This window comes from Pseudarthrobacter sp. 902506025 (genome assembly GCF_040702325.1).
GTDB lineage: Bacteria > Actinomycetota > Actinomycetes > Actinomycetales > Micrococcaceae > Arthrobacter.
On record NZ_JBFBKW010000001.1, the window covers coordinates 517,535 to 575,205 of the forward strand.

At 67.1% G+C, this 57,671-nt stretch carries 51 protein-coding genes (1 of these 51 cut by a window edge); 38 read left to right on the forward strand and 13 right to left on the reverse strand.

Annotation, left to right across the window (positions count from 1 at the left end):
- The first annotated feature begins 96 nt into the window (after nt 1-96).
- From AB0280_RS02280 to hrpB, 5 genes are all read left to right on the forward strand, one after another.
- Entirely contained in the window at nt 97-1,044 is a 948-nt protein-coding gene (locus tag AB0280_RS02280) for a 5'-3' exonuclease (RefSeq protein WP_224026014.1), read from the forward strand.
- A 136-nt stretch (nt 1,045-1,180) separates the two neighbouring features.
- On the forward strand, nt 1,181-1,696 hold the full coding sequence (locus AB0280_RS02285; protein ID WP_224026015.1) for a flavin reductase family protein: 516 nt from the start codon (nt 1,181-1,183) through the stop codon (nt 1,694-1,696).
- Between the two features lie 112 nt (nt 1,697-1,808).
- On the forward strand, nt 1,809-2,111 hold the full coding sequence (locus AB0280_RS02290) for a hypothetical protein (RefSeq protein ID WP_275180050.1): 303 nt from the start codon (nt 1,809-1,811) through the stop codon (nt 2,109-2,111).
- Entirely contained in the window at nt 2,101-2,682 is a 582-nt protein-coding gene (locus tag AB0280_RS02295; protein ID WP_366366113.1) for a hypothetical protein, read from the forward strand. The genes AB0280_RS02290 and AB0280_RS02295 overlap by 11 nt, the downstream gene beginning before the upstream one ends.
- Before the next feature lie 42 nt (nt 2,683-2,724).
- The gene (gene hrpB / locus AB0280_RS02300) at nt 2,725-5,334 is read left to right on the forward strand and encodes an ATP-dependent helicase HrpB (RefSeq protein WP_307490090.1); all 2,610 of its coding nucleotides are present in this window, start codon (nt 2,725-2,727) and stop codon (nt 5,332-5,334) included.
- Between the two features lie 55 nt (nt 5,335-5,389).
- On the opposite strand, the gene AB0280_RS02305 is transcribed toward hrpB, so the two are convergent.
- Complete coding sequence (locus tag AB0280_RS02305) at nt 5,390-6,067, reverse strand: alpha/beta family hydrolase (RefSeq protein ID WP_275180053.1); 678 nt, start codon at nt 6,065-6,067, stop codon at nt 5,390-5,392.
- Nucleotides 6,068-6,134: 67 nt separating this feature from the next.
- Between AB0280_RS02305 and ligD the strand changes: the two genes are divergently transcribed.
- Nucleotides 6,135-7,157: a non-homologous end-joining DNA ligase gene (ligD, locus tag AB0280_RS02310; RefSeq protein WP_307490093.1), complete on the forward strand. Its 1,023-nt coding sequence runs from the start codon at nt 6,135-6,137 to the stop codon at nt 7,155-7,157.
- Nucleotides 7,158-7,181: 24 nt separating this feature from the next.
- Here ligD and AB0280_RS02315 read toward each other — a convergent pair whose 3' ends face one another.
- Nucleotides 7,182-7,802, reverse strand: a complete 621-nt coding sequence (locus AB0280_RS02315; RefSeq protein WP_141160539.1) for an L-threonylcarbamoyladenylate synthase — start codon at nt 7,800-7,802, stop codon at nt 7,182-7,184.
- 91 nt (nt 7,803-7,893) lie between these two features.
- On the opposite strand from AB0280_RS02315, the gene AB0280_RS02320 reads away from it, so the two are divergent.
- From AB0280_RS02320 to AB0280_RS02355, 8 genes are all read left to right on the forward strand, one after another.
- Nucleotides 7,894-9,855, forward strand: a complete 1,962-nt coding sequence (locus tag AB0280_RS02320) for a DUF4118 domain-containing protein (protein WP_307490095.1) — start codon at nt 7,894-7,896, stop codon at nt 9,853-9,855.
- Nucleotides 9,852-10,571 (forward strand): response regulator, encoded by a 720-nt coding sequence (locus AB0280_RS02325; protein ID WP_159632088.1) that lies wholly within the window; start codon nt 9,852-9,854, stop codon nt 10,569-10,571. The genes AB0280_RS02320 and AB0280_RS02325 overlap by 4 nt, the downstream gene beginning before the upstream one ends.
- Nucleotides 10,572-10,686: 115 nt before the next feature.
- Nucleotides 10,687-11,118, forward strand: a complete 432-nt coding sequence (locus AB0280_RS02330) for a VOC family protein (protein ID WP_159632087.1) — start codon at nt 10,687-10,689, stop codon at nt 11,116-11,118.
- Between the two features lie 100 nt (nt 11,119-11,218).
- The gene (locus AB0280_RS02335) at nt 11,219-11,455 is read left to right on the forward strand and encodes a hypothetical protein (protein WP_307490099.1); all 237 of its coding nucleotides are present in this window, start codon (nt 11,219-11,221) and stop codon (nt 11,453-11,455) included.
- A 20-nt stretch (nt 11,456-11,475) separates the two neighbouring features.
- On the forward strand, nt 11,476-11,982 hold the full coding sequence (locus AB0280_RS02340) for an HAD domain-containing protein (RefSeq protein WP_159632086.1): 507 nt from the start codon (nt 11,476-11,478) through the stop codon (nt 11,980-11,982).
- A gap of 152 nt (nt 11,983-12,134) precedes the next feature.
- Entirely contained in the window at nt 12,135-13,382 is a 1,248-nt protein-coding gene (locus tag AB0280_RS02345; protein ID WP_159632085.1) for an inorganic phosphate transporter, read from the forward strand.
- On the forward strand, nt 13,379-13,600 hold the full coding sequence (locus AB0280_RS02350) for a hypothetical protein (RefSeq protein ID WP_307490102.1): 222 nt from the start codon (nt 13,379-13,381) through the stop codon (nt 13,598-13,600). The genes AB0280_RS02345 and AB0280_RS02350 overlap by 4 nt, the downstream gene beginning before the upstream one ends.
- Nucleotides 13,601-13,626: 26 nt before the next feature.
- Nucleotides 13,627-14,187: a dihydrofolate reductase family protein gene (locus AB0280_RS02355; protein ID WP_307490104.1), complete on the forward strand. Its 561-nt coding sequence runs from the start codon at nt 13,627-13,629 to the stop codon at nt 14,185-14,187.
- A gap of 10 nt (nt 14,188-14,197) precedes the next feature.
- Here the strand turns inward: AB0280_RS02355 and AB0280_RS02360 are convergent, their stop codons facing one another.
- Entirely contained in the window at nt 14,198-14,662 is a 465-nt protein-coding gene (locus AB0280_RS02360; protein WP_307490106.1) for a hotdog fold thioesterase, read from the reverse strand.
- Nucleotides 14,663-14,879: 217 nt separating this feature from the next.
- Here AB0280_RS02360 and polA point away from each other — a divergent pair, with 217 nt between their 5' ends.
- The 3 genes from polA to rpsA all read left to right on the forward strand — a co-directional run bounded on the left by polA (nt 14,880) and on the right by rpsA (nt 20,619).
- Complete coding sequence (gene polA / locus AB0280_RS02365; RefSeq protein WP_370871777.1) at nt 14,880-17,522, forward strand: DNA polymerase I; 2,643 nt, start codon at nt 14,880-14,882, stop codon at nt 17,520-17,522.
- A 72-nt stretch (nt 17,523-17,594) separates the two neighbouring features.
- Nucleotides 17,595-18,893, forward strand: a complete 1,299-nt coding sequence (locus AB0280_RS02370; protein ID WP_366366114.1) for a GNAT family N-acetyltransferase — start codon at nt 17,595-17,597, stop codon at nt 18,891-18,893.
- A gap of 250 nt (nt 18,894-19,143) precedes the next feature.
- Nucleotides 19,144-20,619, forward strand: coding sequence for a 30S ribosomal protein S1 (gene rpsA / locus AB0280_RS02375; RefSeq protein WP_159632080.1), 1,476 nt, complete (start codon nt 19,144-19,146; stop codon nt 20,617-20,619).
- Nucleotides 20,620-20,762: 143 nt separating this feature from the next.
- On the opposite strand, the gene AB0280_RS02380 is transcribed toward rpsA, so the two are convergent.
- Nucleotides 20,763-21,263 carry a GNAT family N-acetyltransferase gene (locus AB0280_RS02380; protein ID WP_224026024.1) on the reverse strand — a complete coding sequence of 167 codons (501 nt, stop codon included), beginning with the start codon at nt 21,261-21,263 and terminating at the stop codon, nt 20,763-20,765.
- The gene (locus AB0280_RS02385; protein WP_307490113.1) at nt 21,247-21,936 is read right to left on the reverse strand and encodes an IMPACT family protein; all 690 of its coding nucleotides are present in this window, start codon (nt 21,934-21,936) and stop codon (nt 21,247-21,249) included. Before AB0280_RS02385 ends, AB0280_RS02380 begins: the two co-directional genes overlap by 17 nt.
- A 77-nt stretch (nt 21,937-22,013) precedes the next feature.
- On the opposite strand from AB0280_RS02385, the gene coaE reads away from it, so the two are divergent.
- The 4 genes from coaE (at nt 22,014) to AB0280_RS02405 (ending at nt 28,198) form a co-directional block, all read left to right on the forward strand.
- The gene (gene coaE, locus AB0280_RS02390; protein WP_307490115.1) at nt 22,014-23,228 is read left to right on the forward strand and encodes a dephospho-CoA kinase; all 1,215 of its coding nucleotides are present in this window, start codon (nt 22,014-22,016) and stop codon (nt 23,226-23,228) included.
- 80 nt (nt 23,229-23,308) lie between these two features.
- A complete protein-coding gene (gene uvrB / locus AB0280_RS02395) occupies nt 23,309-25,423 on the forward strand; it encodes an excinuclease ABC subunit UvrB (protein ID WP_159632076.1) in 2,115 nt (704 codons plus the stop codon).
- A 187-nt stretch (nt 25,424-25,610) separates the two neighbouring features.
- Nucleotides 25,611-26,639, forward strand: a complete 1,029-nt coding sequence (locus tag AB0280_RS02400; RefSeq protein WP_159632075.1) for a TerC family protein — start codon at nt 25,611-25,613, stop codon at nt 26,637-26,639.
- Nucleotides 26,640-26,770: 131 nt separating this feature from the next.
- Nucleotides 26,771-28,198 (forward strand): MFS transporter, encoded by a 1,428-nt coding sequence (locus AB0280_RS02405; RefSeq protein ID WP_307490117.1) that lies wholly within the window; start codon nt 26,771-26,773, stop codon nt 28,196-28,198.
- Here the strand turns inward: AB0280_RS02405 and AB0280_RS02410 are convergent.
- The 3 genes from AB0280_RS02410 to AB0280_RS02420 all read right to left on the reverse strand — a co-directional run bounded on the left by AB0280_RS02410 (nt 28,184) and on the right by AB0280_RS02420 (nt 32,642).
- Nucleotides 28,184-29,536 carry an alpha/beta fold hydrolase gene (locus AB0280_RS02410; protein WP_307490120.1) on the reverse strand — a complete coding sequence of 451 codons (1,353 nt, stop codon included), beginning with the start codon at nt 29,534-29,536 and terminating at the stop codon, nt 28,184-28,186. The genes AB0280_RS02405 and AB0280_RS02410 overlap by 15 nt on opposite strands.
- Entirely contained in the window at nt 29,523-30,038 is a 516-nt protein-coding gene (locus AB0280_RS02415; protein ID WP_307490122.1) for a GNAT family N-acetyltransferase, read from the reverse strand. The genes AB0280_RS02410 and AB0280_RS02415 overlap by 14 nt, the downstream gene beginning before the upstream one ends.
- 63 nt (nt 30,039-30,101) lie before the next feature.
- The gene (locus AB0280_RS02420; RefSeq protein WP_307490124.1) at nt 30,102-32,642 is read right to left on the reverse strand and encodes a DEAD/DEAH box helicase; all 2,541 of its coding nucleotides are present in this window, start codon (nt 32,640-32,642) and stop codon (nt 30,102-30,104) included.
- Between the two features lie 97 nt (nt 32,643-32,739).
- Between AB0280_RS02420 and AB0280_RS02425 the strand changes: the two genes are divergently transcribed.
- From AB0280_RS02425 to AB0280_RS02505, 17 genes are all read left to right on the forward strand, one after another.
- Nucleotides 32,740-33,519, forward strand: a complete 780-nt coding sequence (locus AB0280_RS02425) for a trans-aconitate 2-methyltransferase (protein WP_307490126.1) — start codon at nt 32,740-32,742, stop codon at nt 33,517-33,519.
- Between the two features lie 137 nt (nt 33,520-33,656).
- A complete protein-coding gene (locus AB0280_RS02430; protein ID WP_159632070.1) occupies nt 33,657-35,399 on the forward strand; it encodes an ABC transporter ATP-binding protein in 1,743 nt (580 codons plus the stop codon).
- The gene (locus AB0280_RS02435; protein WP_366366115.1) at nt 35,396-37,207 is read left to right on the forward strand and encodes an ABC transporter ATP-binding protein; all 1,812 of its coding nucleotides are present in this window, start codon (nt 35,396-35,398) and stop codon (nt 37,205-37,207) included. The genes AB0280_RS02430 and AB0280_RS02435 overlap by 4 nt, the downstream gene beginning before the upstream one ends.
- Nucleotides 37,204-37,584, forward strand: coding sequence for a GntR family transcriptional regulator (locus tag AB0280_RS02440; RefSeq protein ID WP_159632068.1), 381 nt, complete (start codon nt 37,204-37,206; stop codon nt 37,582-37,584). The genes AB0280_RS02435 and AB0280_RS02440 overlap by 4 nt, the downstream gene beginning before the upstream one ends.
- A 47-nt stretch (nt 37,585-37,631) precedes the next feature.
- A complete protein-coding gene (gene uvrA, locus AB0280_RS02445) occupies nt 37,632-40,556 on the forward strand; it encodes an excinuclease ABC subunit UvrA (protein WP_224026034.1) in 2,925 nt (974 codons plus the stop codon).
- 79 nt (nt 40,557-40,635) lie between these two features.
- A complete protein-coding gene (locus tag AB0280_RS02450) occupies nt 40,636-41,352 on the forward strand; it encodes an HAD hydrolase-like protein (RefSeq protein WP_224026035.1) in 717 nt (238 codons plus the stop codon).
- Complete coding sequence (locus AB0280_RS02455; protein ID WP_224026036.1) at nt 41,339-42,007, forward strand: lysophospholipid acyltransferase family protein; 669 nt, start codon at nt 41,339-41,341, stop codon at nt 42,005-42,007. Before AB0280_RS02450 ends, AB0280_RS02455 begins: the two co-directional genes overlap by 14 nt.
- 85 nt (nt 42,008-42,092) lie before the next feature.
- Complete coding sequence (gene uvrC / locus AB0280_RS02460; protein WP_224026037.1) at nt 42,093-44,093, forward strand: excinuclease ABC subunit UvrC; 2,001 nt, start codon at nt 42,093-42,095, stop codon at nt 44,091-44,093.
- Between the two features lie 68 nt (nt 44,094-44,161).
- Nucleotides 44,162-45,085, forward strand: coding sequence for an RNase adapter RapZ (rapZ, locus tag AB0280_RS02465; RefSeq protein WP_159632064.1), 924 nt, complete (start codon nt 44,162-44,164; stop codon nt 45,083-45,085).
- Entirely contained in the window at nt 45,085-46,104 is a 1,020-nt protein-coding gene (locus tag AB0280_RS02470; RefSeq protein WP_224026038.1) for a gluconeogenesis factor YvcK family protein, read from the forward strand. Before rapZ ends, AB0280_RS02470 begins: the two co-directional genes overlap by 1 nt.
- Nucleotides 46,105-46,113: 9 nt before the next feature.
- On the forward strand, nt 46,114-47,094 hold the full coding sequence (gene whiA / locus AB0280_RS02475; protein ID WP_015937022.1) for a DNA-binding protein WhiA: 981 nt from the start codon (nt 46,114-46,116) through the stop codon (nt 47,092-47,094).
- A gap of 102 nt (nt 47,095-47,196) precedes the next feature.
- Complete coding sequence (locus AB0280_RS02480; RefSeq protein ID WP_159632062.1) at nt 47,197-47,823, forward strand: superoxide dismutase; 627 nt, start codon at nt 47,197-47,199, stop codon at nt 47,821-47,823.
- A gap of 259 nt (nt 47,824-48,082) precedes the next feature.
- Nucleotides 48,083-49,093 carry a type I glyceraldehyde-3-phosphate dehydrogenase gene (gene gap / locus AB0280_RS02485; protein WP_224026039.1) on the forward strand — a complete coding sequence of 337 codons (1,011 nt, stop codon included), beginning with the start codon at nt 48,083-48,085 and terminating at the stop codon, nt 49,091-49,093.
- Nucleotides 49,094-49,103: 10 nt separating this feature from the next.
- Nucleotides 49,104-50,330: a phosphoglycerate kinase gene (locus AB0280_RS02490; RefSeq protein ID WP_159632060.1), complete on the forward strand. Its 1,227-nt coding sequence runs from the start codon at nt 49,104-49,106 to the stop codon at nt 50,328-50,330.
- 134 nt (nt 50,331-50,464) lie between these two features.
- A complete protein-coding gene (gene tpiA / locus AB0280_RS02495) occupies nt 50,465-51,280 on the forward strand; it encodes a triose-phosphate isomerase (RefSeq protein ID WP_224026040.1) in 816 nt (271 codons plus the stop codon).
- A 48-nt stretch (nt 51,281-51,328) separates the two neighbouring features.
- On the forward strand, nt 51,329-51,586 hold the full coding sequence (gene secG, locus AB0280_RS02500; protein WP_159632058.1) for a preprotein translocase subunit SecG: 258 nt from the start codon (nt 51,329-51,331) through the stop codon (nt 51,584-51,586).
- A 138-nt stretch (nt 51,587-51,724) separates the two neighbouring features.
- Nucleotides 51,725-52,120 (forward strand): RNA polymerase-binding protein RbpA, encoded by a 396-nt coding sequence (locus AB0280_RS02505; RefSeq protein WP_159632057.1) that lies wholly within the window; start codon nt 51,725-51,727, stop codon nt 52,118-52,120.
- Here the strand turns inward: AB0280_RS02505 and pgl are convergent.
- The 5 genes in view from pgl to tal are tightly spaced (at most 15 nt apart) and all read right to left on the reverse strand, a layout consistent with a single transcriptional unit that may run on beyond the window.
- Nucleotides 52,073-52,891 carry a 6-phosphogluconolactonase gene (pgl, locus tag AB0280_RS02510; protein ID WP_307490148.1) on the reverse strand — a complete coding sequence of 273 codons (819 nt, stop codon included), beginning with the start codon at nt 52,889-52,891 and terminating at the stop codon, nt 52,073-52,075. The genes AB0280_RS02505 and pgl overlap by 48 nt on opposite strands.
- The gene (locus AB0280_RS02515) at nt 52,881-53,822 is read right to left on the reverse strand and encodes a glucose-6-phosphate dehydrogenase assembly protein OpcA (RefSeq protein ID WP_159632055.1); all 942 of its coding nucleotides are present in this window, start codon (nt 53,820-53,822) and stop codon (nt 52,881-52,883) included. The genes pgl and AB0280_RS02515 overlap by 11 nt, the downstream gene beginning before the upstream one ends.
- A complete protein-coding gene (zwf, locus tag AB0280_RS02520; protein WP_159632054.1) occupies nt 53,819-55,378 on the reverse strand; it encodes a glucose-6-phosphate dehydrogenase in 1,560 nt (519 codons plus the stop codon). The genes AB0280_RS02515 and zwf overlap by 4 nt, the downstream gene beginning before the upstream one ends.
- A 15-nt stretch (nt 55,379-55,393) precedes the next feature.
- Nucleotides 55,394-57,025 carry a glucose-6-phosphate isomerase gene (locus AB0280_RS02525; RefSeq protein WP_224026042.1) on the reverse strand — a complete coding sequence of 544 codons (1,632 nt, stop codon included), beginning with the start codon at nt 57,023-57,025 and terminating at the stop codon, nt 55,394-55,396.
- 5 nt (nt 57,026-57,030) lie between these two features.
- Nucleotides 57,031-57,671: the 3' portion of a transaldolase gene (tal, locus tag AB0280_RS02530; RefSeq protein ID WP_159632052.1), read on the reverse strand. 475 nt of this gene lie beyond the right edge of the window; only the last 641 of its 1,116 coding nucleotides appear in the window; its start codon lies beyond the right edge, outside the window; its stop codon occupies nt 57,031-57,033.

Sequence of the window (57,671 nt, forward strand, 5' to 3'; positions counted from 1 at the left end):
CTCCCGGGACTGGGAATCCCTGCCCAGTCCTTCCAGGCGCCACGGCGGAGATCGCGGCTACTGCCCGGGTGGCCATTTCCGTGTGAGGATCGAGGTATGCCCCAGCGCCTCATGCTGCTCGACACTGCCTCCTTGTACTTCCGCGCCTTCTACGGCCTGCCGGACACCATCCGCCGCCCGGACGGCACTCCGGTCAATGCCGTCCGCGGTCTGCTGGACATGATTGCCCGGCTCAGTACCGACTACGCGGCCACCCACCTGGTGGCCTGCTGGGACGATGACTGGCGGCCGCAGTGGCGGGTGGACCTGATCCCCACCTACAAAGCCCACCGGGTGGCGCAGGCGGTCCCCGGCGGCACCGACGTCGAAGTGGTGCCTGAGGGCCTGGAAGCGCAGCTGCCTATGATCCGCCGCGTGCTGGAGCTGGCCGGCATCGCCATTGTGGGAAGAGCGGAACATGAGGCCGACGACGTCGTGGGCACCTACGCCAGCCAGGCAGGCCTTCCCGTGGACGTCGTTACGGGCGACCGGGATCTGTTCCAGGTCTGCGACGACGACCGGAAGGTCCGGGTGATCTACACAGCCCGCGGCATGAAGAACCTCGAAGTCATCACCGAAGAAACCGTCGTGGCCAAGTACAAGGTCCTCCCGCAGCAGTACGCCGATTACGCCACGCTGCGCGGCGACGCCTCCGACGGCTTGCCCGGCGTGGCCGGGATCGGCGAGAAGACGGCGGCATCCCTGCTGCTCAAGTACGGCACCCTGGAACGGCTGCTGGCTGCTGCGGAAGACGACGACGGCGGCGTGTCCGGTCCCGTCCGGGCCAAACTCTCCGCCGCTGCCGCGTACCTCGAAGCAGCTCCCGCCGTCGTCCGCCTGGTGCGCGACCTCGAGCTGCCCACCCTTGAGCAGGCGGGCGCCCTGCTGCAGCCGGTGACGGGTGACCGGCGCGCCGAACTTGAGCGGCTGGCCATCGACTGGAACCTCGGCGGCTCCGTCCGCCGGCTGCTCGCCGCGCTGGACCAGCGGGCGCAGCCGGCATAACGGCCCGGAACCGATGACGCCGGATGTACGGCCGTGACCTTTCGTTGCGGTACGCGTCTGCGTGTTTCGGGCGGCTTGAGCGGCCCGGCCGGCTGGTGGTTTGGTGAGGTAACGATCCAGACGAGAGGGCCACTCCATGACAGTCACTTCAGATCTCGCTCCCCGCCGGCTTCGGGATATCTTCGGAACATTCGCCAGCGGCCTGACCGTGGTCACCGGTTCCACCCCCGGAGGGCCCGTGGGTTTCACCTGCCAGTCCTTTGCCTCCCTGTCGCTGGAACCGGCGCTCGTGACCTTCAGCCCGGCACGCACATCGAGCACGTGGCCGGTGCTGCGGAGGGCCGGTTCCTTCACCGTCAACATCCTCCCCGCGGAACACCAGCACCTCGCCGGACAGTTTGCCCGCCCGGGAACGGACAGGTTCGCGGGAGTCGCCCACACCCCCTCGCCGCTGGGGAATCCGGTCCTGGAGAACGCGCTCGCCTGGATCGACTGCGACCTCCATGCAGAGTACGACGGCGGTGACCACACCATTGTGGTGGCTGCCGTGCGGCACCTCCACGCGCGGGGCGACGCCGAGCCCCTGCTGTTCTTCAAGGGCCGGTACGCCGGACTCGCGCCGGCCGGGCACCTGCTCGAAGCGGCAGGCTGACTGCCGCCCCGCCTCCGCAGCCCTCCCCACTCTTGCTTCCGGCCCATGTGGTAGTAAGCTTACTGAGCATTACTAGTAAGCTTGCTGATTAAATGGGATGGGAGCAGGAGCCATGGGCGCAATATTCGGTACGGCCCTGTCACTGGCGCTGACCTTGGGCGGTGCTGCGGTGGCGGCGGCAGGTGGCCCCGGAGCGGCCCAGCACTACCTGGCCGGCCACGTCCTCCTCGGAATTGGCATTGGCCTGTTGATCGCCACCGCCCTCCGAACCGCAGCCCGCGTCCTCATGGCGCGGCCGGCCTCTCCGGTGCGCGTGGCTGCGGTGCCGGCGCCCACAGTTGATACCGCCACTGTGACGGTCCTGCCCGTGCGTTCCGCGTCCACCCTTCCGATGCGGGGCAGGCATGCGGCCTGAGCCGGAGAAACCGGCGGGACCCGCTCCGGCGGAGGCGTCCACTCCCGCACCCCGCCGCCGGGTCCGCGCCCTGATCATCCTGTGCTGCGCCGTGGTCGCATGCCTCGTCGCCGGCGCGGCAGCCGTCCGCCCGGGCGGCACGGACGACGACGTACTGCGAGGTTTCCAGATCCGCGTGCTGAGCATCAGCCAAGCTGCCTCCGAGAACAGGATGGACGGGGCGCTGGCCGCCCTGCAGGCACTCGAAAAGGACCTTGGCGAAGCAGCGGCAGCAGGCCGTGTTTCGGCTGCCCGCTACCGCGGCATCGAGGACGCGCTGTCGGCCGTCCGGGCGGATATCGCCACGCAGGTGGCAGCTGCGGCCGCCACGGCATCGCCGCCCGCGGAGCCGGCTGCCGGCGCCCCGGCACCTGCCCTGGCAGACACCACCGGGACCGGGCCCAGCCCGGTGGCCCCGGTTGTTGAGGCCGTCGCCCCGGCCCCTGCCCCCGCCCCGGACGCGCACGGTTCACAACGATCGGACACCGCAAAGGAAGCCAAAGGCAAGGGCCGGAGCCAAGGCAAACCCTGACCCAGGCGGAGGAGCACTTCCCCGTCAGGGCAGAATGGACGGGTGATCCCTCCTGACGGCAACCCCGCTGCCGGTGCCTTCGACCTTGCTGCCATCGGTGCCGGTCTGGCCTTCCAAGGCTCCCTGCCCGCACTGCAGCAGGCAATGAAAAGCGGCGCCGCCGTTGTCCAGGCTCCGCCGGGCACCGGCAAAACCACGCTCGTTCCGCCGCTGCTCGCCAATCTGTATGGCCGGTCCGGCCGCGTCATCGTCACCCAGCCCCGAAGGGTTGCCGCCCGGGCCGCCGCCCGCCGCCTCTCCGCCCTGGACGGCAGTGGCCTTGGCGGCCGCGTGGGCTACACGGTCCGCGGGGAACGCCAGGCGGGCCCGGCCACCCGGGTTGAGTTTGTCACCCCGGGCATCCTGTTGCGCCGGCTGCTGGCAGATCCCGCGCTTGACGGGACGGCCGCCGTCGTCCTGGACGAAGTGCACGAGCGCGGCCTGGAAACGGACCTCCTTGTCGGCATGGTCGCGGAGGTCCGTGCCCTGCGCGGTGACCTCGCCGTCGTCGCCATGTCCGCAACGCTGGACGCAACCCGCTTCGCGGCGCTGCTGGCCGATTCCGACGGCGGCGGCCCGGCACCCGTGGTCGGCTGCGCTTCAGTGAATTATCCACTGGAAGTGCAGTGGCTCCCGGCACCGGCGCCGCGGCTGGACGCCAGGGGAGTGGCGCCTGCCTTCCTGGACCACGTTGCAGCGGCAGCGGCGGACGCCCATGCCCGTGCACTCACCGCGGACAACGCCGTGGATGCCCTCGTGTTCCTTCCGGGCGCCAGGGAAGTCTCGCACGTGGCCGCGGCGCTCCGCGGCCGGCTGGGCCGCAGCGTAGAAGTGCTGGAACTTCACGGCCAGGTGGCGGCATCGGAGCAGGACCGGGCCGTGTCCGGGCGGAACCCCGGAGATCCCCCGCGGATCATAGCCTCCACCGATCTTGCCGAGTCCTCCCTGACGGTGCCCGGCGTCCGGCTGGTGGTCGACTCCGGCCTGACCCGGGAACCGCGGCGCGACTCAGGCCGCGGCATGAGCGGGCTGGTCACGGTCTCCTGCTCCCGGGCGTCGGCAGACCAACGCGCCGGCCGCGCCGCACGGCAGGGTCCGGGGCAGGTGGTCCGCTGCTACACCCAGCAGGCCTACGGTGCGGCTCCGGCCCACGTCACCCCGGAAATCAACGTGGCAGACCTGACCGGCGCCGCCCTCACCCTGGCATGCTGGGGAGCGCCCGGCGGGAAGGGCCTCGCGCTCCCGGACGCGCCGCCCCGCCTGGCCATGGACGACGCCGTCGAGGTACTCCGCGAACTGGGCGCGGTATCGGACGACGGGCAGGTGACGGCCGCGGGCAGGGCCCTCGCTGCCATCCCCGCCGATCCCCGGCTGGCCCGGGCACTGCTCGACGGCGGCGCCTCCACCGGCCGCCGGCTCGCCGCCGAAGTGGTGGCCGCGGTCTCCGGAGACCACCGCGCACCTGGCGGCGACCTGCCCAGGCTGCTGGCGCAGCTCCGCGCGGACAAAGGCCCGGCGGGGAAGCGCTGGGCGGAGGAGTCCAAGCGGCTGGCTGCCATGGCGCAGCGGAAAGGCGAGGTCGCCCTGCCGGATTCCCCCGGCGCCGCGGGAGGCTCCGACGCCGTGGGCGCCGTCGTCGCCCTCGCGTTTCCCGACCGCATAGCCCGCCGCGTGCCGGGCAGCGAGGCGGCAGGACAGTACCTGCTGACATCCGGCACCCGGGCAGGCCTGCCCGCGGGCAGCACGTTGTCAGGCCACGAGTGGCTGGCCGTGGCCGAAGTGTCCCGGGCCTCGGGCCGGGACGCGGGGGGCACCGGCGCCGTGATCCGGGCCGCCGCACCCCTGGCCGCCGCCATGGCCGAAACGGCGGCGTCGCACCTGCTGGCAGACACGGTGGAAGCGGACTTCAGCGGAGGCCGGCTGAGCGCGCGCAGGACACGACGGCTGGGTGCCATCATGCTCTCGGCCACGCCGGTACGCCCCAGCGCCGAACAGGGACGGAGGGCCGTGGCGGTCGCATTGCAGTCCCAGGGGCTGGCGGCCCTGCCCTGGTCGACGGCGGCGGCTTCCTTCCGGCGCAGGCTCGCGTTCCTGCACCGCCAGCTGGGAGGGCCCTGGCCGGATGTGTCGGACACCGCGCTGCTGGAGCGGCTGGAAGAGTGGCTGGGGCCCGAACTGGAGGACCTTGCGGCCGGGAAACCGTTGACCTCCCTGGACCTGGCGGACCCCCTGCGCCGCCTCCTGCCCTGGCCGGAAGCGGCCCGGCTAAGTGAGCTGGCCCCCGAAAGCCTTGAGGTCCCCAGCGGCTCCCGCATCCGGATCGATTATCCGGAACCGGGCGATGATGGTGCGGCGCCCGTCGTCGCTGTAAAACTGCAGGAGTGTTTCGGACTCGCCGAGTCCCCGCGGCTTGTGGACGGGCGCGTACCGGTCCTGTTCCACCTGCTCTCCCCGGCCCGGCGGCCCCTCGCCGTAACGGATGACCTGACCTCTTTCTGGTCCGGCCCGTACACCCAGGTCCGGGGCGAAATGCGCGGCCGCTACCCCAAACACCCCTGGCCCGAGGACCCCTGGTCGGCCCCCGCCACCGCACGCACCAAGCAACGCCGGTAGCCTTGCCCCGGGCGCCCCTGTACCCGGACCGACATGTGCGGGGAGGGCCGCCTCCTCAGCTGTGCGCTGCGATGAACGCGGCCACAGGGGCTGCTAGGGATGCGCCCACTTCCCCGGCCGGCCGCTTCTTTCCCGCCACCGCGAAGGAGTGGTCCCCGCCCTCCGCCCACTGGAGCACGGCGTTGGGCCCGATCCGGGAGACCACATCTTCAAGGATCCCCGGTGTGGCAAACGTGTCCCGGGTTCCCTGCAGGAACAGCATCGGGGCGCCCAGCCCGTACAGGTGTCCATCCCGGAGCTTCTCCGGCTTCCCGGGAGCGTGCAGGGGATAGCCCAAGTAGACCAGCCCCGCCACGTCCATGCCTTCGGCTGCAGCCATGGACGCCATCCTCCCCCCGAACGACTTGCCCGCCGCCCACACGGGGCCGCGGTCACCGTGGGCGTCTGCCTGCGCCCGCGCGGCGGCCATGGCGGCCCGCCAGGCGGCGATGGCCATGGGAGGACGGTCAGGGAACTTCCGCCCCGCCTCGCGGTAGGGGAAATTGAAGCGCAGGGTGGCCAGGCCCAGGCTGTTCAGGGCATCGGTGAAGCCGTGAAGGAAAGGGTGCTCCATGCCGGCGCCGGCGCCGTGTGCCACCACCACGGTGGCGGTGGCCTCTGCAGGGCGGGCGTAAACGGCGGAAAACGAGGCGTCCCCCACGGCGACGGTGAGCTGCTCATCGGATGCTGGCATGGGTCCATCATGCCGGAGGGTGGCGGATGTACCCATCCCTGCCGGTAGCGGGGTGTACGTTGTCCCCATGGCGAGTGAACAGACCACCATTACTGTCCCAGGTCCCAACGGCGAGCGCGAGATGCGGATTTCCAGCCCCAGCCGGGTCCTCTGGCCGGACCTGGGCCTCACCAAGCTGGACCTGGTGAACTACATCTGCGATGTGGGGGAGGCGTTCATCGCCGCCAACGGGGACCGGCCCGTGGCGCTGCAGCGGTTCTCCGGCACCATCGACGGCGAACAGTTCTTCTCCAAGAATCCGCCCAAGGGCACGCCGGAGTTCATCCGCTCTGTCAAAGTGGTCTACCCCAGCGCGAGGTCCCACCCCCAGCTGGTCTTCGACGAGCCTGCCGCAGCTGTGTGGGCCGTCCAGATGAACACGGTGGTGTTCCACCCCTGGCCTTCGCGCGCCGAAAACACTGACAACCCGGACCAGCTGAGGATCGACCTCGACCCGCAGCCCGGCACCGACTTCGACGACGCCGTCCCGGCCGCCCAGGTGCTGAAGGAGGTCCTTGCCGAGGCCGGGCTCACCTGCTTCATCAAGACCTCCGGGAACCGGGGCCTGCACGTTTACGCCCCGATCGAACCCACCCGCGAGTTCCTGGACGTCCGCCACGCCGTCATTGCCGCCGCCCGGGAAGTGGAACGGCGCATCCCGGACAAGGTGACCACGGCCTGGTGGAAGGAAGAACGCGGCCAGCGGGTGTTCCTGGACTTCAACCAGGCCAACCGCGACCGCACCATCGCCGGAGCCTACAGCCCGCGTGCCCTCCCGCACGCCCCCGTGTCCTGCCCGCTGGGCTGGGATGAACTGGAAACCGCGGATCCGAAGAACTTCACCATCCTTACCGTGCCGGAGCGGCTGAAGACGGTGGGTGACCCGTGGGCGGACTTCAGTGCCGCGCCCGGCACCATCGACACCCTGCTGCAGTGGTGGGACCGTGACTGCAAGGCCGGCCTGGGAGAACTGCCCTTCCCGCCCGATTACCCCAAGATGCCGGGCGAACCGCCGCGGGTGCAGCCCAGCAGGGCGCGCAAGCAGGACTGACCCACCGCCGCGGCCGGCCGGTGGTCACTCGAAGCGGGACGGATCGCCCATGCCTCGGCGCACAACCTCGGCCACACCGCTGGAGAAGTCGACAACGGTGGTGGGCTCGGCGCCGCAGTCGCCGGCGTCAATCACGGCATCCACCTGGTGGTCCAGGCGTTCCTTGATCTCCCAGCCCACGGTCAGCGGTTCCTCCTCGTCCGGCAGCAGCAGGGTGCTGGACAGCAGCGGCTCGCCCAGTTCGGCGAGCAGCGCCTGGACCACACGGTTGTCCGGGATGCGCACCCCCACCGTCTTCTTCTTGGGGTGGAGCAGCCGCTTGGGAACCTCCTTGGTGGCGGGCAGGATGAACGTGTAGCTGCCGGGGGTGACGGCCTTGATGCTCCGGAAGACGTCGTTGCCGATGTTCACGAACTGTCCCAGCTGCGCGAAATCCCGGCACACCAGCGTGAAGTGGTGCTTGTCATCCAGGTGCCGGATGCTCCTGATCCGGTCCAGTGCCTCCCGGTTTCCCATCTGTGCCCCCAGCGCGTAGCAGGAGTCCGTGGGGTACGCGATCAGGCCGCCGTCGCGGATAATCTTCACTGCCTGCGCGATGGCGCGGGGCTGGGGGTCGTGGGGATGAACGTCAAAGAATCTGGCCATCCCCCGAGCCTACGTTCCCGGGGGCCGCACCGCACCATGTTCCGGCGCCCCCTGGCGTGCGGGGATGGGCGTTGGTGGGAGAATATGCGTCATGGCTAGGGAACGCATCGTCATCGGCCTCAACGGCAGCGACGACGGAGACCTCCTGGTGCACCGGGCCGCCAAGCTCCTTGAGCGGGCCGGCGGGGGCGAGATCCTGGCCATCCATGTCCGGACCCCCTCCGGTGCCGGAAGCGAATCGCCCCACGCACTCGAGTCCCAGCGGCGGCAGGTGGCGGAGCTGGGCGGGAGCTACCACGCGCTGACCGCCGGCGACGTGTCCGCGGCCCTCCTGGACTACGCCCGGGCTTCACGCGCCACGCACATCCTTGTCGGGCAGAGCCGCCGCAGGTTCACCGTCCTCTCCGGTGGAAGCGTGGAAGCCAGGGTTGTGCGCGGGGCAGGGGACATCGACGTCCAGGTGGTGCCCCGGCCCGTGGCGGCCAGGACCCGCAAGCGCCGCACCGGGCTGGGACGGCGCAGAGTCATTGCCGGTTTCGCGCTCGCCGCCGTCCTGCCCGCAGGCCTGCAGCTGCTGCTCGCAGTCTTTGACCACAGCGTTGCCACGGCGGCACTGCTCCAACTGGCCGGCGCGGTGGCCGTAGCCCTGGTTGGCGGCTTGTGGCCGGCGGTTGCCGGTGCGCTGTGGAGCAGCCTGCTGGTGAACTATTTCTCCACCCCGCCGCTGTATGACCTTGCCATCCGTGACCCGCAGGATGTCCTGTCCCTGGCTGTATTCGCCGGCGTGGCCGTAGCGGTGGCAGGGGTGGTGGACCGCTCCGCCCGGCGGTCCAAGGAGGCGTCAACGGCGAGGGCCGAGGCAGCCACGCTGGCCGACCTGGCCCTGGCCGCATCCCGCGAGGAGGACAACCTCAAAGGGCTGCTCGCGGAAGCAGTCAGCGTCTTCGGTGCCGACGGTGCCGCCGTCGTCACCCGGGCACCGTCCGGGGCAGAGGCGGACGGCGTGATGGTGGACGGCGTGATGGTCGACGACGGCGGGTTGGCTGACGGCGGGTTGGGCGACGGTGCATGGCAGGTGATCGCCGCGGCGGGGGATGCGACCGGCTGGCCGGTGATGCCGGGTGGGCCAGGAACCACGGTTGAACCGGTGGACGGGGAAACGTTCCTGGTGCTGGCGGGCCGGACGGTTCCGCCGTCCGGGCGGCGGCTCCTGGCAGCCTTCGCCGTGCACGTCAAAGCGCAGCTCGAACGCCGGCAGCTGGCCGCAACCAGGAATGAGATCCTCCGACTCGCCGAGGGCAATATCATGCGGACCGCGATTCTCCGGGCCGTCTCCCACGACCTTCGGACACCCCTGGCCGGCATCAAGCTGGCCGCCGGGGGACTGCTGCAGAACGGCGTCTCCTACACCCGCGCAGAGCAGCAGGACCTGCTGGAAACCATTGACGCCTGCACCGACCGGCTGGACCTGCTGGTGGGCAACCTCCTGGACATGTCACGCATCACCGCCCAGTCGGTGGAACCATTGCTGGGTCCGGTCCGCTGGACCGAGGTGGTGGATGCGGCCCTGCGCGGGCTGCCGGCAGGGGCGGTGACGGTGGCGCTGCCTGCGAACATGCCGCCCGTGGACGCCGATCCCGGCCTGCTGGAGCGGGTGGTCGCCAACATCCTGGAGAACGCGCTGAAATACGCGGCCGGAAGCCGTGTGGTGGTGGCGGGCGGGCCGGACGGCAGCGTCCTTGACGGCCATCCCTGCGGCGAACTGCAGATCATCGACCACGGCCCCGGGGTCCCTGCCCGCAAGGTGGTGGACATGTTCCGGCCTTTCCAGCGGCTCGACGACCGGTCGCAGTCCAGCGGGATAGGGCTGGGCCTGTCAGTGGCGCAGGGCTTCATGCAGTCCATGCGGGGCACGCTGACAGCTGCCGAAACCCCTGGCGGCGGCCTGACCATGGTGATCCGGCTGCCCCTCTCCACCGGTATCCCGGCCGGTATCCCGGCGGCCGGGTACCCCGGCGGCAGCGAGCCCACCACCGCGGCGGGCCAGGCATGACCGCCAACCACGCCGGCACCAAAACCGGAAACCTGCCCCCGGCAGCGCGGGTACTCGTCATCGACGACGATCCGCACCTCCTCAAGGCCCTTCGGATCACGCTCGCAGCGCACGGCTACGCCGTGGACACGGCCGTGGACGGCGCCTCCGCCCTCGCCGCGGCCTCGCGCCAGGCACCGGATCTGCTGGTCCTTGACCTCGGGTTGCCGGACATGGACGGGACCGAAGTCCTGCGGAACCTCCGCCGCTGGAGCGCGGCGCCGGTGCTGGTCCTGTCCGCCCGCCACGGGTCCCCGGACAAGGTGGGCGCACTGGACGCCGGCGCCGACGACTACATCACCAAACCGTTCGGACTTGATGAACTGCTGGCACGGCTGCGTGCCCTGCTGCGCAGGGTGCCGGAGCCCGAATCCCGCCCCGTGGTCAGCTCTGCCGGGTTCACCGTTGACCTTGTGGCCCGGCAGGTCCTGCGTGCCGGGCAGCCGGTAAGGCTCACCCCCACGGAGTGGAACATCCTCGAAATCCTGGTCCGGAACCCGTCGCGTCTGATCTCGCAGCAGCAGTTGCTGTCCGAGGTCTGGGGGCCGTCCTACCGGAAGGAGGTCAACTACCTCCGCGTCTACATGGCCCAGTTGAGAAGGAAGCTGGAAGAGGACCCCGGCAACCCGCGGCACCTGCTGACCGAAGCCGGGGCAGGCTACCGTTTCGTACCCTGAAACGAGGGGTGAACAGGGGAGTCTTCCCCTACCCGCCCGCCTCCGGATGGGGCAGGATGTTGAGTGGCCGAGTCCCGGCCGAAGCAGTCCCGGCCCCTGTGAAGGAGATCCTGCCATGCCCACAATCCTCAATCCCTACATCAGCTTCCGTGACAACGCCCGCGATGCCATGAACTTCTACCAGTCCGTCTTCGGCGGCGAACTCACCCTCAGCACGTTCGCCGACTTCCAGGCCAGCGAGGACCCCACGGAAGCGCAAAAGATCATGCATGGCATGCTGACCACCACCCAGGGCCTGGTGCTCATGGGCGCTGACACCCCGAACAGCATGGAGTACCACCCGGGGTCCTCCATTTCCATCTCGCTCAGCGGCGATAACGAGGTGGAGCTCCGCGGCTACTACGAGAAGCTGAGCGGCGACGGGGGAGCGGTGACCGTCCCCATGGAGAAGGCGCCGTGGGGTGACGTTTTTGGCATGTGCACGGACCGGTTCGGCGTCGCCTGGCTGGTCAACGTCAACGCAGCGCAGCCGACGGCGGCACCCTGACCGCCCGCCGGGCCGTCACTTGCTTTCCCGCGCCGGTCCCCGTCCGTCAAGGCCGGGCCCACTCCTTGAGGGAGGGGCCCGCGACTGCGAGGATTAAAGGGTGAGGTCCTTCATGGAGTTCCTGTCCGACAAATGGTGGATGTTTCCGCTGATGGCGTTCGTCGGCCGGTGGGCAGGCGGCTGGCGGCGCGCGGGAGAACGAACAGCCCACAAACGGGCCCGGCGTGAGCTGGACGGCCTCATCGTCCTCCCTGACGTCACCCCGGCGGCCCTTGAGGGGAAGATCGCCCCGGAACTGGATGCGGGCCCCCGCCCGGCACAGTTCCACCAGGGCTGAAGCTGCCGCGGGGTTGCGGCGTGGGCTGCACGCTTTACCTGGACGTCGACGGCGTGGTCTGCCCCTTCGGCCCCCAGGGAACCACCGACTGGGGTTCCCCCTGGCAGCAGGCCGACGCCGGGCTGTTGCCCGTCACGTTCGCCGCCGAACTCGTGGCGGGGCTGAACACCCTGGCCCGGACGCCCGGGCTGCGTTGTGTCTGGCTGACCAGCTGGGAGGAACTGGCGCCCCAATACCTGTGTCCCGCCGTCGGACTGAAGGGCAGCCGCTGGCCGTACCTGAGCGCGGACGGGGCAGCCGGAGGGACCGGCTGGTGGAAACTCCGGGCCATCCAGGACGACGTCGAAAGCACCGGGCCCGAAGCCGTCGCCTGGGTGGATGACCAGTTGGCGTTCGAGGCGGAAGCGCAGCGCTGGGCACGGTTCCTGGGCCGGCGGATTCTTACCGTCTCGCCCCATCCCCGGCGCGGAATCACGCCCGCCGAACTGGAGAGGATCCGTTCTTTCCTGGCGCAGCCCGTGTTTTGACCTCATGCCGGGGACGCGTACGATCGATAAGGTTTCCCGCCGGTTGTGCCAACACCGCAAGTCATTCCACGCAAACAGCTGGTGAACTATGCTGTCCAAGGCAGCCTGGTACGAGAAACTGCTGAACGTCGACTCTGCAGATTGGGCAACAGGTGGATATCACCTTCATGGTGGCGCTGGTCATCGGACTGGCACTATTTTTCGACTTCACGAACGGCTTCCACGACACCGCGAACGCCATGGCAACGCCCATCGCTACGGGTGCCATCAAGCCCCGCACAGCGGTGGCCCTGGCCGCCGTCCTGAACCTGGTGGGTGCCTTCCTGTCCACCGAAGTGGCCAAGACAGTGTCCGGCGGCATTATCCGCGAGGGCTCCGGGGGAGTGCAGATCACGCCGCAGATCATCTTTGCCGGCTTGATGGGCGCTGTTCTGTGGAACATGATCACCTGGTTGAAGGGCCTGCCGTCCAGCTCATCGCACGCCCTCTTCGGCGGCCTGATCGGCGCGGCGGTTGTCGGGGCAGGATTCAGCTCGGTCAATTTCGAGAGCCTGCTGCAGAAGGTCATCCTTCCGGCGGTCTTCGCCCCCCTGATTGCAGGCCTCGCCGCATATGTCTGCACCCGCCTGGCCTACGCCCTCACGGCACGCCACGATCCCGAGACAGGCACCAAGCTCACCCAGAAGCGCGGTGGCTTCCGTACCGGCCAGATCTTCACCTCCAGCCTGGTGGCCCTGGCCCACGGAACCAACGACGCCCAAAAGACCATGGGCATCATCACCCTGGTCCTGATCGCTGCCGGGAGCCAGGCGCCCGGCTCCGGTCCCCAGCTTTGGGTAATTACCGCCTGCGCCCTGGCCATCGCCATCGGAACCTACGCCGGCGGCTGGCGCATCATCCGCACCATGGGTTCGGGCCTGACCGAGGTTAAGCCGGCCCAGGGCTTCGCCGCGGAGACCAGCACCGCGTCCGCCATCCTCGCCTCCTCCCACCTTGGCTTTGCGCTCTCCACCACGCAGGTTGCTTCCGGTTCCGTCATCGGCTCCGGCATGGGACGACGCGGCACCACCGTCCGCTGGAACATGGTGGGAAAGATCGCGCTGGGATGGCTGTTCACCCTTCCGGCCGCCGGCATCGTCGGCGCCCTGACCGCCCTGGTGGTGCAGACCGGCGTCGTGGGTGTCCTTATCGCCGCCATCGCCGGCACCGGGGCGGTGCTGTTCATGTTCTTCTACTCACGCAAGTCCTCCGTCAGCCACCAGAACGCCGTGGAGGTCGAGGAAGCCGGCCAGGCTGTCCGGTTCGCCAAGAAGAAGGCCCTGGCGCGCGCCCGGGCTGAAGCAAAAGCCAAAGCGCAGGCCGACGCCAAGGCCAACAACCCCAAGGAGAATCAGCGATGAAGTGGTTGGAACTCCTGACCGTTGCAGGCGCCACCCTCGTATCCGCGGCGATTGTGGTGACGCTCTATTCGCTCGGGGTCCGGTTCACCGCCATCGCCGCTGACGCCCAGCAGGCGTCCCCCGGAGTAAAGCGCTCTGTTGCGTACGTATGCTTTGGGCTGTGTGGCCTGGCCGTCCTCGTCGGGCTGTACCTGATCATCCCGTACTTCTCCAAGTAGCCGCGCCCACCGGCTAGGCTGGGGCCATGCAGCGCATCCAGTACTTTGTGGCCGCATCCCTTGACGGCTTCATCGCCACGCCCACGGACGACCTCGGCTGGCTGCTGCAGTTCGACGGCTTCGAGGGCGGAGCTGACAGCTACAACGACTTCATGGCCGCGGTGGGCTGCATCGTCATGGGCGGGGAAACCTACGCCTGGCTGATGGAGCACGAGCCCGGCGCGTGGCCGTATTCCGGCACGGCCTGTTACGTCTTCACGCACCACGAGCACCGTGCGCCGGACGGCGCTGACATCACGTTTATCCGCGGCGACGTGAGGGAGTTCATCGCAGACTTCCGGCAGGCCGCGGGAGACCTGAACATCTGGGTGGTGGGCGGCGGCAACCTTGCGGCCCAGTTCGCCGAGGCAGGCCTTTTGGACGAGATCATCCTCTCGGTCATCCCCGTGGTGCTGGGTGAGGGGAAACGGCTGCTGCCGATGAAGGGCCCCACCCCGCCGCTGGAGCTGGCTGCTTCCCGCATGCTGGGCCGGGGCATCGTCGAACTGCGCTACCTGCTGCGACCCGGGGCGGATCCGCAGTCCTGACGCGCCCGCCTCAGCCGGCGTTGTCGCGGAGCATGTTGGTGATCCGGGCGGTCGACAGGCGCCGCCCCCGGGCATCCGTCATGACGATCTCGTGGGTGGCCAGTGTCCTGCCCAGGTGGATCGCCGTGCAGGTCCCCGTCACCAGGCCCTCGGCGATGGACCGGTGATGTGTGGCGTTGACCTCAATGCCGACGGCGTGGCGTCCCGGTCCTGCATGCATGCCTGCGGCGAACGAGCCAAGGGTTTCCGCCAGCACCACGTGCGCGCCGCCATGGAGGATCCCCGCCACCTGCGTATTGCCCTCAACCGGCATGGTGGCGACGGTGCGTTCCGGGCTCATTTCCAGGAAATGGATTCCCATCTTGACCACCAGTGCGCCGACACCGAACGCGCCCAGCCAGTCATGCATATGGCCGGGAATCCCGGCGGCTGCCAGCTCTTCGGCGAAAGCGCCCGGCGTGAAATTGTCTGTCATGGCAACTAGGCTGGCACCTGTGAGTGAAACAACCAAACCGGCCCCTTTCCCGTCCCAGGCCATCGACGAGGGTGCTGCCGCGCAGCCTTCGTCCCCGGCCCGCAGGCCTGCCGCAAAGGCCGCCGCCCCCGCCGCCGGTGGGTCTGTTTCAGCTACTGAAGCGCCGGTCATTCCCATCACCGACCAGCCCCGGCTGCTGGTCCTGGACGGCCACTCGATGGCCTTCCGGGCGTTCTTCGCCCTGCCGGCGGACAAGTTCTCCACCTCCAACGGCCAGCACACCAACGCCATCCATGGCTTCACCTCCATGCTGATCAACCTCATCAAGGAACAGCAGCCCACCCACATCGCTGTGGCGTTCGACGTCTCCGACGAATCCACCCACCGCAAGACCGAGTACAGCGAGTACAAGGGCGGCCGGAACGAAACCCCCCGCGAAATGAGCGGCCAGATCGACCTTATCGGCCAGGTCATGGAGGCCTGGGGCATCAAGACCATCAAGATGCCCGGCTACGAGGCCGATGACATCCTTGCCACCCTCGCCGCGATGGGCGAGAAGGCCGGCTTCGAGGTTTTGCTTGTCTCCGGAGACCGGGACGCCTTCCAGCTGATCACGGACAACGTCTTCGTGCTGTATCCGCGCAAGGGTGTCAGCGACATCCCGCGGATGGATGCCGCCGCCATCGAGGCAAAGTACTTCGTCAGCCCGTCCCGCTACTCCGACCTCGCCGCACTGGTGGGGGAGACGGCGGACAACCTTCCCGGCGTACCCGGCGTCGGACCCAAGACGGCGGCCAAATGGATCAACCTTTACGGCGGCCTCGAGGGCGTCCTGGAGCATCTCGATTCCATCGGCGGCAAGGTGGGCGACGCCCTGCGGGAGAACGTGGACGCCGTCAAGCGCAACCGCCGGCTGAACCAGCTCCACACCGACCTCGACCTCCCCGTCACGCTGGATGACCTCTACCAGCCGCGCCCGGACCAGGCTGCCATCGAGGACCTCTTCGACGAGCTTGAGTTCAAGGCCATCCGGGGCCGGCTGTTCGCCCTGTATGGTGACGCCGACACCCCGGCCGCTGAACGGGAAAGCATCGAAACCCCGGAGTACAGCACCCCCGCCAACGCCGCCGGGCTGGCCGCCTTCCTGGCTGCCGGCGCCGGGCAGCGGTCCGCCCTCGCCGTCGACCTCGTCCCCGGCCGGATCGGTGAGGACGCCCACGCACTGGCCATCGTCCGCGGCGACGCCGCAGTCTATGTGGAGCTCTCCGGCCAGGACGCGGAGACCGAGAACGTGCTGGCCGCGTGGCTGCGCGATCCTGAAGCACCCAAGGTGATGCACGGCTTCAAGGCCGCGCTCAAGGCGCTCACGGCCCGCGGTCTGGAACTGGAGGGCGTTGTGGACGACACCTCCATCTCCGGCTACCTCATCCAGCCGGACCGGCGCACCTACGAACTCGCCGAACTCGCCCAGCACCACCTCAACGTGGGCATCCCCGCAGCCACGGCCAAGGCGGGGCAGCTGGAGCTGTCCTTCGACGGCGATGACACCGCCGCCGCCGACGCCCTGGTCCAGGCCGGCGCCGTGGTGCTGGCCCTGAGCCGCTACTTCGAGGACGAACTCAAGGACCGCCGGGCTGAGGAACTGCTGTCCACCCTCGAGCTGCCTGTCAGCCGCGTGCTGGCGGACATGGAACTCGCCGGCATTGCGATTGACATGGACAAGATGGACGACCAGCTTGCCGACCTTGCGCGGGTCATCGACCAGGCCCAGGAACAGGCATTCGCCGCGATCGGCCACGAGGTCAACCTGGGCTCGCCCAAGCAGCTGCAAACCGTCCTGTTCGAGGAACTGCAGCTCCCCAAGACCAAGAAGATCAAGTCCGGCTACACCACCGACGCCGCGTCCCTGAAGAACCTGCTGGAGAAGACCGGGCACGAGTTCCTGGTGCAGCTCATGGCGCACCGGGAGGCCGCCAAGCTGCGGCAGATGATCGAGTCGCTGAAGAAGTCCGTGGCGGAAGACGGCCGGATCCACACCACCTACGCCCAGAACGTCGCGGCAACCGGCCGGATCTCGTCCAACAACCCCAACCTGCAGAACATCCCCATCCGCAGCGAGGAGGGCCGGCGCGTGCGCGGCATCTTCGTGGTCAGCGACGGGTACGAGTGCCTGCTCTCCGCGGACTACTCGCAAATCGAGATGCGCATCATGGCACACCTCTCCGGCGACGAAGGCCTGATCCAGGCGTACAGGGACGGCGAGGACCTGCACCGGTTCGTCGGCTCCAACATCTTCCACGTCCCCACGGACCAGGTCACCAGCGCCATGCGCTCCAAGGTCAAGGCCATGTCCTACGGCCTTGCCTACGGCCTGACGTCCTTCGGCCTGTCCAAGCAGCTCGAGATTTCCGTCGACGAAGCCCGCACCCTCATGAAGGACTACTTCGACCGCTTCGGCGCTGTCCGCGACTACCTCCGGGGCGTGGTGGACCAGGCCCGGGTGGATGGCTACACGGCCACCATCGAGGGCCGCCGCCGCTACCTGCCGGACCTCACCAGCACGGACCGCCAGCTGCGCGAGAATGCCGAGCGCATCGCACTCAACAGCCCCATCCAGGGCTCCGCAGCGGACATCATCAAGCGCGCCATGCTGGGTGTCCACGCTGAACTCCAGGCCCAGGGCCTGAAATCCCGGATGCTGCTCCAGGTCCATGACGAACTGGTCCTCGAAGTCGCCGCGGGCGAACGCGCCGCCGTTGAGAAGCTGGTCACCGAGCAGATGGGTGCCGCCGCAGACCTCAGCGTGCCGCTGGAAGTCCAGATCGGCGTCGGGCCCAGCTGGTACGACGCCGGACACTAGGCGTCCGCGGCACGTCACCAGCAGGAATGTTTGTGCTGGTCAGGCGCCGGATTCATAACTAGGCTCGGGTAAATGGGTGATCTGAGCGGAAACTATGAAATCCGGCGCTTCAAGCCGGCTGCCAAGGAAGATCCTGCCTACCCGCAGACCGTCGACTGGATGCGGGCCGTTGCCTTCGGGTTCCATGACGCACGCCGCAGCGACGAACGGGTGGACCGGGGCATCGGGATGCAGCGCGCCGACGGGCGGGTGATGACCGGCGCCTACCAGGCAGGGCCGGTGGCCGACCACGCCCTGGGAGCCAACGTCCCGGTGGCAACCTTCGGTACCTTCACCAAGACACTGAACATCGGCTTCGGCCGGATGCTCGACACCCGCCTGGTCACCGCCGTGACAGTCCGGACGTCACACCGGCGGAGGGGGCTGCTGCGCCGCATGATGGCAGAGGAGCTGGGCCTGGCCCGCCGGGAAGGGCTGGCGATGGCGGCCTTGACTGCATCGGAGGCCTCGATTTACAGCAGGTTCGGGTTCGGGGTGGCCACCCGGGAGCAGTCAATCAAGGTCGACACCAGCCGCCGCTTCGTCCTCAACCACCACGCCACGGGCCGCGTTGAGGTGGCCGATCCCAAGGTCCTTCTTGACCTGGCGCCGAAGGTCTTCGAACGGCTGCACCGCCTCACTCCCGGTTCGATCGGGCGGCACGAGTTCTACCGCCAGCTCGCGTCCGGATCCATCAGCCGGGCCGAGGACGAGGACCCCAAGGTCAAAGTTGCGCTGCACTACGGACCCGACGGCGCGGTCGACGGCTACGTCTCCTACAGGTTCGCCGGGTGGGACGCCCGGCCGTACACCATGGAAGTGGTGGACCTGGTGGCAGCAACCGACCACGCCTACCTGGAGCTCTGGCAGTACCTTGGCGCCATCGACCTGGTCGAGAACGTCACGTGGGAAGAAGCAATGGTCGATGATCCACTCCCATGGGCGCTCGAGGACTCCCGCTGCGTTGAAGCGTCCGAGCCCCGGGACATGCTCTGGCTCCGGATCCTGGACGTCCGCGGGGCCCTGGCGGCCCGGCACTACCCCTCGGATGGAAGGCTCGTCCTGGAGGTGGGGGACCCGTTGGGCTTCACGGCAGGAACGTTCGCGCTCGAAGTCGACGGCGGCCAGGCCGCCGTCGAACGTGTCGACGCAGGGGAGCAGCCGGACCTCGCCATGGATGTCTCCGCGCTGTCCTCGATCTACCTCGGCGGCGTCTGCCCGGTGACGCTGGCGGCTGCGGGGAAGATTTCCGAACACGCCAAAGGCGCCGCCTTCAGGGCACGGCAGATGTTCGCTGTGGAACGGGCCACGCACTGCCTGACCCACTTCTGATACCGCGTGCCGGCTGCACGTTCCCTCTCCGCCACCGCTTTGACCCCAATTGCCGGCAGCGACTAGAATAAACGGGCGTGTACCACGTGCACGCGCTTGCGGTCCTGTGAGGACTGCATTGAAAAGCAATCCACAAATCAGGATGACCCGGGGAATCCATCGGATTCACCGAGAATCGCGCCTGCGTTCCATAACGCGGGCGCGCCGGTTTGCCTGACCGACTAACTATCCACAACGGAGCCCCTACTACATGACCATCACCTCCACCGAGAAGCCCGGTACCCCCGTAGTCGCGATTAACGACATCGGTACCGCTGAGGACTTCCTCGCAGCTGTCGACGCCACCATCAAGTACTTCAACGACGGAGATCTCGTCGAAGGTACCGTCGTCAAGGTCGACCGCGATGAAGTCCTGCTCGACATCGGTTACAAGACCGAAGGTGTCATCCCCTCCCGCGAGCTGTCCATCAAGCACGACGTTGATCCCGGGGACGTTGTCTCCGTTGGCGATCAGGTCGAAGCCCTGGTGCTCACCAAGGAAGACAAAGAAGGCCGTCTGATCCTCTCCAAGAAGCGTGCTCAGTACGAGCGTGCCTGGGGCGACATCGAGAAGGTCAAGGAAGAAGACGGTGTCGTCACCGGTACCGTCATCGAGGTTGTCAAGGGTGGTCTTATCCTCGACATCGGCCTGCGCGGCTTCCTGCCCGCATCCCTCGTCGAGATGCGCCGTGTGCGCGACCTTGCTCCGTACATCGGCCAGCAGATCGAAGCCAAGATCATCGAGCTGGACAAGAACCGCAACAACGTTGTGCTGTCCCGCCGTGCATGGCTCGAGCAGACCCAGTCCGAGGTCCGCTCCACGTTCCTCAACAAGCTGGAAAAGGGCCAGGTCCGTCCCGGCGTCGTTTCCTCCATCGTCAACTTCGGTGCATTCGTGGACCTGGGCGGCGTAGACGGCCTCGTCCACGTTTCCGAGCTCTCCTGGAAGCACATCGACCACCCGTCCGAGGTTGTCGAAGTTGGCCAGGAAGTCACCGTCGAGGTTCTCGAGGTCGACCTGGACCGCGAGCGCGTTTCCCTGTCGCTCAAGGCTACGCAGGAAGATCCGTGGCAGACCTTCGCCCGCACCCACGCCCTGGGCCAGGTTGTTCCGGGTAAGGTCACTAAGCTGGTTCCGTTCGGTGCGTTCGTCCGCGTCGAAGACGGCATCGAAGGCCTGGTCCACATCTCCGAGCTGGCTGTCCGCCACGTGGAGCTGGCCGAGCAGGTTGTCTCCGTTGGCGACGAACTGTTCGTCAAGGTCATCGACATCGACCTGGAACGCCGCCGCATCTCGCTGTCCCTCAAGCAGGCCAACGAGGGCGTCGACGCCGACAGCACCGAATTCGATCCCGCTCTGTACGGCATGGCCGCAGAGTACGACGAAGAGGGCAACTACAAGTACCCCGAGGGCTTCGACCCCGAGTCCAACGAATGGCTCGAGGGCTACGAGAACCAGCGCGCAGCCTGGGAGCAGCAGTACGCTGACGCCCAGACCCGTTGGGAAGCCCACAAGAAGCAGGTTGCCCAGCACGCTGCCGACGACGCTGCAGCTGCAACGTCCGGCGACAGCGACTCCGGCACCACCAGCTACTCCTCCGAGCCTGCTGCCACCGATTCCGGTGCCGGCACCCTGGCTTCGGACGAGGCACTTGCTGCCCTGCGCGAGAAGCTGACCGGCAACTAATTGCCGCCGGCCCGGACTTCCGGGCTGACACAGTGGGCCCCCGCGAAAGCGGGGGCCCACTGTGCTTTAAAGCGCCCGCTGTACTTTAGAAGCAACAGGCGCCTAACGCCCTGGCCCCCGTCTGGACGGGTCCCGCCGCCGCACTAAAGGTCGACGACGGCGAGGACCGTCCCGTCGTCGTCGTGCGTCAGTGCCGCGCCTGCCGCCGTGAGCAGCCGCTGGGCGCTGAGGTTCCCGGACAGGGTCCGCGCGGTGACGCGTTTCAGGCCCGCCCGGCGGGCCTCCGCCAGGACGAGGTCCAGGGCGGCACCGCCGATTCCCCGGGATCGGAAGCTCCGGCCAAGCCAGATGCCGGTTTCCGCAGAGGGGACTCCAGCCGCGGGGTCGCGCTTAAGCCGCACGGAGCCGGCAATGTGGGTGCCCTTGAAGACAGCCCAGGACTTTTCCGCCGCAGGGCCGTCCAGCCCTGCGGCCGCAGTGCGGTGGTAGCCGTAGAACCAGGCGGTGCGCTCGAGGTTCCAGCCCGGTCCACCCAGCGGGGGCGCCACTTCATCGGGGGAGGCGTCGCGCTTGGCCAATTGGAGCAGCCGGTCCGCCACGGCCTCGTCCACGTCCGCCAGGGTCACATCAGTCGAGCCGCTCATTAATCCATTCCGTTCCGTCGGGATTGAGCTCGGCGGACCCTGCCGTCAGCTGCAGCAGGCGATCGGACGCAGCGGCGATGGCGGCAGCGTTGTCAGCCACCGCAATCCGGAGCACCGTGTGCCGGTCCTGGTAGCTGGTGTCCGCCATGACCATGCCTGCGGCGCGCAGATCGTTCTCCAGCCGTCCCGCTGCCGCGTGCGGCACCGCCGTGGAACAGATCCGCCGCCTGCTGCGCCGGGCAAGGGGTGCCCGGTCAAGGGCGGCCGAGACTGATTCGGAATAGGCACGGACCAGGCCACCCGCGCCGAGCAGGACGCCGCCGAAATAGCGGACGACGACGGCGCTGACGTCGCTGAGGTCGGTCACCCCCGGCGCGGTTTCCCTTTTCAGCAGGGCTTCGAGCATGGGGATGCCGGCGGTCCCGGCGGGTTCGCCGTCGTCGCTGGAGCGCTGGACGGTCCGGTCCGGCCCGATGACGAACGCGGAGCAGTGGTGGCGGGCGTCGTGGAATTCGCGGCGGAGGCCGGCCACCAGGTCGCGGGCAGCGTCTTCCGTGCCCGCCCTCCGGAGAACCGTGATGAACCTGGAGCGCTTGACCTCAAGTTCATGCCGGAAGTCCCCGCCCGCTGCCAGCGTGGTGTAGGTGGTGGCCCGGCTTTCATGCTCTTGCATCCGGCCCAGTCTAGTGCCGCCATGGGGGCGTGGCCCGGCTGGTTCAGCTGGCCAGGCCGGTTCAGTAGGGTGGGGGTGTGCTGAAGATCGGGTTGACGGGCGGGATCGCCTCAGGGAAGTCGGTGGTTGCCGCGCGGCTGCAGGAACGCGGCGCCGTGCTGGTGGATGCGGATGCGTTGGCCAGGGAGGTGGTGGAGCCCGGGACCGAAGGCCTGGAACGCATCGTGGGGGAGTTTGGCGAAGGAATGCTCGACGACGGCGGACGGCTTGACCGCGCGCGTCTCGGGGCGGCGGTGTTCGGCAATCCTGAGCGCCTCGCCGCTTTGAACGCCATCGTCCATCCCCTGGTGCGCGCCCGCGCCGCCGCCATCACGGCAGCAGCCCCGGCTGACGCCGTGGTGGTCCAGGACATTCCCCTCCTGGTGGAGACCGGCCAGGGGTCCGCTTTCCACTTGGTGGTGGTGGTGGATGCGCCGGACGACGTGCGGCTGCAGCGCATGCTCGGGCACCGGGGAATGACCGCGGAAGCGGCGCGTGCCCGGATGGACGCCCAGGCCTCGCGACAGGACCGGCTGGCCGCGGCCGACGCGGTCCTGGACAACTCCGGTACCGTGCAGCACCTGCTGGGCCAGGTGGACCGGCTGTGGGATGAGCGCCTGGTTCCCTTCGCCCGCAACCTGGTGGCGGGGAAACGCGCACCGCGGAACGGCGGTCCGGTCCTGGAACCGCACCGGACGGAGTGGGCGCAGGAGGCGGCCAGGATAGCGGCCCGGCTGGTGGCGGCAGCACCCGACCTCATCCTGGCCGTGGACCACATTGGCTCCACAGCTGTTCCCGGCCTGCCCGCGAAGGACGTGATCGATCTGCAGGTGGCGGTGCCTGACCTCGCGGTTGCGGCCACCATCGCACCTCTCCTGGCCGCAGCAGGCTTTCCGGCGGTACGGGACGTCGAATCCGACACTCCAAAGCCCAATGCTCCGGACCCGGCAGCATGGTTGAAGCGGTTCCACGCCAACGCGGACCCGTGCCGTGCCGTCAACGTCCATGTCCGGCCGGCCGGTTCGGCCGGATGGCGCTTCGCGTTGATGTTCCGCGATTGGCTGCGGAACGATCCCTCCGCGCTCCGGCTGTACGCGGCGCACAAGGCTGACCTCGCCGCCCGGCACGCCGATTCGGGCACCACCGGCTCCTACGCGGAGGCGAAGGAACCGTGGTTCACGGACGTCGCGTGGCCCCTCATGGCCGCGTGGGCGGACGCAACCGGGTGGGAACCGCCGTCGTGCGCTTCCTGACACCGGCCCGTGCCGTGCTGGATGTTCGCCGGTAACGGACGGGGCCGTCCAGTGTCGGTGCCCGGCTGTAAATTAGATTCATGAGCCTTGCGCAGGAAATCAACCGTGTTGTAGCGCCCTTCGAAGTCATCAGCGAGTTCAAACCTGCCGGAGACCAGCCGGCCGCCATCGCTGAGCTGACGGAGCGCATCAACAACGGCGAGAAGGATGTGGTGCTGCTTGGCGCCACCGGTACCGGTAAGAGTGCCACCACCGCCTGGCTTATTGAACAGGTGCAGCGCCCCACGCTGGTGATGGTGCAGAACAAGACTCTTGCCGCCCAGCTGGCCAACGAGTTCCGCGAACTGCTGCCCAACAACGCGGTGGAATACTTCGTTTCCTACTACGACTACTACCAGCCCGAAGCGTACGTGGCCCAGACGGACACCTTCATCGAGAAGGATTCCTCCATCAACGAGGAAGTGGAACGGCTCCGCCACTCCGCCACCAACGCGCTGCTGACCCGCCGCGACGTGATTGTGGTGGCCACGGTGTCCTGCATCTACGGCCTGGGAACCCCTGAGGAATACATTTCCGGCATGGTGACCCTCCGCCGCGGCGCCGAGATGAACCGGGACGACCTCCTCCGCAAGTTCGTCTTCATGCAGTACGCCCGCAACGACATGGACTTTCACCGCGGCACCTTCCGGGTGCGCGGCGACACCGTGGAAATCATTCCCATGTACGAGGAACTGGCCATAAGGATCGAGTTCTTCGGTGATGAGATTGAGAGCATCCAAACCCTCCACCCGCTTACCGGCGAAGTCATCCGCGACGAGGAAGAGATGTACGTCTTCCCGGCCTCGCACTACGTGGCCGGTCCGGAACGGATGGCGCGGGCCATCAAGCGGATCGAGGATGAGCTGGCGGACCGGCTGAAGGTGCTGGAGGGCCAGAACAAGCTCGTCGAAGCCCAACGGCTGCGGATGCGCACCACCTACGACCTCGAGATGATGCAGCAGATGGGTTTCTGCAACGGCATCGAGAACTACTCGGCGCACATTGACGGGCGGGAGCCGGGTACTGCACCCCACTGCCTCCTGGACTACTTCCCGGACGACTTCCTGCTGGTGGTGGACGAGTCCCACGTGACCATTCCCCAGATCGGGGCCATGTACGAAGGTGACATGTCCCGCAAACGGAACCTGGTGGACTTCGGCTTCCGGCTGCCGTCCGCCATGGACAACCGGCCGCTGAAGTGGGACGAGTTCCTTGAACGCGTGGGCCAGACCGTCTACCTCTCGGCTACCCCCGGCAAGTATGAGCTGGGCAAGGCAGACGGCTACGTCCAGCAGATCATCCGTCCCACCGGCCTGGTGGATCCCGAGGTGGTGGTCAAGCCCACCAAGGGACAGATCGACGACCTCCTCGGCGAGATCAAGACCCGGGTGGAAAAGAACGAGCGCGTCCTGGTGACCACGCTGACCAAGCGGATGGCAGAGGACCTCACCGACTACCTGCTGGGCCACGGCGTCAAGGTGGAATACCTGCACTCGGACGTGGACACGCTGCGCCGGGTGGAGCTCCTGCGTGAACTGCGGTTGGGATCCTTCGACGTCCTGGTGGGCATCAACCTTCTCCGTGAGGGCCTGGACCTCCCGGAGGTGTCCCTGGTCAGCATCCTGGACGCGGACAAGGAGGGGTTCCTGCGCTCGTCCACCTCGCTGATCCAGACCATCGGACGTGCCGCCCGCAACGTCTCCGGCCAGGTGCACATGTACGCGGACCGGATCACCGACTCCATGGCCAACGCCATTGACGAAACCAACCGTCGCCGCGCCATCCAGGTGGCGTACAACAAGGAACACGGCGTCGATCCGCAGCCGCTGCGGAAGAAGATCGCCGACATCACGGACCAGTTGGCCAAGGAAGATGCCGATACCGATGCGCTGCTGGGCAGCTTCGATTACGGCAAGGGCAAGCGCGGCATCACCGGATCCAATAAGGCCGGCGCCAAGAAGGGCGCGGCCCAGGTTCGTTCGGACGGCCTGGCGGCGGCTCCGGCCGAGGACCTGGTGGGCCTGATCGCACAGCTCACGGAACAGATGCATGGCGCGGCGGCAGACCTCCAGTTCGAGGTGGCGGCGCGGATCCGGGACGAGGTCAGCGAGCTGAAGAAGGAGCTGAGGCAGATGCAGGCGGCAGGCCACGCCTGACGTCCGCGGCCGGGCATCCGGCTGGGGTACAGTTAAAGCACGTAGGGGAGTATCCCAAGCGCTACGATCGTCAACACGCAGGGCACAGCTGCCCCGCCGGGCGTAGCGGGCCGCCACATCAGCACCAAGTGCACAGGCAGGCCGGAGAGACTTACACCATTTTGTGTACCCTGCGAAAGGCTGCCCTGTGCTCGACTTGCCCGTATGGTTCGAGGTTGGCTCATTTGCCGTCCTCGGCCTGATTCTCCTGATCGATCTCCTTCTGGTGGTGCGGCGCCCGCATGAGCCGTCCATGAAGGAGGCCGGTCTGTGGGTGGCCTTCTACGTCACCCTTGCCCTGGCCTTCGCCGGTGCCATGTTCGCTTTTACCGGGCCCGAATTCGGCAGCCAGTTCGTCGCCGGCTGGGTGACCGAGTACAGCCTCAGCATCGACAACCTGTTCGTCTTCATCATCATCATGGCCAGGTTCTCCGTGCCCCGGAAGTACCAGCAGGAAGTGTTGATGGTGGGCATCATCATCGCGCTCATCCTGCGCGGTATCTTCATCCTCCTGGGCGCCATCGTCATCGAACAGTTCAGCTGGGTGTTCTACATCTTCGGCGCGTTCCTGCTGTGGACGGCCTGGAAGCAGGCCCAGGACGAGGGTGAAGAGGAAGAGGACCGGGAGAACCCGCTGATAGCGAAGATCCGCAAGGTCATCCCGATGTCGGAGAAGTTCGACGGCGGCAAGCTCCGTACCGTGGTCAACGGCAAGAAGGTCTTCACCCCCATGGTGATCGTCTTCGTCACCATCGGCCTCACGGACCTGCTGTTCGCAGTTGACTCCATCCCCGCGATCTTCGGCCTGACCCAAAGCCCCTTCATTGTCTTCACCGCCAACCTGTTCGCGCTGATGGGCCTGCGGCAGCTGTACTTCCTGCTGGGTGGCCTGATGAACCGGCTCATCTACCTCAAGCACGCCCTGTCCTTCATCCTTGCGTTCATCGGCGTCAAGCTTGTCCTGCACGCCATGCACGTCAACGAGCTTCCCTTCATCAACGGCGGACAGCACATCGAGTGGGCACCTGAGATCCCCACCTTCGTCTCCCTCGCCGTGATTGTGGGCACCATCATCGTCGCCGTCGTCGCCAGCCTGCTCAGCTCCAAAGCCCAGGCTGCCACGGTGGATCCGCGGCTTGAAGAGGACGCCCGGAAGAGCCACAGCGACGCCGAGTAGGCGCGCCCCGGCGCATTCCCCTCCGGTAATCCCGGCCGCCTGAGCCGCCGGGATTACCCCTTTAAGCCTCCGCAGGACGGACGGGTTCCGCACCCCTGTGGGTCTAGCCGGCGCAGGACTATGCTCAGATCATGGCCCGCACGCTTGTGATGGATCAGGGCGCGCGCCAGGTGCAGCGACGTACCGTTTTGCTCTTGAGCGTGGCCCAGGTGTTCGGTGGACTCGGGACGGGATCGACCGTGTCCATTGGTTCCATCCTGGCCGTCGAGCTGTCCGGCTCCAGTGCCTGGGCGGGCTCCGTGGCCACGGTGATGACCCTCGGGGCGGCGGCCGCAGCCCTGCCGTTGGCATCGCTGGCGGAACGGCGTGGGCGCCGGGCGGGCCAGGTGGCCGGCCTTTCGGCGGCGCTGGCAGGGGCGGTCCTCATGGTCCTGGCCGTTGTCACCGGGCTCTTCGTCCTGCTGGTCGTGGGCTCGGCAGGCATCGGCATCGGCACGGCAGCGACCCTGCAGGCTCGGTTTGCCGCGGTGGATCTCGCTGCCCCCGAGCACCGCGGGCGGGCCTTGTCCACCGTGGTCTGGGCGGTAACAGTCGGTGCCGTGGCAGGCCCCAACCTGATCCAGCCCGGAACGGCGGTGGGAACTGCGCTGGGGCTGCCGCCCATCGCGGGACCGTTCGTGATCTCCGGGGCCGGGCTCCTCATCGCCGCCGTGCTGCTGTTCGCCGGTCTTCGCCCGGACCCGCTGCTGCTGGCACGCCGCCTCGCCGCGGCCAACAATGCCCCCACGGCGGAACGGGGAAGCGGCGCGCTTTCCACCACCCCTGCCGCCGGCACGGCCCCGGAAGGTGCCGAAATGGAAGGCGCCCAACCGGAAGGCTCACCACCGGCAAGGACCCAGCCCGCCGCAGCGGCCGCGCGGGGCTCGCTGGACCGTGGACTGCGGGCTATCCGCAGCTCCCGGATGGCACTGCTGGCCGTCGCCGGCGTTGTGGCAGCGCACGCAGTCATGGTGGGTGTCATGTCCATGACCCCGCTGCACCTGCAGCACCTGGTGGAAGGACCGGGCCCGCATGCCGGCCACATCGCCGAGGGGGACGTGCTGGTCATCATCGGCTTCACCATCTCGCTGCACATCGCAGGCATGTTCGCGCTCTCCCCGGTCATGGGTTGGCTGACTGACAGGGCGGGCCGGATAGAGACCATCATGATCGGCTTCGCGCTGCTGATCGCCGCCGTCGCCGTTGCCGGGTTCGGCCAGGCCTCGACCGGCGCAGTGGCCGCAGGACTGGTCCTGCTGGGCATGGGCTGGTCCGCGGCCACGATTTCCGGCTCCACCCTGCTCGCCGAGAGCGTTGGCCAGGACGCCCGGGTGGCTGTCCAAGGCGTCTCCGACATGCTGATGGGCGCCGCAGGTGCCCTGGGAGGCGCCGTGTCCGGACTGGTCCTGGGCTTTGCCGGCTACCTCGGCCTCAACCTGCTGGGCGGTACCATCGGGGCGGCCGTCCTGGCCGCCGCCGTCGTAAGCCGCACGTCACACCGGCGGTCAGCGGCCGCCTGAGCGGGTCATGCCCAGGAGGCGGGCGAAGATCCTCTCGCCGTCGTCGGCGATCCCGTCATGGTGGAAGTCGGCCGTCTCCCAGACCTGCAGCCCGCGCACCGCAGCTGCCGTGCGCAGGGAAAGGTCCCGGTCAACGTAGATGTCGTCCGAGTAGACCGCCGCTGCCACGGGAACGGTGTTGGCGGCCAGCACCTCCGGGTCGTACAGCGGCTTCCAATCCTGCTTTGCGGCCAGCAGGTCAGCCACCTCCCGGAGCGGCTGGAGTGCGGGGTCCTGCTCGAAGTACCACGGGTACACCATTTCGCCGGTCAGCAGCAGTGGTTCGGCGTCGGGCCTGAACCAGGGATTCTCGCCGAGCATCCGCCAGGCTGACCAGTTGGTGGCCTGCTCCTGGCCGTAAATGGATTCATGCATCAGGGCGTACAGCGGGTTGGAGCGGCGGGACACCACACCGGTGAGCTGCTCCAGGAAAGTGTCGGACAGCCTGGGACCACCGGGGGTGTCCACGAACGCGTCCTCCAGCAGGTAATGCAGGCTGTCCACCCGGGTGTTGCCGCCCAGGAATGCACCGGCCATCTGGAACCGCTCCACGGTGAGGGGACTGCCGTCGGGCAGGAGTTCCGGTGTGCAGCGCAGGTGGCGCGCTATCCGCTCCACTGCGTCCCGGTCCTCCGGATACCAGCCGAAGTATTCGTCGTTCCGTGCCGCTACGCGCTGGAAGGTGGCCCGGTAGACGTCGTCCGCGCTGCCCGTGAGAGGTGCCAGGCCGCCGGTGATGAGGGCTTCGCGCAGTCCTTCGGGGGCGAAGGACAGGTACGTCAGGGCGCAGAAGCCGCCATAGCTTTGGCCGTAGATGGTCCAGGCAGGTGATTCCAGGGCACGGCGGATCAGCTCCGCGTCCGCCACGATCGAATCGGCCCTGAAGTGCTCCAGGTAGGCCGCCTGTTCGGCAGCGGACCCGCGGGCGGGCAAGGTCCTGCGGTCGATGGGCGTCGAGAGCCCCGTGCCGCGCTGGTCCAGCATCAGGATGCGGAAGTCCTGGGCGGCGGCTTTGCTCCAGCCGCCCAGGGAGCCCCACCTGTTGCCGCGGCCGCCCGGGCCGCCCTGCAGGAAGAGGAGCCAGGGCAGCTGTGCGGCCGCTTCCGCGCTGTGCGCCGCCGAGACATACTCGCGGGCGAATACCGTGATGGTCTCTGCGGAGCCGTCGGACGGTGCGGAATGGTCCAGGGGGACCGTGAAGTAGTGCTCCACGGTGCGCATGCCACGGAATTCGTGCGTCGCCCTGACCTCATGGCCCGCAGCGGGGACTGCTGCCCGGCGCACGTCAGCCCTGGGCATGGGCGGAAAGGGAGCCGCGGGAGGCTGCACGTCCAAACTGGTCCAGCGCCTCGCCGGTGAGCCGGAAGGTGGACCACCCGTCCATGGGGCGGGCACCAAGGCGGCGGTAGAAATTGATGGAGGGCTCGTTCCAGTCCAGCACGCTCCATTCCACGCGCGCGTAGCCGTTCTCCACGGCGATGGCGGCAAGGTGCTGCAGCAGGGCCTTGCCATGCCCCTCGCCCCGTGCTTCCGGGCTGACGTAAAGGTCTTCCAGGTAGATCCCGTGGACGCCTTCCCAGGTGGAGTAGTTCAGGAACCACAGCGCAAAGCCCTGCACGCTGCCCGCCGCGTCCTCAGCCATGGCAGCGAAGATCCGCGGGTTGTCGCCGAAGAGGGCCTGCTCCAGCAATTCCGGTGTGTTCCGGACGGCGTCGGGTTCCTTCTCGTAATGCGCCAGCTCGTGGATCATGCGGAGGATGGCGGGAACGTCGTGCCGGGTTGCGGGGCGGATTACACTCATTGTTCGAGCTTACCGCCGGGTCCGGCGGTACCGCCGCAGGGCAAGCGAAGGGCCGGTCCGGGGCTAGAGCCGGTTCACATCCGTCACCCTCACCACCGCCGTTCCGGTCGCGTCGGAGTCCGCCAGGTCCACCTCCGCCGAAATGCCCCAGTCGTGGTTGCCCGCCGGGTCGTCGAAGATCTGGCGGACCTTCCAGGTCCCCGGTTCTTCGGTGATGATGAGCAGGCCGGGACCCCGCGCATCCGGTCCCGTCCCGATGTCGTCGTGTTCGTCGAAGTAGTCGTCCAGCGCATCTTCCCAGCGCTCGGCACCCCAGCCGGAGCCGGCGTCGAGCTCTCCCAGCGCGGTGGCGTCCTCGTCGGCGAAAAGTTCCACGCGGCGGAACATCTCGTTGCGCACCATCACCCGGAACGCGCGGATGTTCGAGGTGAGCGACGGCGGCGGGGGCGGCGGCGCGTCGTGGGGGGTCGGCGCCGCACCGGACGTCAGCTCCTCCCACTCGTCCAGCAGGCTGGAGTCCACCTGCCGGACCAGCTCACCCAGCCATGCAACAAGGTCTTCGAGGTCCTCACGGAGCATGTCCTGGGGAACGGTCTGGCGCAGCGCTTTGAAGGCATCCGCGAGGTACCGCAGCACGATGCCTTCGGACCTGGCCAGGCCGTAGAACTGGACGAATTCGCCAAAGTTCATGGCGCGCTCGTACATGTCGCGGACCACGGACTTGGGGGCGAGCTCAAAGTCGCCCACCCACGGTGCGGCCTTACGGTACACCTCGAACGCTTCGCCCAGGATGTCGGCGAGAGGCTGGGGGTAGGTGACCTCGTCCAGCATGGCCATCCGCTGGTCATACTCGATGCCGTCGGCCTTCATGGCCGCCACTGCCTCGCCGCGGGCCTTCTTTTGCTGCGCCGACAGGATCTGCCGCGGTTTCTCCAGGGTCGCCTCGATGACGGACACCACGTCCAGGGCGTACGACGGCGACTCCGGGTCAAGGAGGTCCAGTGCGGCAAGTGCGAAGGGGGAGAGCGGCTGGTTCAGCGCGAAGTTGGCCTGCAGGTGCACGGTCAGGCGGACCGTGCGGCCATCCGGCCCCTGCTCCTCCGGCGGGATCCGCTCGATGACTTCGGCGGCGAGGAGTTCGCGGTAGATGCCCAGCGCCTTCTTCATGAGCCGCAGCTGGGAGGAGCGCGGCTCGTGGTTTTCGGTGAGCAGCCGCCTGGCCGCGGCGAAAGGGTCGCCGGGCCGTTCCATCAGGTTCATCAGCATGGCGTGCGTCACCGTGAAGCTTGACGTCAGGGGGTCGGGGACAGATTCCACCAGCCGCTTGAACGTGGGCGCACCCCAGGAAACAAAACCCTCGGGCGGCTTCTTCTTGACCACCTGGCGGAGTTTCTTCTGGTCGTCACCGAACTTGGCCGTGGCCTTCGCCATGGCCTTGACGTTCTCGACCACGTGCTCGGGTGCCTGCACCACCACCGTCCCGGCGGTGTCATAGCCCGCCCTGCCGGCCCTGCCCGCAATCTGGTGGAACTCACGTGGGTTAAGCAGGCGGGTGCGGACGCCGTCGTATTTGCTCAGGGCGGTGAGCAGCACGGTGCGGATGGGGACGTTGATACCGACGCCCAGCGTGTCCGTCCCGCAGATCACCTTCAAAAGTCCCGCCTGGGCCAGCTGCTCCACCAGCCGGCGGTACTTGGGCAGCATGCCGGCGTGGTGTACCCCGATGCCGTGGCGCACCAGCCGGTTCAGCGTCTTGCCGAACCCGGCGGCGAACCGGAAATTGGCAATGAGCTCTGCGATCCTGTCCTTTTCCTCCCGGGTGCACATGTTGATGCTCATCAGGTTCTGGGCTCGGTCGATCGCCTCAAGCTGGCTGAAATGCACTACGTAGACCGGCACCTGCCTGGTGGAGAGCAGTTCCTCCAGCGTCTCGTGGACCGGGGTCTGGTGGTAGTAGTAGTGCAGCGGAATGGGCCGCTCGGCAGAACTGACCGTGGTGGTGGGCCGGCCCGTCAGCGCCGTCAGCCCCTCCTCGAACCGGGTGACGTCGCCCAGGGTGGCGGACATCAGCAGGAACTGTGCCTGCGGAAGCTCCAGGAGCGGGACCTGCCATGCCCAGCCGCGCTGCGGGTCGGAGTAGAAATGGAACTCGTCCATGATCACTGCGCCGAGTTCGGCTGCAGCGCCCTCCCGCAATGCGATGTTGGCCAGGATCTCCGCGGTGCAGCAGATGATGGGTGCATCCTGGTTGACCCCGGAGTCACCGGTGATCATGCCCACGTTCTCGGCGCCGAAGATGTCGCAGAGCGCAAAGAACTTTTCGGACACCAGCGCCTTGATCGGGGCGGTGTAGTAGCTCCGCCGTCCCTGGGCCATGGCCTGGAAGTGCGCGGCGATGGCCACCAGCGACTTTCCGGACCCCGTTGGCGTGGCCAGGATGACGTTCGCGCCCGTCGCCAGCTCCATGATGGCCTCGTCCTGGGCCGGGTACAGCGACAGGCCACGGGTTTCCGTCCACTCCACGAACCGGGTGTAAAGGGCGTCGGGGTCGACGGCGGCGGCGTTGGGGACGGACAGATCGTTCAGCTGGTCAACGAGTTTCATTGACTTAAACCTTAGTGCCACGTTGCGTGCGGATCAGGCGGTCGGGCCGGGTTAGGCTACGCCTGGCCGCCGTGCATGCCAGAACCTGGAGAAGATCATGAAATGGGACCCCGCAAAGTACGTCAAATTCGATGACCACCGGAACAGGCCGTTCTTCGACCTGACTGGCCGGATCCATGCTGACCGCCCCGCGCGGGTGGTCGACCTTGGCTGCGGGCCGGGGAACCTGACAGCTGCCCTGGCCGAACGCTGGCCCGGCGCCCAGGTGGTTGGCCTGGATTCCTCCGCGGAGATGTTGGCAAAGGCCGCGCCGCTGGCGCAGGCCGTCCCCGCCCTGAGGTTCGAACATGCCGACATCGCCGAATGGATGCCCACTGGGGAGACGGACGTCGTGGTGAGCAACGCGGCCCTGCAGTGGGTCCCCGGCCACCAGGACCTGATGCGCAGGTGGCTGAAGGCCCTCCGGCCGGGATCCTGGTTCGCCATGCAGGTGCCGGGCAACTTCAACGCCCCCTCGCATTCCCTGATGCGGGAACTCGCGGCGTCCGGCCGTTGGGCGGCCAGGCTGGGCGGCGTGCTCCGCGGCGGGGAGTCGGTGGGGGAGCCCGCGGACTACCTGGGCATCCTGCTCGACGCCGGCTGCGCGGCGGATGCCTGGGAAACGAGCTACCAGCAGGTCCTGCAGGGGCCGGACCCCGTCCTGGAGTGGGTCCGCGGCACGGCACTGCGCCCGGTTATGGCGGTCCTCGGCGACGACGACGCCAGGAATTTCGAGGAGGAGTACGCAGCCGCCCTGCGGGCGGCCTACCCCCAGGGTGCGCACGGCACGGTCTATCCATTCCGGCGGATCTTTGCCGTCGGCCGCAAGGAGGAGTAGGGGCCCGGACGCCATGTTTTCCAGCGCGTCACACGGCGTGACAGCGCCCGAAAGTGATCTGGCTTACAATGGCCACTGTGCTTCAGGGGTCAAGCCGCTGGCCCCCTCTTCGGCCGTAGGCATCTGCAGGGGGTATTTTGCTGGTCGGACTCTTAAAGCGGCAGCTTGCCGGCAAACACGCGCAGTTGTGGGCGATCGTTGTGCTCCAGCTGGTCCAGGCGGGGGCGAACCTGTTGCTGCCCACCGTGAACGCGGCCATCATCGATGACGGGATCGTGGCGGGCGAGCCCGGCGTGATCTCACGGCTCGGCATGCTCATGGCCGCCATTGCCGTGGTCCAGGCAGCGTCCGCCATCGCGGCTGGCTACCTCGGCGCCGTCGTTGCCATGAGTATCGGGCACCGCCTGCGGGCGGAGGTGTTCAGCCGGATCCAGACGCTGTCCTCCCAGGACGTGGCCCTGTTCGGAACCCAAAGCCTGACCACCCGCGCCACGAATGATGTCCAGCAGATCCAGGCGTTCGCCCTGCTGGTTTTTACCATGCTCTTCGCAGGCCCGGCCATGGGCATTGGCGGGATAGTGCTGGCTGTCCAGCAGGACGTGGTGCTGTCCGTCGTCGTCATCGTCATCGTGCCCCTGCTGCTGCTGATCATGTACTTGATCGTCCGCCGGCTCATTCCGCTCTACCGGGAGGGCCAGGAACTGCTGGACCGGTCCGGGGGAATCCTGCGCGAACAGATCATCGGTGTGGATGTGATCCGTGCCTTTGTCCGCCAGGGCCATGAAGGGCGGCGTTTCGCGGCGGTCAACGCCCGCCTGACCGCCAACAACCTCCGGTCGGCGCTCCTGGTCGCCGGGATGCTGCCAATGATCATGCTGGTGGTCAACACCAGTTCGGTTGCCGTGGTGTGGTTCGGCGGCCACCGCATCCAGTCGGGACTCATGAACCTTGGAGCGCTCACGGCCTTCATCGCCTACATCATGCAGATCCTGCTGGCAATCATGATGTCCATGTATGTGCTGATGACGGCGCCGCGGGCCGCCGTCTGCGCCGAACGTATCCAGGCGGTGCTGGACACCGAGCCCTCCGTCAGCAGCCCGGCCGGCCCGCAGCAGTTCCGGCCGGACCTTTCGCAGCCGGCGACCCTGGCCTTCCAGGGCGTTGGCTTCTCCTACCCGGGAGCAGAGGCTCCCGTGCTTGCGGACATCAGCTTTACCGCCGCTCCCGGTACCACCACCGCAATCGTGGGCGCGACCGGGAGCGGCAAGACCACGCTGCTGAACCTGATTCCACGGTTCCTCGACCCCACAAAAGGCCGCATCTCCCTGGGCGGCCATGACATCAGGGACGTGCCCCTGGACCAGCTGCGCGCAGCGATGGCCATCGTGCCCCAGCATTCCCACCTGTTCACCGGCACCATCGCCGACAACCTGCGGATGGCCGCGCCCGGTGCCACGGACGGGGAACTTTGGGCGGCCCTGGAAACGGCGCAGACCATGCGGTTCATGGGTGACCTCCCGCTGGGGCTTGCCACCCCCGTAGGCCAGGGAGGCGCCAGCCTGTCAGGCGGGCAGCGGCAAAGGCTGTGTATCGCCAGGGCGCTGTTGCGCAAGGCACCCCTCTACCTTTTTGACGACAGCTTCTCCGCCCTCGACTACGACACGGACACCAGGCTGCGGCAGGCCCTGGGGCAGGCGCTCGCCGCCGCGACGGTGGTCATCGTGGCCGAGCGCATTTCAGCCGTGGAGGACGCGGACCTGATCCTGGTGCTCGACGACGGCCGCCTCGTTGCGCAGGGAACGCACCGGGAGTTGCTGGAAACGTCCGCCACCTACCGCGAGATTGCCGAATCCCAGCTGGCGCTGGACGGCACGCTGTGACCGCAGGGAAAGAAGCCGGGGAAACGGCGTACAGGTTCTGGCCGACGGCCGGCAGGCTCCTGGGCCTCCTGCGCCCCTTCCGGCTCCAGATGCTCGGAGCCGTGGGATCCACCTGTGCCTTTGCCGTCCTCAACGTCGCGGCACCCAAGTACCTCGGTGATGCCACCGACGAGGTGGTGGAGGGCGTCCTCCAGGGCAGCCTGGACCAACGCCTCGGAATCCTCCTGGCAGCGGTGGCCATGATGTACGTCTTCGCTTCCCTGTTCAACTGGGTCCAGGGCGCATTGACCGCCCGGGCCGTGCAGGGACTCATGTACGGCCTGCGCGCATCCGTGGAGGACAAGCTGCACCGGCTGCCCTCCACCTACTTCCGCGAACGCTCCCGCGGTGACGTGCTGAGCCGTGCCACCAACGACATCGACAACATCGCCCAGGCCCTGAACCAGGTCCTGACCCAGCTCATCGTGTCGGTCCTGATGCTGTGCGGCTCGCTGGCCATGATGCTGTGGATCTCACCGCTGCTCGCGGCCATCGCCATTGCCACCGTCCCCGTCTCCACATTGATCACCGTCCTGGTGGCCAGGCGGTCCCAGGAGCATTTCGCCCGGCAGTGGAAAGAGACCGGGGAACTGAACAGCCACGTGGAGGAATTCATCAGTGGCCACGAAGTCATCAAGGCTTTTGGCCGGCAGGAACAGGCGGCGGACGTCTTTACCCGCAGCAACGGACGCCTGGCGCGGGCGGCAGCCAAGGCCCAGTACTCAGCCGGGGTGGTCCAGCCACTGATGGTGCTGATGTCCAACCTCAACTACATCGCGGTTGCCGTGGTGGGGGCCCTGCAGGTCATCGCGGGCGCCTTGACCATCGGGGGAGTCCAGGCCTTCATCCAGTTCAGCCGGCTGTTCACCCAGCCGGTGGGCCAGATCGGCGGCCTGTTGAACGTCATGCAGTCCTGCGCGGCGTCGGCCGCCAGGGTCTTCGTGCTCCTGGACGCCGGCGAAGACCCGCCGGAGCCGGGCGGGCAGGATGCCGCCGCGCCGGCAGACGGCCGCATCACCTTCCATGACGTCACCTTCGGCTACCCAGGATCCGTGCCCGCCGTCCGCAACCTCACCTTCACCGTGGAGCCGGGACAGGCTGTCGCCATCGTGGGACACACGGGCGCAGGCAAGAGTACCGTGGTGAATCTCCTCATGCGGTTCCTGGAACCCTCATCCGGCCTGATCACCATGGGCGGGCAGGACATTGCGGCAATTCCCCGGGACCAGTTGCGGGCGCAGTTCGGTGTGGTCCTCCAGGATTCCTGGCTCTTCGACGGCAGCATCCGCGAAAACATCGCCTACGGCCTGCCGGGCGCGCCGGATGCTGCCATCGTCGCTGCCGCGGAGGCCACCCACGCGGACCGCTTCATCAGGTCGCTGCCGCACGGCTACGGCACGGTGCTGGAAAACGGCGGGGAACCGCTCAGCCAGGGCCAGCGGCAACTGCTCACCATCGCCAGGGCGCAGCTTGCCGGGCGGGCCGTCCTGGTCCTGGATGAAGCAACCAGTTCCGTGGACTCCAGGACAGAACTGCTCATACGCCAGGCGATGCAGAGGCTCCGCCACGGACGGACGAGCTTCATGATCGCCCACCGTTTGTCCACTATCCGCAACGCTGATCTAATTCTCGTCATGGACCACGGACGCATCGTCGAGCAGGGTACGCACGCAAGCCTGCTGGCCGCCAACAGTTACTACGCCAAGCTGTACAACGCCCAGTTCGCCGAACGGGACGGCAGGGCAGAGGTCCTGGAGGGCGGCCTGTGAGCGCCGCAGGAGAGTTTCCCGGTTCCTGGCGGCCCAATCCTGCCAGCAGTGTGGCGCTGTTCGAACAGCTGCGGCTCCAGGTCATCCATCTGGCGGACAACGGCGCACTGGCGCCAGGCACCCGGCTCCCTGCGGTGCGGGCACTTGCAGAGAAACTCGACGTCGCCCCGCACACCGTGGCAAGGGCGTACAAGGAACTGGAGGCGGCGGGTATCGTTGCCACCCGGGGACGCAACGGGACCGTGGTCTCGGCACGCGACGAAAGGCTGGGAGGCCTGTCCGAGGCCGCTGCCGCCTATGCCGCGGTCGCCAAATCCCAGGGCGCCAGCTTCGCCGAGGCCGTGAAGATCCTCGCTGCCGCCTACGATGTTCCCTGAGGGCGGAACCGTCGGTGTTCGAAAAAGTTTTCGATTAGCATTATGGGGTGCCTAAAGCCTTAGCTGAAGAAACCCCTGCCCCCGCCACTTCCCTCGCAGTCCCCCCTGCTGCTTCCCCGCAGCGTCCGGACCTCTCCCGCCTCGTGGTGAAGGGCGCGCGGGAGCACAACCTGCGCAACGTGGACCTCGACCTGCCGCGTGATGCCATGATCGTCTTCACCGGCCTCTCGGGCTCCGGGAAGTCCTCGCTGGCATTCGACACCATCTTCGCCGAAGGCCAGCGGCGCTACGTTGAGTCCCTCTCCGCTTACGCACGCCAGTTCCTGGGCCAGGTGGATAAGCCCGACGTCGATTTCATCGAAGGCCTCTCTCCGGCGGTCTCCATCGACCAGAAATCCACCAGCAAGAACCCGCGGTCAACGGTGGGCACCATCACCGAAATCTACGACTACATGCGCCTGTTGTGGGCCCGTGTCGGCAGGCCGCATTGCCCGGTGTGCGGCGAGCCGGTGTCCAAGCAGACCCCGCAGCAGATCGTGGACCAGCTCCTTGAACTCGACGAGGGCACACGCTTCCAGGTCCTGGCACCGGTGGTGCGCGGACGCAAGGGCGAGTTCGTGGACCTCTTCAAGGAACTGACGGCCAAGGGATACTCGCGGGCACGGGTGGACGGCAACCTGGTCCAGCTGAGCGATCCCCCCAAGCTGGGCAAGCAGTTCAAGCACACCATCGAAGTAGTGGTGGACCGCCTGGTGGTCAAGGAAGGCATCAGCCAGCGGCTCACGGACTCCATCGAAACGGCCCTTGGGCTGTCCGAGGGCCGGGTCCTGGCTGAATTCGTGGACCTCGAAGCCGATGCGCCCGGACGGATCCGGGCGTTCTCCGAAAACCTTGCATGCCCCAACGAGCACCCGCTTGCCATCGATGAGATCGAGCCCCGCTCGTTCTCGTTCAACAACCCGTTCGGCGCCTGCGCCGCCTGCAGCGGAATCGGCACCCGGCTTGAGGTTGATGAGGAACTCATCGTGCCCAACCCGGAGCTGTCCCTGTCGGAGGGCGCCATCGCACCATGGTCGCTGGGCACCGCCACCACCGAGTACTGGAACCGGCTCCTGGAAGGCCTGGCCAAGGAAGTGGGCTTCTCCATGGCCACGCCGTGGGAGAAGCTGGGCAAGGATGTACGCCAGACCATCCTGCACGGCAAGGACCACAAGGTGGTGGTGCAGTACCGCAACCGCTTTGGCCGCGAACGCAAGTACAGCACCGGGTTCGAAGGCGCCATCCAGTACGTCCACCGCAAGCATGGCGAAACCGATTCGGACTGGGCCCGCGACCGCTACGAGGAATACATGCGGCAGGTTCCCTGCCCCGCCTGCAACGGCGCACGCCTCAACCCCGCATCCTTGTCGGTGCTGATCAACGGCAAGTCCATCGCCGAGGTAGCCGCGTTGCCCATGCGGGACTGCGCGGAGTTCCTGAACAACCTGGTGTTGACCGGGCGCGAAGCCCAGATCGCCCACCAGGTCCTCAAGGAGATCCAGGCCCGGCTGACGTTCCTCCTGGACGTTGGCCTGGAGTACCTCAACCTCGAGCGTCCGTCCGCCACCCTCTCCGGCGGCGAAGCACAGCGCATCAGGCTCGCCACCCAGATCGGCTCCGGCCTGGTGGGTGTCCTCTACGTCCTGGACGAACCCTCCATCGGCCTGCACCAGCGGGACAACCGCCGGCTGATCGAAACCCTCACCCGGCTCCGCGACATGGGGAACACCCTCATCGTCGTTGAGCATGACGAAGACACCATCCACGTTGCCGACTGGATCGTTGACATCGGACCGGGCGCCGGCGAGCACGGCGGCCAGGTTGTCCACTCCGGGACCTACAAGGAGCTGCTGGACAACAAGGAATCGCTGACCGGCGACTACCTGTCCGGCCGCAAGGCCATCGAGGTACCGAAGAAGCGCCGTAAATACGACAAAAAGCGTGAGATCAAAGTGGTGGGCGCGCGGGAGAACAACCTCGTGAACGTCGACGCCGCCTTCCCGCTGGGACTCTTCACCGCGGTCACCGGCGTCAGTGGTTCGGGCAAGTCCACGCTCGTCAACGAGATCCTCTACAAGGTGCTGGCGAACAAACTCAACGGGGCCAAGCAGGTGGCGGGCCGGCACAAGACCGTCCAGGGCCTGGAGCACCTGGACAAGGTGGTCCACGTGGACCAAAGCCCCATCGGCCGTACCCCGCGGTCCAACCCGGCCACGTACACGGGCGTATTCGACAACATTCGCAAGCTCTTCGCCGAGACCACCGAGGCCAAGGTGCGCGGCTACCTTCCCGGGCGGTTCTCCTTCAACGTCAAGGGCGGCCGCTGCGAGGCATGCTCCGGTGACGGCACCCTGAAGATCGAGATGAACTTCCTGCCGGACGTCTACGTGCCGTGCGAGGTGTGCCACGGTGCCCGCTACAACCGGGAAACTTTGGAGGTGCATTACAAGGGCAAGACCATCGCCGACGTCCTCAACATGCCCATCGAGGAGGGCGCGGAGTTCTTTGCGGCGTTCTCACCCATTGCACGCCACCTGAACACCCTGGTGGACGTGGGACTGGGCTACGTCCGCCTGGGCCAGCCTGCCACCACCCTCTCCGGCGGTGAGGCTCAACGGGTCAAGCTTGCGGCAGAACTGCAGAAGCGGTCCAACGGCCGCAGCATCTACGTCCTGGACGAGCCAACCACAGGCCTGCACTTCGAGGACATCCGGAAGCTGCTCATGGTCCTGCAGGGGCTGGTGGACAAGGGCAACACGGTGATCACCATCGAACACAACCTGGACGTCATCAAGAGCGCCGACTGGCTGGTGGACCTCGGGCCGGACGGCGGCTCCGGCGGCGGCCAGATCGTCGCGGCGGGAACGCCGGAGCAGGTGGCCAAGTCCTCCACCAGCCACACCGGAAAGTTCCTGGCCGAAATACTCGGCTGACCGACGGAAACTGCACGGAAGTATTCCTGGAAGGGAATGCGAGTTTCAGGCATTCCTGCTGTCGTGAGAAACTAACCCGGTGACTTCAACAACAGTGCCCGTGATCTTTGACCTGGACGGCACTCTTGTCGATCCGGCCGGTGGAATAACTGAAGGGATTGCCTCAGCCCTCCGCGGGCTGGGGCTCCCGGTTCCCGGCCAGGACCTGCTCGATTCGATGATTGGCCCCAAGCTGAGCGATTCCCTGCTCAACGTGGCAAATGTGCCCGCGGAACGCCTGGAAGAGGTGGTCCACCGGTACCGCGAACACTACGTCGCCAGGGGAATTGCCCAGAGCCGGCTCTACCCCGGTATCCGGGAAATCCTGGAATCCTTCGCGGCGGCGGGACGGCCCGTTGCTGTGGCAACGCAAAAGCCCCAGCGGCTGGCGCATAAAGTCCTGGCACACCACGGCATCGACGGCCTCTTCCACGGCATCCACGGCTCTGCCGACGACGAAACGCTGGTGGAAGGCGTCCCCCTGGGCAAGACCCAGATCATCGCCGCCGCCCTGAGGGACCTGGATACCCAGCACGCGATCATGGTGGGCGACCGCGCCCAGGACGTGTCCGGTGCCATCGCCAACGGGCTGGACTGCATCGGAGTTGTCTGGGGATTCGCGCCCGACGGGGAGCTGGAGGAAGCCGGATCCGTGGCGGTCGTCAGCACGGGCGAGGAACTGGTAGCGGTCATCGAGCGGCTGCAGGCGGTCCACACCGCGGCCATGAGCGGGGTGGTCAACGATGGAAATGTTTGATGCCGTCCGCTGGACCACGCGCAACCTGATCGCCGGCACCTGCCGGCCCACCGTCGTCGGACTCGAAAACGTCCCTGCCGATGGCCCCTTTATCGTGGCACCCAACCACCTGTCCTTCTTCGACAGCGTGATCGTCCAGGCCCTGATGCCGCGGCCGGTTGCCTTCTTTGCCAAGGCCGAGTACTTCACCACGGGCGGCGTCAAGGGCAAGGTCATGAAAGCCTTTTTCGAATCCGTCGGCTCCATCCCCGTGGAGCGGGGTGAGCAGGCAGCCAGCGTCCAGGCACTGAAAACCCTGCTGGACATCCTGGAGTCCGGCCGCGGCATCGGCATCTACCCCGAGGGCACGCGCTCCCGCGACGGCATCCTCTACCGGGGACGCACCGGCGTCGGCTGGCTGGCCCTCACCACCGGGGCGCCCGTGATCCCCGTCGGGCTGATCGGGACCGAAAAGCTTCAGCGTGCCGGCGAAAAAGGGGTCAAGCCGCAGCACTTCACCATGAAGGTGGGGGAGCCGCTGTACTTCGACAAGACGGGACCGGACCACTCACTGCCGGCCCGCCGCGAGGTCACGGACAGGATCATGGACGCAATCGCCGGCCTCAGCGGCCAGGAGCGCTCCGCCAGTTACAACCAGAGCAAGTCCGCCGAGTAACCGGAAACCGCCGCACGCAGGCCCGGACCGGGTCTGGATGCTCCGGTTGGCATGGAGAGCCGGCGCGACTCAGTAGACTTGATAGGTGGCAAATCCAGCAAGTTACCGGCCCAAAACCGGTGAAATCCCCACCAACCCGGGCGTCTACCGGTTCCGTGATCCGCACGGCCGGGTCATCTACGTGGGCAAAGCCAAAAGCCTCCGGTCCCGGCTGAACTCCTACTTCGCCAACCCGGCGGGGCTGCTGCCCAAGACCTATGCGATGGTCCACGCGGCCAGCAGCGTCGAGTGGACCGTGGTGGGCAGCGAACTCGAATCGCTGCAGTTGGAATACACCTGGATCAAGGAATTCAAGCCGCGCTTCAACGTGGTGTTCCGGGATGACAAGACGTATCCCTACCTGGCCGTGACCATGGGCGAAAAGTACCCGCGGGTGCAGGTCATGCGGGGCGACAAACGGAAGGGGACCCGCTATTTCGGCCCCTACACCGCCGGCGCCATCCGGGAGACCATGGACACCCTGCTCCGGGTCTTCCCCGTCCGGAGCTGCAGCGCCGGCGTCTTCAAGCGGGCCGAGGCAAGCGGCCGGCCCTGCCTGCTGGGCTACATCGACAAGTGCTCCGCGCCGTGCGTCGGACGGATTTCGCCGGAGGACCACCGGGCACTGGCCGACGATTTCTGTGCCTTCATGGGCGGCGAAGCCAAACGCTTCATCAACAAGCTGGAAAAGCAGATGGGCGACGCCGTGGCGAAGCTCGACTACGAGCACGCAGCCCGGCTGCGTGACGACATCACCGCGCTGCGGAAGGTATTCGAACGCAACGCCGTGGTGCTCTCCGAGGACACCGATGCCGACGTCTTCGCCCTGCACGAAGACGAGCTGGAAGCCGCCGTCCAGGTGTTCCACGTCCGCGGCGGCAGGATCCGAGGCCAGCGCGGCTGGGTGGTGGAAAAAGTGGAGGACTTCACCACCCCGGACCTGGTGGAGCACCTGCTGCAGCAGGTCTACGGGGAGGACGGCGACACGCACGGCCGGCTGCCCCGCGAAGTCCTGGTGCCGGTGGCCCCCAGCAACCAGGAAGACCTGGCCAATTGGCTGGGCGGGATCCGCGGCGCCAAAGTGGACATCCGGGTGCCGCAACGCGGTGACAAGGCGGCACTGATGTCCACTGTGCGCGAGAATGCCGAACACGCTCTGAAGCTTCACAAGACACGGCGGGCAGGTGACATCACTGTCAGGTCGCAGGCCCTCCAGGAGCTGCAGGAAGCCCTGGACCTTCCGGTTCCCCTGCTCCGGATCGAATGCTTCGACGTCTCCCACGTCCAGGGCACCAACGTCGTGGCTTCCATGGTGGTGGTGGAGGACGGGCTGCCCAAGAAGTCCGACTACCGCAAGTTCTCCATCACCGGCCCCGCGGCCGCTGATGACACCGCCGCCATGCACGACGTCCTGACGCGCAGGTTCCGCCACTACCTCCAGGACAAGTCGGCGCAGGTGGACGAATCCGTGCTGGAAGCTGACGGCCCGGAGGCGGCACCGGGCGCGGAGGTGCTGGACAGCACCACGCCGGCGCCAAAGGCCAAGTTCGCCTACCCGCCCAACCTGGTGGTGGTGGACGGCGGCCAGCCGCAGGTGAACGCGGCCGCCCGTGCACTCAAGGACCTCGGGATCGACGACGTCTACGTCGTGGGGCTCGCCAAACGCCTGGAGGAAGTCTGGCTTCCGGACAGCGACTTCCCGGTGATCCTTCCCCGGACCTCGCAGGGACTCTACCTGCTCCAGCGGATCCGCGACGAGGCCCACCGCTTTGCCATCACTTTCCACCGGCAGAAGCGCGGCAAGGCCATGACGGTGTCGGCACTGGACGCCGTCCCGGGCCTGGGCGCCTCCAAGCGGAAAGCCCTGCTGGCGCACTTTGGATCCGTCAAGGGCGTGAAGGCCGCCACGGTGGAGGAGCTCGCAGAGGCGAAGGGCATTGGCCCTGCCCTGGCCGGGGCCATCGTCAACCACTTCGCGGCGGAGGGGACCGAGGCCGTGACCGTGCCCGCGATCAACATGACCACCGGCGAAATCATTGAAACTTAGCTAGGGTAAAGGACGGGGCAGTGCCACAGCGGCGGCCCCGGGAACAACGAGGAAACGGGGCAGGCTTCATGGCAGACACGACCGCGGGATCCGGAGCGGGCCACGACGGGCTGGAGCCCGTCAAGCCGCTCGAAGCGGAACTGCTGGTGGTCACCGGGATGTCCGGCGCCGGACGGAGCACCGCCGCGGACGCGCTGGAGGACCACGGCTGGTACGTCGTGGAGAACCTGCCGCCGCAGATGCTGGGCACGCTCGCGGAGCTGGTCTCCCACGCCCCGCAGTCGATTCCACGGCTGGCCGTGGTGATCGATGTCCGCAGCAAGGGACTCTTTGCGGATATCCGTGCAGCCCTGGGGGCCCTGGCGGCCAGCGGTGTGACCTTCCGCGTCCTGTTCCTCGACGCCAGCGACAACGTCCTGGTCCGGAGGTTCGAACAGGGCCGGCGCCCGCACCCGCTGCAGGGAGGCGGACGCATCCTTGACGGCATCGCCGCCGAACGTGAGCTGCTGCAGGAACTGCGCGACAGCTCCGACGTCGTCCTCGACACCTCCAACTACAACGTCCACGGGCTGGCCACGGCCATCACCGAACTGTTCAGTGAAACCGGCCCGGTGGCCCTGCGGCTCAACGTCATGAGCTTCGGCTTCAAGTACGGCCTCCCGGTCGATGCCAACTATGTGGCCGACGTCCGGTTCATCCCCAACCCCCACTGGGTGCCCCAGCTGCGCCCGCAGACCGGCCTGGACAAGGACGTCAGCGACTACGTCCTGGAGGCCGAGGGCGTGAAGAACTTCGTGGACCGCTACGTCCTGGCCCTGGAACCGGTCCTGGAGGGATACCGCAGGGAGAACAAGCACTACGCCACCATCGCCGTCGGCTGCACGGGCGGCAAGCACCGCTCCGTCGCCGTCGCGGTTGAACTCTCCAAGAAACTCGCGCAGTATCCGCGGGTCACGGTGACCACCGCGCACCGGGATCTGGGCCGCGAGTAATGGCGCTGTTCACCGGAGCCCTGCCCCTGGTGCCGCCGGCCGCTGGTAAGGGCTCGGGCCAGCAGGACAAGGGCCCCAACGTCGTGGCCCTGGGTGGCGGGCACGGCCTGGCGGCCTCGCTGTCGGCTTTGCGCCTGCTCACCTCCGAGCTCACCGCAGTGGTGACGGTGGCGGACGACGGCGGCTCGTCCGGGCGCCTGCGCGAAGAGTACGGCGTCCTCCCGCCGGGAGACCTCCGCATGGCGCTGTCCGCGCTGTGCGACGACACCGACTGGGGACGCACCTGGCGTGACGTCATGCAGCACCGGTTCCGGGCCGGGACAGGCCCCGGGGGTTCGCTGGATGAGCACGCCATGGGCAACCTCCTGATCGTCACCCTGTGGGAGTTGCTGGGCGACGCCGTCGCAGGACTCAAATGGGCCGGTGCGCTGCTTGGCGCCCGCGGCCAGGTGCTGCCCATGTCCACGGTCCCGCTCACCATCGAAGGCGACGTCCGCGTCACCGCACCCGACGGCGGAACTGCACTGCACACCATCCACGGCCAGGCACGCTGTGCCGTGGCCGGCTCGCTGGAGGAGGTCCGGCTCCTGCCCGAGGCCGCGCCTGCCTGCACCGACGCACTGACGGCCATCGAACTGGCGGACTGGGTGGTCCTGGGCCCCGGCTCCTGGTACACATCAGTCCTTCCGCACCTGCTCCTGCCGGAGATGCGGCAGGCACTGTGCAGCACCCCTGCCAAACGCTGCCTCACCATGAACCTCGCCACGGACACCAAGGAAACCAGCGGCATGACGGCGGCCGACCACCTCCACGTCCTCCGGCGCTACGCCCCCGAGTTCAGTGTGGACGTGGTCCTGGCCGATCCCGCGTCGGTACCGGACCGGCAGGAGTTCGAGAAGGCCGCCGGCATGATCGGCGCGGAGGTGGTCTTGGGTAAAGTAGGGGCGTCGGGACGCCGCCCCGTCCATGAGCCGCTCCGGCTGGCCACGGCGTACCAGGACATTTTTGGGAACAGTTAGGAAGGTGCCATGGCACTGACAGCATCGGTCAAGGAAGAACTGTCCCGTCTGGACATCAAGAAGTCATCAGTGCGCAAGGCTGAAGTCTCCGCAATGCTCCGGTTCGCCGGGGGACTGCACATCATTTCGGGCAGGATCGTCATCGAGGCGGAAGTTGACCTCGCGTCCACTGCACGCCGGCTCCGCGCCGCCATCGCCGAGGTCTACGGACACCAGAGCGAAATCATCGTGGTCTCCGCCGGCGGACTCCGCCGCGCCAGCCGCTACGTGGTCCGCGTGGTCCGCGACGGCGAGGCGCTGGCCCGCCAGACGGGCCTGCTGGATGGCCGCGGCCGCCCCGTGCGCGGCCTGCCGTCCGCCGTCGTCAACGGCTCGGCCGCAGACGCCGAAGCCGTGTGGCGCGGGGCGTTCCTGGCGCACGGTTCGCTCACCGAACCCGGCCGGTCGTCATCGCTGGAAGTCACCTGCCCGGGTCCGGAATCGGCCCTGGCCCTGGTGGGCGCCGCCCGCCGCCTGGACATCCAGGCCAAGGCCCGTGAGGTCAGGGGAGTGGACCGCGTGGTCATCCGCGACGGCGACACCATCGCCGCGCTCCTGACGCGCATGGGCGCCCACGATGCCCTCATGGTGTGGGAGGAACGCCGGATGCGCAAGGAAGTCAGGGCCACAGCCAACCGGCTCGCGAACTTCGATGACGCCAACCTGCGCCGCTCCGCCCAGGCAGCCGTGGCTGCCGGGGCACGCGTGGACCGGGCCCTGGAAATCTTGGGCGACGACGTCCCGGACCACCTGAAGTACGCCGGCGAGCTGCGGGTGGCGCACAAACAGGCCAGCCTTGACGAGCTGGGCCGGCTCGCCGACCCCGTGATGACCAAGGACGCGATCGCCGGTCGGATCCGCCGCCTGCTGGCCATGGCGGACAAGCGTGCGCTTGACCTGGGCATTCCCGGAACGGACGCCAATGTGACGCCTGAAATGCTGGACGAGTAGGCGCCCCATAGAATCAGAAATAATTCCGGGCACCAGCTGCCCGGATGCACAATCCAAGAGTTACCAACCGGGCCTTCCTGGTCCACGATATTGGAGGATTTTGTGACCGAGTACGTATTGCCGGAACTCAGCTACGATTACGCCGCCCTCGAACCGCACATCTCTGCGCGGATCATGGAGCTGCACCACAGCAAGCACCACGCCACCTACGTGGCAGGCGCCAACAACGCCCTGGCCCAGCTGGCCGAGGCCCGCGAAAAAGGCGACTTCGCCAACATCAACCGGCTCTCCAAGGACCTCGCGTTCCACACCGGCGGCCACATCAACCACTCCGTGTTCTGGAAGAACCTGTCCCCGGACGGCGGCGACAAGCCCGAGGGCGAACTGGCTGCAGCGATCGATGACGCCTTCGGCTCCTTCGACGCGTTCCGCGCCCAGTTCTCCGCCGCGGCCCTGGGCCTGCAGGGTTCGGGCTGGGGCTTCCTGGCCTACGAGCCCATCGGCGGGAACCTGGTCATCGAGCAGCTCTACGACCAGCAGGGCAACGTTGCGCTGGGCACCACCCCGCTGCTGATGCTGGACATGTGGGAGCACGCCTTCTACCTGGACTACGTCAACGTCAAGGCCGACTACGTTAAGGCGTTCTGGAACATCGTCAACTGGGCCGACGTCGCCCAGCGCTTCGAGGCAGCACGCACCAACGCCACGGGACTCATCACTCTTCCGTAGTGACGTGCGATATACATCGCTGTAACAAACTTCACATTCTGACTTAAACAGGCCGGGATGTGGACCGTCCGCCCCCGCACTTGCGGGGGCGGACCCAGTTAAACGTAAGATAGGTCACGGAAGGCGGTTAGCCTTCAGCAATGAGGCTGGTCGCCCTCCGTGTAAATCATCTCTGCCCAATGGCGTGCGGGATCTGTTAGTTGGCTTCAACGCCCGCTCAACTAGTAGTGCTTTTCAAAGCACCAAGGAGACTGTAAAAGTGACGACCCGTATTGGTATCAACGGCTTTGGCCGCATTGGCCGCAACTACTTCCGCGCAGCGCTTGCCCAAGGCGCAGACCTCGAGATCGTTGCCGTCAACGACCTCACCAGCCCCGAAGCCCTGGCCCACCTGTTCAAGTACGACTCTGTCGGCGGCCGGCTGAAGGAAACCATCGAGGTCAAGGACGGCAACATCGTCGTCAACGGCAACGTGGTCAAGGTCCTGGCCGAGCGCGATCCCGCCAACCTCCCCTGGGGTGAGCTGGGCGTTGACATCGTGATCGAATCCACCGGGTTCTTCACCAAGGCTGCCGACGCCAAGAAGCACATCGATGCCGGCGCCAAGAAGGTCCTGATCTCCGCTCCGGCTTCGGACGAGGACATCACCATCGTCATGGGTGTTAACCACAACCTCTACGACAACGCCAAGCACAACATCATTTCCAACGCGTCCTGCACCACCAACTGCCTCGGCCCGCTGGCAAAGGTCGTCAACGACGAGTTCGGCATCGAGCGCGGGCTCATGACCACCGTGCACGCCTACACCGCCGACCAGAACCTCCAGGACGGCCCGCACAAGGACCTGCGCCGTGCACGTGCCGCAGCCATCAACATGGTTCCCACCTCCACCGGTGCCGCCAAGGCCATTGGCCTGGTCCTGCCTGAGCTCAAGGGCAAGCTGGACGGCTACGCCATCCGCGTTCCCGTGCCCACCGGCTCCGCCACCGACCTCACCGTCACCGTCTCCCGCGAAACCACCGTCGAGGAAGTCAACGCAGCCCTCAAGCGTGCTTCCGAGTCCGACGAGCTGCAGGGCTTCCTGACCTACACGGAAGAGCCGATCGTGTCCTCCGACATCGTTGGTGACCCCGCGTCGTCGATCTTCGACGCCGGCCTGACGAAGGTCATTGGCAACCAGGTCAAGGTTGTTTCCTGGTATGACAACGAATGGGGCTACTCCAACCGCCTCGTCGACCTCACGGAGCTTGTAGCAGCCAAGCTGGGCTAGGGTTAGACACATGACATCACACACCCTCAACGAACTGATCGCTGAAGGTGTCCGCGGGCGGTACATTCTGGTTCGAAGTGACCTGAATGTGCCGCTCGACGGCTCTACAGTCACTGACGACGGCCGCATCAAGGCCTCACTCCCAGTGCTGGCAAAGCTCACGGACGCCGGTGCCCGCGTGCTGGTAACAGCCCACCTCGGACGCCCCAAGGGCGCCCCGGAGGACAAATACTCCCTTCGCCCCGCAGTGGACCGCCTCGCCGAGCTGGCGGGCTTCAAGGTAACCCTGGCGGCCGATACTGTCGGCGACGCCGCCAAGGCTGCCGCCGCATCCCTGCAGGACGGTGAAGCACTCGTTCTGGAGAACGTCCGCTTCGACGCCCGGGAGACCAGCAAGGACGACGCCGAACGCGGCGCCTTCGCCGACGAGCTGGTGGCACTCACCGGCAGCAACGGCGCCTACGTGGACGATGCCTTCGGTGCCGTCCACCGCAAGCACGCCAGCGTCTACGACGTCGCCACCCGGCTGCCGTCGTACCAGGGCGACCTGGTGCACACCGAGGTTGAGGTCCTGCGGAAGCTGACCGCCGACACCCAGCGCCCCTACGTGGTGGTTCTGGGCGGTTCCAAGGTCTCGGACAAGCTCGCGGTGATCAACAACCTGATCGGCAAGGCTGACACCATCCTGGTGGGCGGCGGCATGCTCTTCACCTTCCTGGCGGCACAGGGCCACAAGGTTGCCTCAAGCCTCCTTGAAGAGGACCAGATCCCGGTGGTCCAGGACTACCTGAAGCGCGCCGCGGACGCCGGCACTGAGTTCGTGGTTCCCACGGACGTGGTGGTGGCAGAGAAGTTCGCTGCCGACGCTGCGCACGAAACGGTTGCAGCCGACGCGATTGAGGGCAGCAGCTTTGGTGCCCAGGGCATCGGCCTGGACATTGGTCCTGATACCGCTGCCGCCTTCGCTGAGCGGATCAAGGGAGCCCGTACGGTCTTCTGGAACGGCCCAATGGGCGTCTTCGAATTCGAAGCCTTCTCTGCAGGCACCCGCGCCATCGCGCAGGCCCTGACCGGCACCGACGGGTTCACAGTGGTGGGCGGCGGAGATTCGGCCGCGGCAGTACGCACCCTGGGATTCAGCGATGACCAGTTCGGCCACATTTCCACCGGCGGCGGCGCCAGCCTGGAGTACCTCGAAGGCAAGGAACTCCCCGGCCTCAGCGTCCTGGACCGCTAGAACCGGACCGGTAAAGCGGGACGGCAGAATCACCGCTGCTGTCCGCCAGTAACGGACCTCGCAGTCCTCCGGCCGGCAGGTTGCCCATTGCAGCCTGCCGGCCGATTACATATCAAGAACTTTTTGGAGATTACGTGACTACGTCAACGAACGGCGCTTTCGACCGCAAGCCCTTCATCGCGGGCAACTGGAAAATGAACATGGACCACGTGCAGGGCATCACCCTCCTGCAGAAACTCGCCTGGACGCTGTCCGACGCAAAGCATGACTACAGCCGCGTCGAGGTTGCCGTCTTCCCGCCGTTCACCGACCTCCGCGGGGTCCAGACCCTGGTGCAGGGCGACGACCTGCAGGTCGCGTATGGTGGCCAGGACCTGTCGCAGTTCGACTCAGGCGCCTACACCGGCGACATCTCCGGGCAGTTCCTGAACAAGCTCGGCTGCAAGTACGTGCTGGTGGGCCACAGCGAACGCCGGACCATCCACAACGAGTCCGACGACGTCCTCAACGCCAAGGTCAAGGCAGCGTTCAAGCACGGCGTCACCCCCGTCCTTTGCGTGGGGGAAGGACTGGAAATCCGCCAGGCCGGGACCCACGTCGAGCACACGCTCCAGCAGCTCCGTGCCGGAGTGGCGGGCCTGACCAACGAGCAGGCAGCCGAACTGGTGGTTGCGTATGAGCCCGTCTGGGCCATCGGCACCGGTGAAGTGGCCGGACCGGAGGACGCACAGGAAATGTGTGCCGCCATCCGTGCAGAACTCGAGAGCCTTTTCGGTGCCGACGTGGCAGCCAAGACCCGGCTGCTGTACGGCGGCTCAGTCAAGGCCAACAACGCTGCCGCCATCCTGCAGGAGCGCGATGTGGACGGCGTCCTGGTGGGTGGCGCCAGCCTTGACCCGGCTGAGTTTGCTAATATTGTTAGGTTCGAGAGCCACCTGGTCACGGACTAGTCCGTAGCCAGCGCATACTCCCGCAATTCCAACTTCCGAAAGGCCGTCGTGGACGTTCTTCATGTCATTCTGCAGATCCTCCTGGGTATCACCAGCCTCCTGCTGACGCTGCTGATCCTCCTGCACAAGGGACGCGGCGGCGGACTGTCAGATATGTTCGGCGGCGGCATGAGCTCAGGCCTCAGCTCCTCGGGCGTGGCAGAACGCAACCTCAACCGCTTCACCATCATCCTGGGCGTCACCTGGGGTGTGGTGATCATCGGGCTTGGCCTGATCATGCGCTTCAGCGGCGCCGGCGACTCCTAAAGGGTCCGCTGGATAGGGTCCTGCGGCACTCCCGCCGCCCCGCCCTGGCATCTAAACTGTGGCTGTCGGTTTACCCGGCAGCCACAGTTTTTGTTTAAGCTGCAGGGCTCCGGCGTCCGCTTCGAGGCAGGAGTTTCCATGGTCCATCCAGCATCAGGCTTCCGAGGCACCCGTGCCGGTGTTGTCGCAGGCTCCGGATCGAGCCTGCAGAACAATGACTCGTCCTCCCGGCCCCTCCCGCGCATCCGGGTGTCCTACTGGTGCGCGAAGGGCCATGAGACCCAGCCGGTGTTCCTGAAAATGCCTGACGACCAGATTCCGCAGACGTGGGACTGCCGGCGGTGCGGCGCGACCGCTTCCCGGGACGGCCAGGCGGCGGCGCCGGATGACCCATTCGACGACGGCTACAAGAGCCACCTGGAATACGTTAAAGAACGGCGCTCCGGCCAGGACGCCGAGGACGTCCTGGCCGGAGCGCTGGAAAAGCTACGCTCCCGCGGCGTCCTTCCGGACCAGCTGCTCGGGGACACGTGAGGCTGCGTTCTCGTCGATAAGCCACAGGGTCCGGGACGTTCCCCGTGGGCCCGACGCAGGCACCTGCACCGGGTTTGCCCCGGCCAAGGCGAGTCCGACGGCTCCGGCCTTGTCCTCGCCTGCCACAACCATCCAGACCTCTGCCGCCGTATTGATGGCCGGCAGGGTCAGGGAAATCCGCAGCGGTGGCGGCTTGGGGGAGTTCCGCACGCCAACCACTGTGCGCTCCTTCTCGCGGACTCCGGCCTGCTCCGGGAACAGCGAAGCAATGTGGGCGTCAGGACCAACCCCCAGCAGCACCACGTCCAGGCGGGGGAGTGCGGACGGTTCCTCGGGCCTGTCGTCGGACATGTCCGCCGCGTGCTCGGCTGCTGCGGCATCCCGCAACTGGCGTGCATAGTCCTCAGCCGCTTCTTCGGGAGTGCCGAACTCATCGGCAGAACCCGGAGAGTGGATCCGTTCCGGGTCCACCGGAATGTGGGACAGCAACGCGTCAAACGCCTGCTTGGTATTCCGGTCCGGATCCGCGGCACCGACGAAGCGTTCGTCACCCCACCAGAAGTTGACCTTGGACCAGTCGACGGCGGGCGCCGCCGGGGAGTCCGCAACAGCCTTCAGCGTGCCGATCCCCACGGTTCCCCCGGTGAGCACCACCGTGGCTTCGCCGTACTTGTCCTGGACATCAACGAGCTTGGTGATCAGGCGTGCCGCTATGGCGGCCATGAGGACGGACGAATCAGGATGGATGCTTACTCGTGGGTCAACGCTCACTGGGTCGGACGCTCCTTAGATTGGTACGTGGCAGTCCAATAGTAATCACTTCGCCAAATACTTCGTCGGGGTCCAGGCGGCGCAGTTCTTCGGCGAGGCAGTCGCGGAGGCTGCGGCGCGGGAGGGAGATCCGCTGGGCGGGCTGGCCCGGCTGGGTGAGCTCGGCGATGGACAGTCCCGGCCGGAAGAGTTGGACGTCCCCGCCTGGGCGGGTCAGCCGCACGCGGCGGATGCCGGTCCCGGCGGGGTCCGCGACGATGGTCACCGGGGCGTCCAGGGTCAGGGTCAGCCAGGCTGCGAGCAGGATGGTGGAGGGTGAGTCCGAGGCACCTTCGACCGCTACCGCCGTCACGGGCGAGGAGTCCACCTCGTCCAGGGCGGCCGCGAGCTGGATGCGCCAGTTGGTCAGGCGCGTCCAGGCGAGGTCGGTGTCGCCTGCTTTGTAGGTCCGGTGGATGCGTTCCAGGGCGGCCTGGGGGTCGGGTTCGTTCGCGGAGTCGGTGATCCTGCGGTGGGCGATCGCACCGATGGACGTTTCGCAGGCGTTCTCGGGGGCGCCGTGCGGCCACCAGGCCACGATTGGCGCGTCCGGGAGCAGCAGCGCGGCGACCAGGGACTCACTTTCGCGGGCGAGCTGGCCGTAGCCGCGCAGCACGATGACCTCGGAGGCGCCGGCGTCCCCGCCGACCCGGATCTGGGCGTCGAGCCGGTCCTCGTTGTCCTTCCCGGCGTCGGCCAGCACGATGATCCGGCAGGGGTGTTCCCGGGAGGCGTCGTTGGCGGCCTCAATCGCTTCTTCCTCGAGCCCGGACTTCGTCACGACCACGAGGGTCAGGACCCGGCCCAGGGCGATCACGCCGCCCTGCTCGCGCAGGGCCATGAGTTTCTTGGACACCTTCGAGGTGGTGGTGTCCGGCAGGTTAACGATCATGGCCTTCTCCAGGTTCGTCCGTCGCGGGCCAGCAGCTCGTCAGCAGAGGCCGGGCCCCAGGAGCCGGGGGCGTAGGGTTCGGGCTGTTCGGACAGTGATGCCCAGTATTCCTCGAACGGGTCAAGGATCTTCCAGGAGAGCTCCACTTCCTCATGACGGGGGAACAGCGGCGGCTCACCCAGCAGCACGTCCAGGATCAAACGCTCGTAGGCTTCCGGGGAGGACTCGGTGAACGAGTGCCCGTAGCCGAAGTCCATGGTCACATCCCGGACTTCCATCTGCGTGCCGGGGACCTTGGACCCGAACCGGATGGTCACACCTTCGTCGGGCTGGACACGGATCACCACGGCGTTCTGGCCGAAGTCGTCCTCGCCGTGGTCCCGGAAGAGCAGGTTCGGGGCGCGCTTGAACACCACCGCGATCTCCGTCACCCGCCGGCCCAGTCGCTTGCCCGCGCGCAGGTAGAACGGCACCCCGGACCAGCGGCGGGTGTGGATGTCCACGCGCACCGCAGCGTAGGTTTCCGTGGTGGAATCGGCGGGGATGCCTTCTTCCTCCAGGTAGCCCAGGACCTGCTCGCCGCCCTGCCAGCCGCCGGTGAACTGCCCCCGCGCCGAATGCGTCGACAAATCCTCCGGGAGCTTCACCGCTGCCAGGACCTTTTCCTTCTCCGCCCGCAGGTCATCGGCGTTGAACGAGATGGGTTCCTCCATCGCGGTGAGCGCGAGCAGCTGCAGCAGGTGGTTCTGGATCACGTCGCGGGCGGCACCGACACCGTCGTAATACCCCGCCCGGCCACCGGTCCCGATGTCCTCGGCCATGGTGATCTGGACGTGGTCCACGTAGTTCGCGTTCCACAGTGGCTCGAACAGCTGGTTCGCGAAACGCAGCGCCAGGATGTTCTGCACCGTTTCCTTGCCCAGGTAGTGGTCAATCCGGAACACCGCGTCCGGCGGGAACACCGACTCCACAATGTCATTGAGCTGCCGGGCCGATTCCAGGTCATGGCCGAACGGCTTCTCGATCACCACCCGCCGCCACTTATCCCCGTCCGCCTGCGCCAGGCCATGCTTGGAGAGCTGACGGCAGACCTGCTCGAACGCCTTCGGCGGGATCGACAGGTAGAACGCGTGGTTGCCCCGGGTGCCCCGGACATCATCAAGTTCCTTGATCGTTTCGCCGAGCCGCTCAAAGGCCGCGTCGTCGTCGAACTCGCCCTGGACAAACCTGATGCCCTCAGAGAGCTGGTTCCACACCGCCTCATCAAACGGGGTGCGGGCATGGGCCTGCACCGAGGCCTTCACCTCGGCGGCGAAATCCTCCTTGTCCCACTCCCGGCGGGCGAAACCCACCAACGCAAAACTCGGCGGCAGCAACCCACGGTTGGCCAGGTCATACACCGCCGGCATCAGCTTCTTCCGGGCAAGATCCCCCGTGACCCCGAAAAGGACCAACGACGACGGACCGGCGATCCGGTTCAAACGGCGGTCACGCGGATCGCGCAACGGATTACGCCCGCGGCCCGCGCCCTTCCTGCCGTATTCAGTTTCTGGCATGGTTACTTTTGCGCCTTAGCTTTCGGTTGCGGATGCGCGGGTGGACAGTGCAGCGACGACGTCCTGCAGCTGGGCCACGCCGGCGGCACGGTCGGTGAGGTGGAGGCGCAGCACGGGACGGCCATGCTCACCCAGGACCTGGGCGTCGCCTGCAGCCTGGGCAGCGATGAGCTCACCAAAGGTGAACGGCCGGTCTGGGATGCCCAGGTCCTCCGCAGGGGCGGCAGTGACCTGGAGGAACACGCCGATGGCAGGGCCGCCCTTGTGGAACTGGCCGGTGGAGTGCAGGAAGCGCGGGCCCCAGCCGAACGTCACGGGACGGCCGGTGGCAGCAGCCAGTTCGTCACGGATGCCTTCGAGCCCGGCGAAGGCCAACCGGTCGAAGTACGCCTGGACGCTCAGGTAGCTGTCGGCGGACAAGGTGCCCAGCAGGGCCTTGACGGCACCCTCTGCGGTAGCGGCCTCGCCAAGCCAGTCGCCGCCGCGCACCTCGATGGCGCCGTCAACGAATGCCGCCGGCGTAGGCTCCGGCTGGGCGTCCAGCAGTCCGCGTGCCGCTACCTTGGCGGCCTCGACGTCGGGCTGGTCGAAGGGGTTGATCCCCAGCAGGCGGCCGGCCACGGCGGTGGCGAACTCCCACACCATCATTTGGGTGGCAAGGCCGCCGGCGATGGCCACCTGGTTGTCGCCGAGTTCGATGTCGGCATCCGCGGCCACAAGCCGCACCACCAGCACGTCAGCCGCGCCGGAAGTGACCTCCGGGGACTGCGGGCCTGCGACGACCGGCAGGATGCCCGTGCCCAGCTTGCCGGTGGATTCGGCGATGAGCTGCTCAGCCCAGTCAGCAAATCCAACAATGCCGGAGCCGTCCTCGGCGATGACAATCTTGTTCCGCAGCGGGTTGGTCCCGCCCAGTGCCGTACCCAGGGCGAGCCCGATGTTTTCAGGTGCATCATCGTTGAGGATTTCGGCAGCTTCTTCTGCCTCGTCCAGGAACGCCTGGATGTCCACCCCGGCCAGGCCGGAGGGTACAAGGCCGAACGCGGTCAGCGCCGAGTAGCGGCCGCCGACGTTGGGATCGGCATTGAAGACAGCCCGGTAGCCGGCTTCGCGTGAGGCCTTGTCCAGCGGTGAGCCGGGGTCGGTCACGATGATGATTCGGCTCTTGGCGTCCACGCCGGCCTCGGTGAAGGCCTGCTCGAAGATCCGCCGCTGGGAATCCGTTTCCAGGGTGGAACCGGACTTGGATGAGACCACGATGGCGGTGGCGGCCAGCCGGTCTGCGAGGGCAGCACGGACCTGGTCCGGGTCCGTGCTGTCCAGCACTGTCAGCTCGACGCCGGCCGTGCCGGCGATGACCTCGGGAGCCAGCGATGATCCGCCCATGCCGCAAAGCACGATCCGGCTGACGCCTTCGGCGCGCAGGGCGTCACGGAGTTCCAGGATGTCCTTGACCAGCGGCTGTGAAACGGTGGCGGCTTCCACCCAGCCCAGGCGGACTGCGGACTCGGATTCGGCGTCCGGACCCCACAACGTGTGGTCCTTGGCGAAGATCCGGGTGGCGATCCGGTCCTCGACGAGGGCGGGAAGGTGCTGTTCAAGCGCCTGCTGGGCAGCGCCGGTGGCGTCGTAGCTGAGAGTGCTCATAGGTGTTAGGAAGCCTTTCGTGCAGAGGCGAGGGCGCCTTCGACGTCGGCCAGCAGTTCCTTCCAGCTGGCCACGAACTTGTCCAGGCCTTCGGTTTCAAGGAGCGCGACGACCTCGTTGTAGGAGACGCCGAGCTTTTCCAGGGCGTCGAGGGTTGCGTTCGCCTCATCATAGGTGCCGGTGACGGTGTCACCGGTGACCACGCCGTGGTCGAAGGTGGCGTCCAGGGTCTTTTCCGGCATGGTGTTCACGACGCCGGGGGCCACGAGTTCGGTGACGTACAGGGTGTCCGGGTACGCCGGGTCCTTCACGCCGGTGGAGGCCCACAGGGGGCGCTGGGGGAGTGCGCCGGCGTCGGCCAGCAGGGCCCAGCGTTCGGTGGCGAACAGTTCCTCGTAGACCTGGTAGGCCAGGCGGGCGTTGGCCACACCGGCCTTGCCCTTGAGGGCCTTGGCCTCGTCGGTGCCGATCTTGTCGAGGCGCTTGTCGATCTCGGTGTCCACGCGGGAAACGAAGAAGGACGCAACGGAATGGATCTTCGACAGGTCGTGGCCGTTTTCCTTGGCCCGCTCCAGGCCGGACTGGAAGGCGTTGATGACGGCGCGGTAGCGCTCCAGGGAGAAGATCAGGGTCACGTTGACGCTGA

Bases quoted from the DNA above. Each gene is read 5' to 3' on its own strand.
- AB0280_RS02280 (WP_224026014.1), top strand. From the start codon at position 97: ATGCCCCAGCGCCTCATGCTGCTCGACACTGCCTCCTTGTACTTCCGC.
- AB0280_RS02285 (WP_224026015.1), top strand. From the start codon at position 1,181: ATGACAGTCACTTCAGATCTCGCTCCCCGCCGGCTTCGGGATATCTTC.
- AB0280_RS02290 (WP_275180050.1), top strand. From the start codon at position 1,809: ATGGGCGCAATATTCGGTACGGCCCTGTCACTGGCGCTGACCTTGGGC.
- AB0280_RS02295 (WP_366366113.1), top strand. From the start codon at position 2,101: ATGCGGCCTGAGCCGGAGAAACCGGCGGGACCCGCTCCGGCGGAGGCG.
- AB0280_RS02305 (WP_275180053.1), bottom strand. From the start codon at position 6,067: ATGCCAGCATCCGATGAGCAGCTCACCGTCGCCGTGGGGGACGCCTCG.
- ligD (WP_307490093.1), top strand. From the start codon at position 6,135: ATGGCGAGTGAACAGACCACCATTACTGTCCCAGGTCCCAACGGCGAG.
- AB0280_RS02315 (WP_141160539.1), bottom strand. From the start codon at position 7,802: ATGGCCAGATTCTTTGACGTTCATCCCCACGACCCCCAGCCCCGCGCC.
- AB0280_RS02320 (WP_307490095.1), top strand. From the start codon at position 7,894: ATGGCTAGGGAACGCATCGTCATCGGCCTCAACGGCAGCGACGACGGA.
- AB0280_RS02325 (WP_159632088.1), top strand. From the start codon at position 9,852: ATGACCGCCAACCACGCCGGCACCAAAACCGGAAACCTGCCCCCGGCA.
- AB0280_RS02330 (WP_159632087.1), top strand. From the start codon at position 10,687: ATGCCCACAATCCTCAATCCCTACATCAGCTTCCGTGACAACGCCCGC.
- AB0280_RS02350 (WP_307490102.1), top strand. From the start codon at position 13,379: ATGAAGTGGTTGGAACTCCTGACCGTTGCAGGCGCCACCCTCGTATCC.
- AB0280_RS02355 (WP_307490104.1), top strand. From the start codon at position 13,627: ATGCAGCGCATCCAGTACTTTGTGGCCGCATCCCTTGACGGCTTCATC.
- AB0280_RS02360 (WP_307490106.1), bottom strand. From the start codon at position 14,662: ATGACAGACAATTTCACGCCGGGCGCTTTCGCCGAAGAGCTGGCAGCC.
- polA (WP_370871777.1), top strand. From the start codon at position 14,880: ATGGCCTTCCGGGCGTTCTTCGCCCTGCCGGCGGACAAGTTCTCCACC.
- AB0280_RS02370 (WP_366366114.1), top strand. From the start codon at position 17,595: ATGGGTGATCTGAGCGGAAACTATGAAATCCGGCGCTTCAAGCCGGCT.
- rpsA (WP_159632080.1), top strand. From the start codon at position 19,144: ATGACCATCACCTCCACCGAGAAGCCCGGTACCCCCGTAGTCGCGATT.
- AB0280_RS02380 (WP_224026024.1), bottom strand. From the start codon at position 21,263: ATGAGCGGCTCGACTGATGTGACCCTGGCGGACGTGGACGAGGCCGTG.
- AB0280_RS02385 (WP_307490113.1), bottom strand. From the start codon at position 21,936: ATGCAAGAGCATGAAAGCCGGGCCACCACCTACACCACGCTGGCAGCG.
- uvrB (WP_159632076.1), top strand. From the start codon at position 23,309: ATGAGCCTTGCGCAGGAAATCAACCGTGTTGTAGCGCCCTTCGAAGTC.
- AB0280_RS02405 (WP_307490117.1), top strand. From the start codon at position 26,771: ATGGCCCGCACGCTTGTGATGGATCAGGGCGCGCGCCAGGTGCAGCGA.
- AB0280_RS02410 (WP_307490120.1), bottom strand. From the start codon at position 29,536: ATGCCCAGGGCTGACGTGCGCCGGGCAGCAGTCCCCGCTGCGGGCCAT.
- AB0280_RS02415 (WP_307490122.1), bottom strand. From the start codon at position 30,038: ATGAGTGTAATCCGCCCCGCAACCCGGCACGACGTTCCCGCCATCCTC.
- AB0280_RS02420 (WP_307490124.1), bottom strand. From the start codon at position 32,642: ATGAAACTCGTTGACCAGCTGAACGATCTGTCCGTCCCCAACGCCGCC.
- AB0280_RS02425 (WP_307490126.1), top strand. From the start codon at position 32,740: ATGAAATGGGACCCCGCAAAGTACGTCAAATTCGATGACCACCGGAAC.
- AB0280_RS02455 (WP_224026036.1), top strand. From the start codon at position 41,339: ATGGAAATGTTTGATGCCGTCCGCTGGACCACGCGCAACCTGATCGCC.
- rapZ (WP_159632064.1), top strand. From the start codon at position 44,162: ATGGCAGACACGACCGCGGGATCCGGAGCGGGCCACGACGGGCTGGAG.
- AB0280_RS02470 (WP_224026038.1), top strand. From the start codon at position 45,085: ATGGCGCTGTTCACCGGAGCCCTGCCCCTGGTGCCGCCGGCCGCTGGT.
- whiA (WP_015937022.1), top strand. From the start codon at position 46,114: ATGGCACTGACAGCATCGGTCAAGGAAGAACTGTCCCGTCTGGACATC.
- AB0280_RS02490 (WP_159632060.1), top strand. From the start codon at position 49,104: ATGACATCACACACCCTCAACGAACTGATCGCTGAAGGTGTCCGCGGG.
- AB0280_RS02505 (WP_159632057.1), top strand. From the start codon at position 51,725: ATGGTCCATCCAGCATCAGGCTTCCGAGGCACCCGTGCCGGTGTTGTC.
- AB0280_RS02515 (WP_159632055.1), bottom strand. From the start codon at position 53,822: ATGATCGTTAACCTGCCGGACACCACCACCTCGAAGGTGTCCAAGAAA.
- zwf (WP_159632054.1), bottom strand. From the start codon at position 55,378: ATGCCAGAAACTGAATACGGCAGGAAGGGCGCGGGCCGCGGGCGTAAT.
- AB0280_RS02525 (WP_224026042.1), bottom strand. From the start codon at position 57,025: ATGAGCACTCTCAGCTACGACGCCACCGGCGCTGCCCAGCAGGCGCTT.